The 55,987-nt window shown below is 72.1% G+C and carries 56 protein-coding genes and 1 tRNA gene (2 of these 57 only partly in view); 20 read left to right on the top strand and 37 right to left on the bottom strand.

What is annotated here, in order from left to right; all coding sequences use genetic code 11:
• The 3 genes from AB0B57_RS11930 to AB0B57_RS11920 form a co-directional block, all read right to left on the bottom strand.
• A protein-coding gene (locus tag AB0B57_RS11930; protein WP_357068097.1) for a GNAT family N-acetyltransferase crosses the window boundary here: on the bottom strand, window positions 1-223 show its start. Its footprint begins 299 nt before the window's first position; 223 of the gene's 522 nt are visible here — the first part of the coding sequence; it begins with the start codon at window positions 221-223; its stop codon lies off the left edge, out of view.
• Window positions 220-510, bottom strand: coding sequence for a DUF1778 domain-containing protein (locus AB0B57_RS11925; protein WP_357068095.1), 291 nt, complete (start codon window positions 508-510; stop codon window positions 220-222). Before AB0B57_RS11925 ends, AB0B57_RS11930 begins: the two co-directional genes overlap by 4 nt.
• Before the next feature lie 76 nt (window positions 511-586).
• Window positions 587-2,557 (bottom strand): NAD-binding protein, encoded by a 1,971-nt coding sequence (locus tag AB0B57_RS11920; protein ID WP_357068093.1) that lies wholly within the window; start codon window positions 2,555-2,557, stop codon window positions 587-589.
• A gap of 95 nt (window positions 2,558-2,652) precedes the next feature.
• Here AB0B57_RS11920 and AB0B57_RS11915 point away from each other — a divergent pair, with 95 nt between their 5' ends.
• From AB0B57_RS11915 to AB0B57_RS11900, 4 genes are all read left to right on the top strand, one after another.
• Window positions 2,653-3,135, top strand: a complete 483-nt coding sequence (locus tag AB0B57_RS11915; RefSeq protein WP_357068091.1) for an MSMEG_6728 family protein — start codon at window positions 2,653-2,655, stop codon at window positions 3,133-3,135.
• Between the two features lie 31 nt (window positions 3,136-3,166).
• On the top strand, window positions 3,167-4,720 hold the full coding sequence (locus AB0B57_RS11910) for an FAD-dependent oxidoreductase (RefSeq protein ID WP_357068089.1): 1,554 nt from the start codon (window positions 3,167-3,169) through the stop codon (window positions 4,718-4,720).
• Window positions 4,721-4,787: 67 nt separating this feature from the next.
• Window positions 4,788-5,999, top strand: coding sequence for a hypothetical protein (locus AB0B57_RS11905; protein ID WP_357068087.1), 1,212 nt, complete (start codon window positions 4,788-4,790; stop codon window positions 5,997-5,999).
• Window positions 6,000-6,211: 212 nt separating this feature from the next.
• On the top strand, window positions 6,212-6,655 hold the full coding sequence (locus tag AB0B57_RS11900) for an HNH endonuclease (RefSeq protein WP_357068085.1): 444 nt from the start codon (window positions 6,212-6,214) through the stop codon (window positions 6,653-6,655).
• Between the two features lie 70 nt (window positions 6,656-6,725).
• On the opposite strand, the gene AB0B57_RS11895 is transcribed toward AB0B57_RS11900, so the two are convergent.
• From AB0B57_RS11895 to AB0B57_RS11885, 3 genes are all read right to left on the bottom strand, one after another.
• Complete coding sequence (locus AB0B57_RS11895; protein WP_357068083.1) at window positions 6,726-8,312, bottom strand: protein kinase; 1,587 nt, start codon at window positions 8,310-8,312, stop codon at window positions 6,726-6,728.
• 77 nt (window positions 8,313-8,389) lie between these two features.
• A complete protein-coding gene (locus tag AB0B57_RS11890) occupies window positions 8,390-8,914 on the bottom strand; it encodes a hypothetical protein (protein ID WP_357068081.1) in 525 nt (174 codons plus the stop codon).
• Window positions 8,915-9,039: 125 nt separating this feature from the next.
• A complete protein-coding gene (locus AB0B57_RS11885; protein WP_357068079.1) occupies window positions 9,040-9,807 on the bottom strand; it encodes an enoyl-CoA hydratase/isomerase family protein in 768 nt (255 codons plus the stop codon).
• A 138-nt stretch (window positions 9,808-9,945) separates the two neighbouring features.
• Between AB0B57_RS11885 and AB0B57_RS11880 the strand changes: the two genes are divergently transcribed.
• Complete coding sequence (locus AB0B57_RS11880; RefSeq protein ID WP_357068077.1) at window positions 9,946-10,506, top strand: hypothetical protein; 561 nt, start codon at window positions 9,946-9,948, stop codon at window positions 10,504-10,506.
• On the opposite strand, the gene AB0B57_RS11875 is transcribed toward AB0B57_RS11880, so the two are convergent.
• From AB0B57_RS11875 to AB0B57_RS11860, 4 genes are read right to left on the bottom strand one after another with little or no spacing between them, the layout of a single operon-like run.
• Window positions 10,494-11,138: a histidine phosphatase family protein gene (locus tag AB0B57_RS11875; protein ID WP_357068075.1), complete on the bottom strand. Its 645-nt coding sequence runs from the start codon at window positions 11,136-11,138 to the stop codon at window positions 10,494-10,496. The two genes, AB0B57_RS11880 and AB0B57_RS11875, sit on opposite strands and share 13 nt — an antisense overlap.
• A gap of 52 nt (window positions 11,139-11,190) precedes the next feature.
• Window positions 11,191-11,610 (bottom strand): VOC family protein, encoded by a 420-nt coding sequence (locus AB0B57_RS11870; protein ID WP_357068073.1) that lies wholly within the window; start codon window positions 11,608-11,610, stop codon window positions 11,191-11,193.
• A gap of 35 nt (window positions 11,611-11,645) precedes the next feature.
• Window positions 11,646-12,047, bottom strand: a complete 402-nt coding sequence (locus AB0B57_RS11865; protein ID WP_357068071.1) for an AraC family transcriptional regulator — start codon at window positions 12,045-12,047, stop codon at window positions 11,646-11,648.
• A 39-nt stretch (window positions 12,048-12,086) separates the two neighbouring features.
• Window positions 12,087-13,316, bottom strand: a complete 1,230-nt coding sequence (locus AB0B57_RS11860; RefSeq protein WP_357068069.1) for an MFS transporter — start codon at window positions 13,314-13,316, stop codon at window positions 12,087-12,089.
• A 92-nt stretch (window positions 13,317-13,408) separates the two neighbouring features.
• On the opposite strand from AB0B57_RS11860, the gene AB0B57_RS11855 reads away from it, so the two are divergent.
• Window positions 13,409-14,029, top strand: coding sequence for an ABATE domain-containing protein (locus AB0B57_RS11855; RefSeq protein WP_357068067.1), 621 nt, complete (start codon window positions 13,409-13,411; stop codon window positions 14,027-14,029).
• Window positions 14,030-14,064: 35 nt separating this feature from the next.
• Here the strand turns inward: AB0B57_RS11855 and AB0B57_RS11850 are convergent.
• Window positions 14,065-14,141 (bottom strand) — tRNA-Thr (locus AB0B57_RS11850).
• A 342-nt stretch (window positions 14,142-14,483) separates the two neighbouring features.
• Between AB0B57_RS11850 and ugpC the strand changes: the two genes are divergently transcribed.
• Window positions 14,484-15,575: a sn-glycerol-3-phosphate ABC transporter ATP-binding protein UgpC gene (ugpC, locus tag AB0B57_RS11845; protein WP_357068065.1), complete on the top strand. Its 1,092-nt coding sequence runs from the start codon at window positions 14,484-14,486 to the stop codon at window positions 15,573-15,575.
• 166 nt (window positions 15,576-15,741) lie between these two features.
• Window positions 15,742-16,329, top strand: a complete 588-nt coding sequence (locus AB0B57_RS11840) for a hypothetical protein (protein ID WP_357068063.1) — start codon at window positions 15,742-15,744, stop codon at window positions 16,327-16,329.
• Window positions 16,330-16,379: 50 nt separating this feature from the next.
• On the opposite strand, the gene rlmB is transcribed toward AB0B57_RS11840, so the two are convergent.
• Complete coding sequence (gene rlmB, locus AB0B57_RS11835; protein WP_357068061.1) at window positions 16,380-17,528, bottom strand: 23S rRNA (guanosine(2251)-2'-O)-methyltransferase RlmB; 1,149 nt, start codon at window positions 17,526-17,528, stop codon at window positions 16,380-16,382.
• Entirely contained in the window at window positions 17,528-18,943 is a 1,416-nt protein-coding gene (gene cysS / locus AB0B57_RS11830; RefSeq protein WP_357068059.1) for a cysteine--tRNA ligase, read from the bottom strand. The genes rlmB and cysS overlap by 1 nt, the downstream gene beginning before the upstream one ends.
• A gap of 63 nt (window positions 18,944-19,006) precedes the next feature.
• Between cysS and AB0B57_RS11825 the strand changes: the two genes are divergently transcribed.
• Together AB0B57_RS11825 and AB0B57_RS11820 are read left to right on the top strand one after the other, a co-directional pair.
• Window positions 19,007-19,738, top strand: a complete 732-nt coding sequence (locus tag AB0B57_RS11825) for a helix-turn-helix domain-containing protein (protein ID WP_357068056.1) — start codon at window positions 19,007-19,009, stop codon at window positions 19,736-19,738.
• 894 nt (window positions 19,739-20,632) lie between these two features.
• Window positions 20,633-21,250, top strand: a complete 618-nt coding sequence (locus AB0B57_RS11820; RefSeq protein ID WP_357068054.1) for a DUF559 domain-containing protein — start codon at window positions 20,633-20,635, stop codon at window positions 21,248-21,250.
• Window positions 21,251-21,360: 110 nt separating this feature from the next.
• Here the strand turns inward: AB0B57_RS11820 and AB0B57_RS11815 are convergent, their stop codons facing one another.
• Entirely contained in the window at window positions 21,361-22,056 is a 696-nt protein-coding gene (locus AB0B57_RS11815) for an HAD family hydrolase (RefSeq protein WP_357068052.1), read from the bottom strand.
• Between the two features lie 123 nt (window positions 22,057-22,179).
• Window positions 22,180-23,145 (bottom strand): DMT family transporter, encoded by a 966-nt coding sequence (locus tag AB0B57_RS11810; protein WP_357068050.1) that lies wholly within the window; start codon window positions 23,143-23,145, stop codon window positions 22,180-22,182.
• A gap of 85 nt (window positions 23,146-23,230) precedes the next feature.
• Here AB0B57_RS11810 and AB0B57_RS11805 point away from each other — a divergent pair, with 85 nt between their 5' ends.
• Entirely contained in the window at window positions 23,231-23,776 is a 546-nt protein-coding gene (locus AB0B57_RS11805) for a CGNR zinc finger domain-containing protein (protein WP_357068048.1), read from the top strand.
• On the opposite strand, the gene AB0B57_RS11800 is transcribed toward AB0B57_RS11805, so the two are convergent.
• The 3 genes from AB0B57_RS11800 to AB0B57_RS11790 all read right to left on the bottom strand — a co-directional run bounded on the left by AB0B57_RS11800 (window position 23,743) and on the right by AB0B57_RS11790 (window position 25,423).
• Window positions 23,743-24,327, bottom strand: a complete 585-nt coding sequence (locus AB0B57_RS11800) for a GNAT family N-acetyltransferase (RefSeq protein ID WP_357068046.1) — start codon at window positions 24,325-24,327, stop codon at window positions 23,743-23,745. The two genes, AB0B57_RS11805 and AB0B57_RS11800, sit on opposite strands and share 34 nt — an antisense overlap.
• 110 nt (window positions 24,328-24,437) lie before the next feature.
• Entirely contained in the window at window positions 24,438-24,620 is a 183-nt protein-coding gene (locus tag AB0B57_RS11795; RefSeq protein WP_357068044.1) for a DUF397 domain-containing protein, read from the bottom strand.
• A complete protein-coding gene (locus AB0B57_RS11790; protein ID WP_357068042.1) occupies window positions 24,611-25,423 on the bottom strand; it encodes a helix-turn-helix transcriptional regulator in 813 nt (270 codons plus the stop codon). Before AB0B57_RS11790 ends, AB0B57_RS11795 begins: the two co-directional genes overlap by 10 nt.
• A 694-nt stretch (window positions 25,424-26,117) precedes the next feature.
• Here AB0B57_RS11790 and AB0B57_RS11785 point away from each other — a divergent pair.
• A complete protein-coding gene (locus AB0B57_RS11785; protein ID WP_357068433.1) occupies window positions 26,118-26,411 on the top strand; it encodes a hypothetical protein in 294 nt (97 codons plus the stop codon).
• Between the two features lie 15 nt (window positions 26,412-26,426).
• Here AB0B57_RS11785 and AB0B57_RS11780 read toward each other — a convergent pair whose 3' ends face one another.
• From AB0B57_RS11780 to AB0B57_RS11760, 5 genes are all read right to left on the bottom strand, one after another.
• Complete coding sequence (locus tag AB0B57_RS11780; protein ID WP_357068041.1) at window positions 26,427-27,836, bottom strand: class II fumarate hydratase; 1,410 nt, start codon at window positions 27,834-27,836, stop codon at window positions 26,427-26,429.
• A 35-nt stretch (window positions 27,837-27,871) separates the two neighbouring features.
• Window positions 27,872-30,850 (bottom strand): BTAD domain-containing putative transcriptional regulator, encoded by a 2,979-nt coding sequence (locus AB0B57_RS11775; RefSeq protein WP_357068039.1) that lies wholly within the window; start codon window positions 30,848-30,850, stop codon window positions 27,872-27,874.
• A gap of 290 nt (window positions 30,851-31,140) precedes the next feature.
• Complete coding sequence (locus AB0B57_RS11770; protein ID WP_357068037.1) at window positions 31,141-32,808, bottom strand: fumarate hydratase; 1,668 nt, start codon at window positions 32,806-32,808, stop codon at window positions 31,141-31,143.
• A gap of 113 nt (window positions 32,809-32,921) precedes the next feature.
• On the bottom strand, window positions 32,922-34,331 hold the full coding sequence (locus tag AB0B57_RS11765) for a PQQ-binding-like beta-propeller repeat protein (protein WP_357068431.1): 1,410 nt from the start codon (window positions 34,329-34,331) through the stop codon (window positions 32,922-32,924).
• 105 nt (window positions 34,332-34,436) lie between these two features.
• Entirely contained in the window at window positions 34,437-34,928 is a 492-nt protein-coding gene (locus tag AB0B57_RS11760) for an Lrp/AsnC family transcriptional regulator (protein ID WP_357068035.1), read from the bottom strand.
• Between the two features lie 130 nt (window positions 34,929-35,058).
• Here AB0B57_RS11760 and hppD point away from each other — a divergent pair, with 130 nt between their 5' ends.
• The 6 genes from hppD (at window position 35,059) to AB0B57_RS11730 (ending at window position 40,973) form a co-directional block, all read left to right on the top strand.
• Entirely contained in the window at window positions 35,059-36,264 is a 1,206-nt protein-coding gene (gene hppD / locus AB0B57_RS11755) for a 4-hydroxyphenylpyruvate dioxygenase (RefSeq protein ID WP_357068033.1), read from the top strand.
• Window positions 36,265-36,275: 11 nt separating this feature from the next.
• Entirely contained in the window at window positions 36,276-36,983 is a 708-nt protein-coding gene (locus AB0B57_RS11750) for an RDD family protein (RefSeq protein WP_357068031.1), read from the top strand.
• A 126-nt stretch (window positions 36,984-37,109) separates the two neighbouring features.
• Window positions 37,110-38,156 carry an RDD family protein gene (locus tag AB0B57_RS11745; RefSeq protein WP_357068029.1) on the top strand — a complete coding sequence of 349 codons (1,047 nt, stop codon included), beginning with the start codon at window positions 37,110-37,112 and terminating at the stop codon, window positions 38,154-38,156.
• Window positions 38,153-39,256 (top strand): histidinol-phosphate transaminase, encoded by a 1,104-nt coding sequence (gene hisC / locus AB0B57_RS11740; RefSeq protein WP_357068027.1) that lies wholly within the window; start codon window positions 38,153-38,155, stop codon window positions 39,254-39,256. The genes AB0B57_RS11745 and hisC overlap by 4 nt, the downstream gene beginning before the upstream one ends.
• Before the next feature lie 120 nt (window positions 39,257-39,376).
• The gene (locus AB0B57_RS11735) at window positions 39,377-39,931 is read left to right on the top strand and encodes a hypothetical protein (RefSeq protein ID WP_357068025.1); all 555 of its coding nucleotides are present in this window, start codon (window positions 39,377-39,379) and stop codon (window positions 39,929-39,931) included.
• Between the two features lie 160 nt (window positions 39,932-40,091).
• The gene (locus tag AB0B57_RS11730) at window positions 40,092-40,973 is read left to right on the top strand and encodes a hypothetical protein (protein ID WP_357068023.1); all 882 of its coding nucleotides are present in this window, start codon (window positions 40,092-40,094) and stop codon (window positions 40,971-40,973) included.
• Window positions 40,974-41,146: 173 nt separating this feature from the next.
• Here the strand turns inward: AB0B57_RS11730 and AB0B57_RS11725 are convergent, their stop codons facing one another.
• The 8 genes from AB0B57_RS11725 to AB0B57_RS11690 all read right to left on the bottom strand — a co-directional run bounded on the left by AB0B57_RS11725 (window position 41,147) and on the right by AB0B57_RS11690 (window position 48,969).
• On the bottom strand, window positions 41,147-41,524 hold the full coding sequence (locus AB0B57_RS11725) for an LPXTG cell wall anchor domain-containing protein (protein WP_357068021.1): 378 nt from the start codon (window positions 41,522-41,524) through the stop codon (window positions 41,147-41,149).
• Between the two features lie 102 nt (window positions 41,525-41,626).
• Window positions 41,627-42,883 (bottom strand): PQQ-binding-like beta-propeller repeat protein, encoded by a 1,257-nt coding sequence (locus AB0B57_RS11720; RefSeq protein ID WP_357068019.1) that lies wholly within the window; start codon window positions 42,881-42,883, stop codon window positions 41,627-41,629.
• Between the two features lie 90 nt (window positions 42,884-42,973).
• Window positions 42,974-43,453, bottom strand: coding sequence for an SRPBCC family protein (locus tag AB0B57_RS11715; protein ID WP_357068017.1), 480 nt, complete (start codon window positions 43,451-43,453; stop codon window positions 42,974-42,976).
• Between the two features lie 90 nt (window positions 43,454-43,543).
• Window positions 43,544-45,307 carry a helix-turn-helix domain-containing protein gene (locus AB0B57_RS11710; RefSeq protein ID WP_357068015.1) on the bottom strand — a complete coding sequence of 588 codons (1,764 nt, stop codon included), beginning with the start codon at window positions 45,305-45,307 and terminating at the stop codon, window positions 43,544-43,546.
• 221 nt (window positions 45,308-45,528) lie between these two features.
• The gene (locus AB0B57_RS11705; RefSeq protein WP_357068013.1) at window positions 45,529-46,290 is read right to left on the bottom strand and encodes a hypothetical protein; all 762 of its coding nucleotides are present in this window, start codon (window positions 46,288-46,290) and stop codon (window positions 45,529-45,531) included.
• A gap of 132 nt (window positions 46,291-46,422) precedes the next feature.
• The gene (locus tag AB0B57_RS11700; RefSeq protein ID WP_357068011.1) at window positions 46,423-46,632 is read right to left on the bottom strand and encodes a DUF397 domain-containing protein; all 210 of its coding nucleotides are present in this window, start codon (window positions 46,630-46,632) and stop codon (window positions 46,423-46,425) included.
• A gap of 274 nt (window positions 46,633-46,906) precedes the next feature.
• The gene (gene fahA / locus AB0B57_RS11695; RefSeq protein ID WP_357068009.1) at window positions 46,907-48,103 is read right to left on the bottom strand and encodes a fumarylacetoacetase; all 1,197 of its coding nucleotides are present in this window, start codon (window positions 48,101-48,103) and stop codon (window positions 46,907-46,909) included.
• On the bottom strand, window positions 48,100-48,969 hold the full coding sequence (locus tag AB0B57_RS11690) for a hypothetical protein (protein WP_357068007.1): 870 nt from the start codon (window positions 48,967-48,969) through the stop codon (window positions 48,100-48,102). Before AB0B57_RS11690 ends, fahA begins: the two co-directional genes overlap by 4 nt.
• Window positions 48,970-49,063: 94 nt before the next feature.
• On the opposite strand from AB0B57_RS11690, the gene AB0B57_RS11685 reads away from it, so the two are divergent.
• Window positions 49,064-50,230 carry a homogentisate 1,2-dioxygenase domain-containing protein gene (locus AB0B57_RS11685; RefSeq protein WP_357068005.1) on the top strand — a complete coding sequence of 389 codons (1,167 nt, stop codon included), beginning with the start codon at window positions 49,064-49,066 and terminating at the stop codon, window positions 50,228-50,230.
• Between the two features lie 290 nt (window positions 50,231-50,520).
• On the opposite strand, the gene AB0B57_RS11680 is transcribed toward AB0B57_RS11685, so the two are convergent.
• Genes AB0B57_RS11680 through AB0B57_RS11665 form a run of 4 tightly spaced genes read right to left on the bottom strand, consistent with a single transcriptional unit; the run spans window position 50,521 to window position 53,295 of the window.
• Complete coding sequence (locus tag AB0B57_RS11680; protein WP_357068003.1) at window positions 50,521-51,549, bottom strand: tetratricopeptide repeat protein; 1,029 nt, start codon at window positions 51,547-51,549, stop codon at window positions 50,521-50,523.
• Between the two features lie 10 nt (window positions 51,550-51,559).
• Window positions 51,560-52,042, bottom strand: a complete 483-nt coding sequence (gene ispF / locus AB0B57_RS11675; RefSeq protein ID WP_357068001.1) for a 2-C-methyl-D-erythritol 2,4-cyclodiphosphate synthase — start codon at window positions 52,040-52,042, stop codon at window positions 51,560-51,562.
• A gap of 16 nt (window positions 52,043-52,058) precedes the next feature.
• Entirely contained in the window at window positions 52,059-52,754 is a 696-nt protein-coding gene (ispD, locus tag AB0B57_RS11670) for a 2-C-methyl-D-erythritol 4-phosphate cytidylyltransferase (protein ID WP_357067999.1), read from the bottom strand.
• 55 nt (window positions 52,755-52,809) lie between these two features.
• On the bottom strand, window positions 52,810-53,295 hold the full coding sequence (locus AB0B57_RS11665; protein ID WP_007073334.1) for a CarD family transcriptional regulator: 486 nt from the start codon (window positions 53,293-53,295) through the stop codon (window positions 52,810-52,812).
• Window positions 53,296-53,622: 327 nt separating this feature from the next.
• Here AB0B57_RS11665 and AB0B57_RS11660 point away from each other — a divergent pair, with 327 nt between their 5' ends.
• Entirely contained in the window at window positions 53,623-54,312 is a 690-nt protein-coding gene (locus AB0B57_RS11660; RefSeq protein WP_357067997.1) for a hypothetical protein, read from the top strand.
• A gap of 13 nt (window positions 54,313-54,325) precedes the next feature.
• Here AB0B57_RS11660 and AB0B57_RS11655 read toward each other — a convergent pair whose 3' ends face one another.
• Window positions 54,326-54,961, bottom strand: coding sequence for a hypothetical protein (locus tag AB0B57_RS11655; protein WP_357067995.1), 636 nt, complete (start codon window positions 54,959-54,961; stop codon window positions 54,326-54,328).
• Window positions 54,962-54,993: 32 nt separating this feature from the next.
• Window positions 54,994-55,987: the 3' portion of a type III polyketide synthase gene (locus tag AB0B57_RS11650; RefSeq protein WP_357067993.1), read on the bottom strand. It continues 56 nt past the right edge of the window; only the last 994 of its 1,050 coding nucleotides appear in the window; its start codon lies off the right edge, out of view; its stop codon occupies window positions 54,994-54,996.

Genomic DNA, 55,987 nt, shown 5'->3' with positions numbered 1-55,987 from the left:
CGTCGGCGGGGGCGACGCTCCCGGCAGCCAGGGCGTAATAGCCAGCCACCCGCTGGTCGGGGTGCTCGTTGTCCCGCACCACGTACACCCGCGACAGGCCCGCACGATGGGCCTGCAGGGCATGCTCGACCAGCCACACCGACTGGGCGCGGGAGCCACACTCGAACCCCGTCACCGCGATCTCGGCCGACAGCGGCTCGACCGCCGAGAAGCGGGAACTCACCGGGGCCCACCATCAGTCGGCGGGTCGAGCACCGTCGGACCGGTCAGCAGCTCCCGCAACCCGGCGATGTCCTGCGCCGGCCCCTGCAACGCCTCGTCGAAGACTCGCCAGGCGTCCTCGTCCAGCAGGAACGCCCGTCGGTCGGCGAGCACATCCGCCGCTGCCTCGGTCGCCGCCTTCAACACGAACGTCGAGACGCTGTCCCCAGCGGCTTGACTCGCCGCCTCCAACAACGCCTTCTGCTGCTCATCCACCCGTAGGTGTAGCCGTTCCGCCTTCGCACTCACACCCCGAGTGTACGCACAACGTACGCCACCGCAAGGCAGATCGCTTGGTGGTGACTGGTGGGGGCCGAAGGCGGCGTCAGCTCACCTCGCCGGCCTCGTCCTGCCGGCTAGTCAGCTCGAATTCGTCCGCTGGGCGGTCGGTAGACGTCGAGGGAGCACCTCCGCCGGGAGAAACGGGATGTGCCACGCCGACCTCCGAGTCTGTCGGGCCCAGCCCGGCGGGGGTTGCCGCGGCGGGGATGTGCACCCCGCCGTGGACCGCACCGGCCGGCCGAGGGATCGGGCCCGGGCGGGCCGGCGGGGCGCACTGGTGCGTCAGCCAGTCCAGGCCGCGCCGACGGGCGACCACCGTCAACCGGTCGCCCGCGAAGATCACCTGCCGGGGGTCGAGGTCCTTCCACCAGATCGTCCTGGTGCCGCCCGCCGGGGTCCGGGCGATGAGCCGGACCTGCCCGTCCCGGTTGACCACGTCCAACGGTCGGCCGTCCAACTCGGAGCCGGCGGCGACCGGCACCTCGGCGACCGGCAGCGCGTGCCGGTCGACCGGGATCGTGGTGATCACCGCTCGTTCGGTGAGCGCCCCGATGAAGGCCGGCGCGGCCAGGTAGGAGACCGACCGGGACACCCCGAGGGCGAAGGTCTCCTCGACCCGTTCGGCGAAGTCACCATCGAAGAGTCGGAGCACCACCCGCAGGTCGTCGCGGAGATCCCGAGCGGCGAGCGCCGCCTCCAGGTTGGCCACGTCGTCGGTGGACGCCACCACCAGCGCCTGACAGTCGGCCACCGACGCGGCGACAAGCGTCTCCGGCAGTGCGGCGTCACCGACGATCAGCGGCACCTCCAGTTGACGGGCCAGGGCACCGCCGCGCGGCTCCGGATCCTTGTCGATCGCCACCACCTCGACGTCGTACTCGCGGAGCTGCGCCATCACGCGGGTGCCGACGTTGCCCAGGCCGATCAGCACGACGTGCCCGGCCCGCGCGGGCTGCAACCGGCCGGTGTGCAGGGCCAGTCGGGCGTTGACGATGCCGTCCACCACGGCGGCGGTGATCAGCGGGATCAGCGCCAACCCGGCCAGGTTGAGCACCACCTGCATGATCTGCGCGCCGGCCGACTTGGTGGTGTCCGGGTCGGCGCCGCTGAGCGTGGTGACCAGGGTCAGGTACAGGGCTTCCAGTGGGGAGGCTTCCTCGGTGCGGGAGATCAGCGCGCCCAGCACCGCGATCACCGCGAGCACCAGCATCACCGCGACACCGATCTTGCGGGTGGCGAAGCCGCGCAGCGCTCCGAGCAGCACCGTGACCGGGCGGCGTCGCCGGCGGGCCCGGACCAGCCGACGGGCGGCGACCTCGGTGCCCGGCGGCTGCCCGGTCGCCTCGGCGAGCACCAGGTCGGCACCAGCCTGGTCGGCCGGCAGCAGCTCCACCCCCTGCGCCTCGGTGAGGTGGGCCAGGGCGCAGACCACGTCCTGCGGGCGGACGTCGGCCCGCCGCGCCACCCGGAGCGTCTTGTCCCGATGTTGGAAGGAGCTGGGGTCGACCTCGCCGAGGGCGGCGGCCACGAAGGCCGGCGCGGCCATCTCGGCGTCGGAGAGCACCTCGACCGGCGCCTTGATCAGTTTGCGTACGCCGTCGGCGAGGGTGCCGTTGAACATCCGCAGCACCTGACGGACCTGCTGGTCCACGGCCTGCGCGCAGAGCGCGGCGTGCAGGTTGCCGACGTCGTCCTGGTGCAGCAGGGCCAACCCGGTCGCCCCGGCCACGCCGGCGGCCTCGAAGGTGGCCACGTCCAGCCGATCCGAGCGGATCACCCGAACACCGCGCAACCCCGCCACGTCCGGGCCGTTGCTGCGGTAGCGCTCCGGCACCACGACCGTCACCCGGGCCCCGCCCGCCGGCAGCTCGGATTCGAGCATCGCCCGGGCCACGTAGTAGGCGAGCGCGTCCTTCCCGCAGATCACGTAGTGCGGGCGCGGATCACCGACGGACCGCAGCCGCCAGTTCCACTCGACCGCCCGTCGCGCCCGGTCCCGCCACGGCTCCGCCATGCCCGGATCGTAATCAGCACGGCCACGGTGGGCGACCCCGTCCGGATCATCCCGCGACCAGGCATGCCGGTCCCCGCGACGGGTAGTGCAGCCGCATGCAGACGTTCCTCCCGTACCCGGACTTCCTGGCCAGCGCCCGCACGCTGGACCAGAAGCGGCTGGGCAAGCAGCGGGTGGAGGCCATCCAGGTGCTGCGCGGGCTCACCCGACCCGGGTACGGGTGGCGCAACCACCCGGCGGTGCAGATGTGGGCCGGGTACGAGGAGGCGTTGACCCGCTACGGGCTGGACATGTGCGCGGTGTGGACCGAGCCGGGGCGGGCCGACACCTGCGCCACCACGATGACCGTCGACCTGGCCGCGGCCTGCGGGGCCGGCGTCGTACGGACCCAGGACGAGCTGGCCCGGGTGGGCGAGCTGCCACCGTGGCTGGGCCGCGACGACCTGCACCTGAGCCACCGCTCGTCGCTGGTCCGCAAGGACCCCGCGCACTACCGGCCCCTCTTCGGCGACGACGTCCCAGCGGATCTGGAGTACGTCTGGCCCGCCTCCGACCGCGCGCGCCGCTGCCTTCCGTAGGGGAGACTGGGCCGGAGAGAGGTAGGTGTCCATGGCGCTGTCGCAGGTGGTGGGCCGGCTCATCGGCGTACGGCAGCATCTGGTGGACCCGGGCGGCGGCGGCACGGACCGCGTGCCGCGACCGACCTCGGCGCTTGTGGTGGGTGGCGGCATCGCCGGCATGTCGGCGGCGGTGGTGCTCGCCGAGCGGGGCATCGCGGTCACCGTGCTGGAGGCCGCGCCGACGCTCGGCGGTCGACTGGGCGCCTGGCCGGAGGCGCTTGCCGACGGCACCCAGCAGACCGAGCATGGTTTCCACGCGTTCTTCCGGCAGTACTACAACTGGCGGTCCATCCTCCGCCGCATCGACCCCGACCTGGGTTTTCTCAAGCCCATTGCGGGTTACCCGATCCTCAGTGCCCAGTGGCCGACCGAGGAGTTCGGCAGGCTGCCACCCGCACCACCGGCGAACCTGCTCGCGCTGCTGTTGCGCAGCCCCAGCCTGCGCCTGGCCGACCTGCGGGTGATGGACCGCGACGCCGCGCTGCCGCTGCTCACCTACGACCCGGTCCGCACCTACGCCGAGTTGGACGACACCACCGCCGACGAGCTGTTGGCGTCGCTGGGGTTGCCGGACCGGGCGCGGGCGATGCTGTTCGAGGTCTTCTCGCACTCGTTCTTCAACCACGAGGCGGAGATGTCGGCCGCCGAGATGGTCGCCCAGTTCCACTTCTACCTGCTCGGCAACCCGGAGGGGCTGGCGTTCGACTGCCCGGACGAGGACTACGCCACGGCGATCTGGGAGCCACTGAGCCGGCACGTGGAGAAGCACGGCGGCCGGGTGCTCACCGGCTGCGCCGCGACCGGGGTGCACCGGGACGCCGAGGGCTGGCTGGTGACGACCACCGACGGCGGCAGCCACCCGGCGGCCCACGTGGTGCTGGCCGTCGACCCGCCGGCACTCGCCGCGCTCGTCGCGGCCTCCCCCGACCTGGTCGAGCGGGCACCGGAGCTGGCGGCCCGGATGCCCGCCTTCGGCCGGCCCGGCCCGCCGTACGCGGTGGCCCGGTACTGGTGTGCCGGGGACGTGGCCGCCGAGCGGGCGGTGTTCAGCGGCGTGTCCCGCCAGCCCACGCTGGACTCGGTGACGCTCTACCACCGGCTGGAGAACGAGTCTCGGCGGTGGGCGCGGCAGACCGGCGGGTCGGTCATCGAGCTGCACGCGTACGCCTGCGAGCCGGGGGTGCCGGCCGAGGAGTTGGCCGAGCGGATGCGCCGCGAGCTTGTCACGCTCTGGCCGGAGGCCGGCGACCTGCGGGTTCGCGAGCTGCGGGCCCGGGTGGAGGCGCAGGCGCCGGCGTTCACGCCGGGCAGCCACGCCTGGCGACCGGGGGTACGCACCGACGCGTCCGGCCTCTACCTGGCCGGCGACGGTATCGCCACGGACTTCCCGAGCGCGCTGATGGAACGCTCCGCGGCGACGGGCATCATCGCCGCGAACCACATCCTGCGCGCCGAGGGCGGCGCGGCGGAGCCGGTGCGCTCGGTCCGACCCCGGGGGCTGCTGGCCGGCCGCCGCACCCCAAACCGACAAAACACAACATAAGCAACGGTACGCTGCCGTACGCTTGGTTGATCAACCGTCGATCGACCGGGCGGGAGGGCAGCGGGGGATGTCACCACTGCACCGCGCCGGCGCGGAGAACCGCCCACCGACCAGCGAGATCGGCCACGACGACGCGTACCCACTGATCCGCGACGAACGGGCCTGCATCGTCACCGCACTGCGCCTGGGCTGGTGGATGGCCGACGCCTACCACCACGGGCAGCACGCGGAACTCGCCGTACCCGCCAAGGCCCGTCCATCCGTACCGCCGGCCAAGCTCTCCAACCTCACCGAGATGTCCCCCCACCGGCGCATGCGCATGTACCTCGACGGGGTGGACGTCGCACTGGCCCAGATCGCCGAACTCACCAGGCACACCGGGCCGGTGCCCGACACGTCGGCCGCCCGGGCCCTGCTACCCGCCCTGGGCCCGCCCGACCCCGCCGATCCGGTGCCGCTGCTGCTCGCCCTGGACGACCTCAACGTCGAGGTGCTGCGCTGGGCGATGGCCACCAACCACCGGGTCGGGCTGGCCTACCGGTTGGGTCGATCAGTGGCCGACACCGTCCGGGCCGGCGACGCCGCCCAGTTGCTGCGGCAGTTCGGCGGTCGGCAGATCCAGATCAGCCGCTGGCTGGACGAGTTGGCCAGCGTGCTGCCGCCGTACTCGGCCGCGGTGGTGCGCCGGTCGCTGGCCGCCTGGGCGACGGCGGTGGACCGGGCCGGCCACGGTGACCCGGCCGAGCCGGCGCCCGCCGAGCTGAGCCGGGCCCTGCGGGGCCAGGGTGACCTGTGGCGGGACGTGCTCACCGGCGGCCTGCACCCCCGCGACCTGCTCGACGAGGAGGACTACGCGGTGATCGCCCGCAACCTGATCATCCGGGATCGACGGTTGGTGGCGCAGGCGGCGCGGGGCATCTTCTGGCCCGTCCTCGTACCCCTGCTGTTGGTGCTCTTCGCGGTGGTCGGCGTGAGCGCCGCCGCGGCCGCCGGCTCACCGACCACCCGGGCCACCGTGGCCCTGGTGGGTCTCGGTGCCGGGCTTGCCGCGATCTGGCGGTCGGTCTCCGGGCCGGCGCTGGCCGTCGCCGGCGAGGTCAACCGGCCCCTGCTGGACAGCGAACTCACCGCGCGCATGGCCCTGCGGCTGAACCGGCCGCTGACCACCGCCCGGCGCTCGGTGGTCGTCGCCCCCCGGACCCGCCGTCAGCGCCGTCCGGAGGAGCCGGGCGACCGATCGAAATACGTTGCCCGGCTGTCCCACCCCGACCTACCGTGAGCGGGCAAGGTCAACCACCGCCGCGGGAGCAGAACATGACGATGTCGCACGTCACCACCGTGCCGTCGACGCTGCCCGGCGACGGTTGCCGAGCGGAAGGTCCCCGGGCGGGCCGGCCCGACTGACGCGTCCCCGTACGCGCCGAGCCGCCCCGTCCACCAGCCGGACCGGGCGGCTCTTCGCTGTCCGTCACCATCGTGAAAGGAGTCCCGGTGGACGCCGTCCTCGTCGTCAACGCCGACCTCGGCCCGCTGCACCGGGTCACCGTCCAACACGCCGTGCGGATGCTCTGCCGCCGGGTCGCCGAGATCCACGAGGCCGAGCCGGACCAGGTGATCGGGGTCTTCCCGATGCCCCGGGTGGTGCGGCTGGTCCGCTACGTGGTCACCCGGTGGAGGTTCAACTCCGGGCCGGCCTGGTCCCGCTCCGGGGTGCTGCGCCGCGACGACAGGTGCTGCGCGTACTGCGGTGGCCCGGCCTCCACCATCGACCACATCCTGCCCCGCTCGCGCGGCGGCCGGAACACCTGGCGGAACACCACCGCCGCCTGCTACGGCTGCAACCAGCGCAAGGGTGACCGGACACCGGCGGAGGCGGGCATGCCGCTGCGCCGGGAGCCGGTGAACCCGGGCTGGGGGTCGCTGGCCGGGCGGTGACGGACCGGCCGACGGGAACGGGGGGCCGCGTTCCGGGCACGTACCGGAGCGCGGCACCCGTCGGCCCCGGTCAGACGGCGCGTTCCTTCACCTGCGGGTTCGGACGGCCGTTGGGGCAGTTCACCCGGATCTCGCTGCGGTGCTCGGTGGAGGTCAACTCGACCCGGATCTGCTTCGCCGGGCCCGGGTCGTACGCCTCCGCCCGAAACCCGGGCGCGGGTGCCACCGCGAGCACCTCGGCGGAGTTACCCACGCAGCGGACGGTGATCGTCCCCCCTTGCGCCGGCACGGGCACGTCCGCGGAAAGGGTGGGCGTCGGCGCGGTCTGGCCGAGCGTGGTCGGCGTCGGGCCGGGCGCGGTGGCGGTCGGGGCCGCTGTCGGGGCCGGGGTCGCCGTCGGGCCCGGACCGGCCGGGGGGCCGGTCCGGGCAGCGGGCGCGGTCTCCTGGGCCGGCGGGACCGCGGACGGCCCGGTCGTGATCTCGTCGGCCGGCTCCACGGCGCCCGGCATCCCCACGGCGGTGGTGCCCGGGCCCCGGCCGGTCGGGGGAGGAGTCTCCCCCGGTCGACGATTGCCGAAGTCGCCGAGCGACCCGGCGATCGTGATCGCGGTGAGCACCGCGCCGCCGACCGCCAGGATGGCCAGACGCCGACGCCGACGCCACGACAGGCGTCTCGTCGGCCCGGCCGAGTCGGCGGTCGCGGTGTCGGTCGGCTCGGCTGAGCCGGCCTCCGGTGCCGCAGTGACGCCCGTTCTCTCTGAGCCTGCTCCCGGTGCCGCGGTGACGCCCGTATCCTCTGAGCCTGCTCCCGGTGCCGCGGTGGCGTCCGTTTCCTCGGACGTGGCTCCGTTCATGGCGGTGAGCAGGATGCGGGCCGCTTCGGTGGCCGGTGGCCGGTCGGCGGGGTCGCGGGCCAGACACCAGCGGTAGAGCCGGTGGACCTCGGGCGGCACGCCGTCGATCTCCGGCAGCGGGTCCGGCTCGACGTGCGTGTGCGCGCGGAGCATCCCGGTCTGCGTCTCGGCCGACCACGGCAGCCGACCGGTGAGCACCCGGTGCAGCAGCAGGCCCAGGGCGTACACGTCGCAGGCCGGCAGCACCTCGCCGGCCTCCAGTCGCTCCGGGGCGAGATAGGCCGGAGTGCCCAGCAGTCGCCCCTCGAAGTCGATCTCCGACTCGCCGGCGACGGCCGCGATGCCGAAGTCGAGCACCTTCGCGCCGGTCGGCGTGAGCATCACGTTGCTCGGCTTGATGTCGCGGTGCACCAACCCCTGTGCGTGCGCGGCCGTGAGAGCGGAGGCCACCTCGGCGCAGACCCGTAAGCCGGCACGCGGCGGCAACGGCCCGGTCGTCAGCCGTTGTTCGAGAGTGAGACCGCCGAGCAACTCCATCACCACGAACGGGACCGGGGAACCGTCCAACGGCGACTCACCATAGTCGTACACGCCTGTGACGTGCGGATGCGACAGTCGGGCAGCCGCCTTGGCCTCGGCGCGGATCCGCCGCCGAGCGGAGGTGTCCGAGGCGACGAGCACCTTCACCGCGACATCCCGTTCGAGCACCTCGTCGTACGCGCGGTGCACCACCGACATGCCGCCACTGCCGAGGCGCTCCAGGAGCCGATAGCGGCCCGCAAGCAACTGATCACGCTGCACGACGGACAGCCTGCCGTACCGGCCGGCAGCGGGCCACCCCGGATCGAGGTGTCGCGATGAGTGGTATCGAAGTGCGACTAACGGTCGCGGAAGTCCGGGTGGTTACCGAGAAATGCCTCGCCCCGGCGGGCGTTGCGGAGGATCGACACGATCAGCACCACCCAGAACGCCAGCAGCAACCCGCCGGTCACCGCGTGGAACGGCGCGTACCCCACGAAGACCTGACCGACGCTCGTCATCAGCAGCCCCGAGCACAGCACCGCGAGATAGCGTTGCTTGACGAACTGTTCGGCGGTCTCCACGAGCAGAGCCCGGTCTTCGTCGACCTCGGGTGCGTCGCGTCGAACCTGCCGATCCAGCCGGCGACGGTGCGACCAGCCGAGGCCGAGCAGGGGCGACTGTCGTCCCGACCGGTAGCGGCCGGTGCCGACGATCCAGACGGCTGCGGCCACCTCGATGACGACTCCGGCAAGCACCAGGACGAGCCCGAGTCTGCTGACCCAGCGCGGCGGGTCACCGTCGAAGAAGTCGGTGTTCTGGCCACCCATCGCCACACCGACCGCGAGTGCGCCGACCACGGCGGCCAGCAACACCAGGAGCACAATCAGACGGAGCCGATGTCGACCACGCCCGGTCCGGTCTGGATTCGTCGCCGCCGCGTCCATAGTGGTCCCCCGATCACCGCGTGCAGCGGGAACTACCCATCGACCGCGACCGCGCAAACCGATCAGTCGTCGGTCGGTGGCCGCCAGGCGAAGCGGGGCGTACGCCGCTCGGCCATCGCCGCGACCCCCTCCCGGGCCTCGCCGGTGGTCGACACCTTCCGGTGCCACCAGGCGATCCGCGCCGGCCCGGCCCGGTCGTCGACGATCTCCTTCGCGGCGGCGACGCTCAGCGGCGACCGCTGGGCGATCGTCGCGGTCAGCTCGTCCAGCCGCGCGGCGAGCCGATCGCCCGGCAGCACCTCGTCGACCAGGCCGATCCGCAGGGCGCGCTCCGCGTCGATCAGCTCGGCGGTGAACAGCAGGTGCTTGGCCGCGGACGGGCCGACCAGCCCGGCCAGCCGGCGGGTGGTCGGCGCCGGATAGACCAGCCCGAGCCGGGCCGGCGGTACGCCGAAACGGGCGTCGTCCGCGGCGATCCGCAGGTCGCAGGCGACCGCGAGTTGGGCCCCGCCGCCGACGCAGGCACCCCGGATGGCAGCGATCGTCGGCTTGGCGAAGCGGGCCAGCCGTTCCTCGGCGGCCACCGCGATGCTGCTGTCACCGGCGTCCAACAGCTCGGCCAGGTCACCCAGGTCCGCACCCGCGCAGAACGCCTCGCCCGCGCCGGTGAGCACCAACGCCCGGACGTCGGGGTCGGGTTCCAGCCGGTCGAGCAGTTCGGGGAGCTGACGCCACATGGTGGCGGTCATCGCGTTGCGCCGGGCCGGGTTGTGGATCACCACCGTCGCGACCGGTCCGGTCACCTCGACCGTCAACTCCGCATCCGACACGTCCGCCCCTCCCCCGTCCCCTACGCGACGGCGCACGCCGCCGCGGGGGACCCTGACGGCCAAGATTGCCAGAAACGGCGCACACTGCCGCCGGCCGGGTGGGGGGAACCAACGCTTCGGGTGGTGCGTCCGACGGAGATGAGAAAGGCATCGGCGACCGCCGTCACGATCGCGCTCCTGACCGCAGTCCTGACCGGTTGCACCGGCGTCGACCGAGCCCCCACCCCGCTCCCGCCCCCGGTCACCACCGCTGCCGGCCCGACCGTCGTCGCCACCCCGCCGACCCGCACCGTCGCCCCGCCGCCGACCGTCGTCGCCACCGTCGGCCCCGGGACCAGTGGCGCGCCGACCCGGGTGACGTTGCGCACCTCCGGCGGCTTCGCCGGCCGAGGCGACGCCGTGACTGTCGAGCCGGACGGTCAGTGGGCCGCGGTGGACCGGGCCGGCAGTCGGCGTACCGGCCGGCTCACCCCCGCGGACCTGGGCCGCCTGACCGGGCTCGCCGCCGACCCCCGGCTGGCCGCCGAGGCGCGGCAACCGATCCGCTCGACCGTCTGCGCGGACGCGCTCAGCTACCTGCTCACGGTGGGCGGTACCGAGACCGGGTACGTCGACTGCCCGGCCGACGCTCCCCCGCCGCCGGCCACCCAGGCTCTGGTCAAGCTGCTGCTGCGCACCACCGGCACTCAGACCAGGTAGTCCGGGGGCAGGCCGGTGCCCCGCAGCTCGGGCGGAAGGTGCGCCACGTCGTTGACGGCGACCAGATTCGGCGGGCCGGCCGGGCCGTACCGGATCACGGTCAACCCCGCGTTGTGCAGGTTCAGGCCCAGCCAGCGCCGCTCCGGCGCGTCGAGGGCGTGCCGCACCAGCCAGGCGATCAGGAAGGTGTGCGTCACGACCAACTCGCGCACCGGCTCGTCGCCGATGGCTGCCTCGCCGGCCGGCCCGGCGAACCGGCGCACCGCCGCCGCCGTCACCCGCGGCCCGTCGACCCGCTCGGCCGCCGTGAACTGGGCCAGGAACTTTGCGTACGCCGGGGGCAGGTCGGCCGGGTCCGTGTCGTGCGGGAGGTGGTCACCGGCCAACTCCGTCGCGTACACCGGAACGTCGGGCAGCGACGTGGCGACCAGCTCGGCGGTCTGCGCGGCCCGGCGCAGCGGCCCGTGGTGGACGGCGGCGAACCGACGGCCCCGCAGGCGTTCGCCGAGCAGGACGGCCTGCCGCCGACCGCGCTCGGTGAGGCCGGTGTCCGGTTCCCCGGCGTCCGGCTCCCCCGGCTCGGTCAGATCCTGCTCGGCGTGGCGGGTCAGGTACAGCACGCGGGTCACCATGCCGCCCATCGCAACACAGCGGACGAGATGGTCTCGACCCGCGTCCGCTCGGCTAGTGCCGCGGGAACATCTGGCCGATGCGGATCCGGTTGCCGAACGGGTCCCGGATGCCGAAGTCGATCCCGTACGGGCGCTCGGTCGGCTCGTCGGTGATCTCGACGCCCTTCGCCACCAGGTCCTCGTGCGTCTTACGGGCGTCGTCGGTGGTCATGAAGAGGTACCCACCGAGCGCGCCCTTGGTGAGCAGCTCGCGGACCTGCTCGGCGGTGGCCGGGTCCAGTGCCGGCGGGCCCGGCTTCTCCAGCAGGATCTCCCGCTCCGGGTCGCCGGGCAGGTTCACCGTCAGCCACCGCATGAAGCCGAGATCCTGGTCGGTGTTGACCTCCATGCCGAGCTTGTGCACGTAGAAGTCGAGCGCTTCGTCCTGGTCGAGGACGTAGATCTGGGAGCGGCTGATCGCGTTCATCGTCATGCCCATGACGTTAGAGGTCGACCGTGACCTGCTGCTTATCCAAAACTGCTGGGTCGGGTCCAGGCTTTGGCGAAGCACGACGGCACGTCGACAGGTGCGACGCGTTGACGCCGGAAGTCCGAGGGTGACGTGCCGACGATCTGCCGGAACGTCCGGCTGAACGTACCCAGGCTGCTGAACCCCACGGCGTAGCAGATGTCGGTGACGTCCCGGTCGGTCTCCACCAGCAACGCCATCGCCCGCTCCACCCGCCGACGTTGCAGGTAGCGGTGCGGGGTCTCGCCGAACGTGGCCCGGAAGGTACGGATGAAGTGCGCCTCGGAGACGTGCGCGATCCGGGCCAGCGCGGGGATGTCCAGAGCCTCGGCGTACGCCCGGTCCATCGCGTCCCGCGCACGCAGCATCGCCCGGTTCGACTCCTCCACCGCGCGACTCATCGGCCCCCGTCCCGCCCCCGCTCGCTGCCCGGCCCCAGGCTACGCCGGGTACTTCGCCGTCCGGTCGTGTGGCGCGTGCGCGCCGTGGGTCGCCGAAGCGTTCGCACGCGTGCCGGCTGTGCGCCGCCCACCCGCGGTAGTCGTGGCGGCGACCAGCAGCAGAGCGGCGACGCCGAGCAGGGCACCGAGCAGCACCGTGCTGTGCACGCCGTGGCCCGGTAGCGCGAGGCCGGCGACGAGGGCACCACCGGTGATGCCGACGTTGACGGCGGCGGAGACGGTGGCGGCGGCGAGGTCGGAACGGCCGGGTGCCACCTGCAGCACGACGCCACCGAGCACCGCGGTGAACGCCGCGAACGCCAGCCCGGCCAGCGCGAGCAGGACCACGGCAGCCGCCGGCCGGTGGCCGATCGCGTACAGCCCGAGCAGTGCCACCGACTGCAGCGCGATGGTCGCGACCAGGGCGAGCCACGGGCTGCGGTCCACCACCGCTCCGACGGCGAGGATGCCGAGCACGCTGGCGACGCCGCGCGCCAGCAGGATGGCACCGACCGACGAGGCGGAAAACCCACTGACCTCGGTGACGAACAGCGCGACATAGGTGTACGCGGCGATGGCACCGGCGGTCGTCAGGATGGCCACCGCGACCAGCAGCCAGAAGCGGTGGACGTCGGGTGTCGCGCCCCGGGCGGCGTGTCCCTCGTCCGGCGGCGTCGACGGCAGGAGCGCGGCCACCGCGACGAGCACGATCGCGCCGAGCCCGGCCACCGCCAGGAACGACACCCGCCAGCCGGCGCGTTCGCCCAACCAGGTGCCCGCCGGCACTCCCAGGACCAGGGCGACGCTGCCACCGGCGAAGACGATCGCGACCACCCGCCCGCGCAGCCCGGGTCGGAACAGCTCGGCCGCGGCCGGCACCACCACCGCCCAGAACAGGGCGTGCGTCGCCGCGGTTGCCATCCTGGCCGCCAGCAGCAGCGCGAACGTGCTCGCGAACACCGTGATCGCGGTGCTGACGACGAAGCCGGCCAGGAGCGCCGACAGGAGTCGTCGGCGCGGGATCCTCCTGGCCAGCGCCGTCAACGGGATCGACGCGACGACGACCACCGCGCCGTACGCGGTGACGAGCATGCCCACCTGCGACGGCGAGACGGCGAGGTCCGCGGCCATCGGGAGCAGCAGGCCGATCGGCAGCGCCTCGGCGGTGGTGTAGAGGAAGGTCCCGCCGGCCAGGCCGAGCAACGCTCCCACTGCTCGCCGGTGACTCATCCGACCCCTCCGATCGTTACCGCCAAAACCGTCTATGCCAGTAACAAACTAACGGCGCACCCGGTGCAGGTCAACTGGTAAAGTTCGTTTTGATGGAAACAGTCGAGGACGTCACGCGGATGCACCTGGTGGGCGGCAACCTCGCCCTGGACTTCGTCAACACCCGCACCGGTCCACCCAGCGGGCCCTCCGACGACGACGTGCTCACCGGCTATCCGGAGCTGGTCGCCTGGGGCGTCTACGCGGGCGCCCTCACCGAAACAGAGGCGACAGCGTTACGCCGGCTGTCCCGCAACGATCCGGACGGCACCCGCGCTGCCTTCTCCCGAGCGCTGAGCACCCGCGACTACCTCGACGAGGTGTTCCGACCACTGGCCGGCGGCCGGTCTCCGAGCACACCCGCGCTGGCCCGGCTGCGCGACGACGAAGCCGACGCGCTCGCCCACGCACAGCTCGCGGGCGGAAGCACGTTCGCGTGGGTCTGGCGAGACGACCGGACGCTCGCCCGACCGCTACGGCCGGTGGTGCACGCGGCGGTCCAACTGCTCACCACGGGTGCACTGGACCGGATCAAGGGGTGCGGCGGCTGCCGCTTCATCTTCAACGACGAGAGCAAGAACCGCAGCCGCCGCTGGTGCAGCATGGACGACTGCGGCACGGCCGAGAAGATGCGCCGCTACGTCGCCGCGCGGCGCACCCGCGCGCCGCGGTGAGCGCGCTCCGCAGAGCCGGGAAAGCCTTGTGCATATGGAGCCCCCGGCCGGGATCGAACCGGCGACATCTCGCTTACAAGGCGAGTGCTCTGGCCAGCTGAGCTACAGGGGCGCGTGCGTCGAGGTCAGCATAGCGAGTGGTGTCCCGGACATCCCGCTCGCGATGCCTCCCCAGCACGGGAAACGTCAACATCCCGACGCACAAGGGTTCACCGACGCGTCGATTGATGGCTGAGCGTGCCCGAGTGACCGGAATGCGTACCCCGTGGGCGAGGTTGGAAGCTGCCCTGCCTTGGCAGCAAGATGAAAGCCGTTTACGGTTCACTCACACGGACGACAGCCCTGGCGCCCCCGCGACCGAGCCGCCGTCCGCTGACCGGCACGGACACGTGCCTGTCGCTCCTTCACTCGGATCGTCCGGCACGTTCCTGCCGGTGAAAGGAAGCGCTTCACCATGGCTACGGTCACCTACTCCAAGGCGTCCCGGGTCTACCCGGGCCAGGAGCGTCCCGCCGTCAACGAGCTCAACCTCGAGATCGGCGACGGCGAGTTCCTCGTCCTGGTCGGCCCCTCCGGTTGCGGCAAGTCCACGAGCCTGCGGATGCTCGCCGGCCTGGAGGACGTCGACGCCGGGTCGATCTACATCGACCAGCGTGACGTCACCCACCTTCCTCCGAAGGCCCGCGACATCGCGATGGTCTTCCAGAACTACGCGCTCTACCCGCACATGACGGTGTACGAGAACATGGCGTTCGCCCTGAAGCTGCGCAAGACCTCCAAGTCGGAGATCGACCGGCGGGTCAAGGAGGCGGCAGCCCTGCTCCAGCTGGAGGAGTACCTCAGCCGCAAGCCGAAGGCGCTCTCCGGTGGTCAGCGTCAGCGTGTCGCGATGGGCCGGGCGATCGTCCGCGAGCCGCAGGTCTTCCTCATGGACGAGCCGCTGTCGAACCTCGACGCCAAGCTGCGTGTGCAGACCCGTACCCAGATCGCGTCCCTGCAGGCCAAGCTGGGCGTCACCACCGTCTACGTCACGCACGACCAGGTCGAGGCCATGACCATGGGTCACCGGGTCGCGGTGCTGCTCGACGGTGTCCTCCAGCAGGTGGACACTCCCCGCGCGCTCTACGACACCCCGGCGAACGTGTTCGTCGCCGGCTTCATGGGTTCGCCGGCCATGAACATCAAGACCGTCGCGCTCAACGAGCGGGGCGCCGAGTTCGCCGAGCTGAGCATCCCGCTGACCCGGGAGCAGGTCGCGGCGGCCCGCGCCGAGGGTGGCGACGGCAAGGTGACCGTGGGCTTCCGCCCGGAGGACTGCGACCTGGTCAGCCCGACCGAGGGCGGCATGCCGGTCGTGGTCGAGCTGGTCGAGGACCTCGGCTCGGACGCCAACGTCTACGGCCACGCCGCGCTGGGCGGCAGCTCGGAGCGCTTCGTCGTGCGCACCGACCGGCGCACCATGCCGAACATGGGCGACACCGTGTTCGTCAAGCCGCGTACCGGTCGCAGTCACGTCTTCCACGCCGCCACCGGCAGCCGGATCTGACGTAACGCCAACCGACAGGGGCGGTCCGCTTCGGCGGGTCGCCCCTGTCGTCGTACCCAGGAGGGCTTGTCACACCACGGAGCCAGCGCGGATGTGGCTCCTCGGGGTGACTCGGCGAGGTGGGCCGCGCCCGTAGCGTCGCGGCACGCCAACCCGAGGAGACGCCGTGTCCGCCACCGCCAGCGCCCAACCGCTCAACCGTTCCCGCCCGTACCGGATGGCTCGCCTGACCGGCCGCAGCCTGGCCTACTGCGCGACGCTGGTGCCGGTCGCCCTGCTCGCACTGGTGACCGCCCCGCTGGGCGGAGCCGGTGCCGCGGTCGCACGCTGGCGGGCCCTGCGTACCGGACTGCTCGGCCTGCCACCCACCGCCGTGCCCGGCCGGCGGCCCGGCCCGGTCGCGGTGCTCGGTCACGCGCTGCTCAGCCTGCTCCTCGGCGCCGTCGCCCTGTTGCCGCTCGGCGTCCAACTGCTGCTGGTGCTGCGTGGCGTGCTCTACGGCGTGGTGGACCCCGGCCCGTACGACCACTCCTGGGGTGGTCCGAGCCGGGGCGGCGCGTGGCTTGTGCACTTCCTCGTCGGCCTGCCGATCGCCGCCGCCGGGCTGGCCGCGCTGATCGGTATCGCCGCCGTGCACCAGCGGCTGACCCGACGTCTCGACGGGGAGCGGAGCCCTCGCTGGCTGATCCCGACCGCCCTGCTGATGGCGTCGGCTGGTGCGGTGCTGTTCGTCGCCTGGACCCGGCAGATCTGACGACGAGGCCCCCTTCCGCGCTGGGCGGAAGGGGGCCTCGTCGGATGTCGTTACAGCTCGACGGCCCGTCGGCGGGCGACCTCGGCCAGGGTGACCGCGGCGGCCACGCTGGCGTTGAGCGACTCCACCTCGGAGATCATCGGAATGCTGACGGTGAGGTCGCAGGTCTCCCCGACCAGGCGGGACAGGCCCCGCCCCTCGGAACCGACCACCACCACCAGCGGACCGACCGCGGCTTCCAGGTCGTACAGGTCGGTGTCGCCGTCGGCGTCCAGGCCGACCACCATGAAGCCGGCGTCCCGGCACGCCTTCAGCGACCGGGTCAGGTTTGTCACCTGCGCCACGGGCACCCGCGCGGCCGCGCCGGCGCTGGTCCGCCAGGCGGTCGCGGTGATCCCGGCAGCACGTCGCTCGGGTACGAAGACACCCTGCGCGCCGAACGCGGCGGCCGACCGGATCACGGCACCCAGGTTGCGCGGGTCGGTGACACCGTCCAGCGCGACGAGCAGCGGGGCCTGCTGCTCCAGGGCGGCGGCGACCATGTCGTCGAACGGCTGGTACGCGAATGGCGGCACCTGCAACCCGACACCCTGGTGCAGCACGCCGCCGGTCATCCGGTCCAGCTCGGCCCGGCTGATCTCCAGGTTGGCGATGCCCCGGTCGGCGGCCGTCCGAATGATCTCGTTGATCCGGTCGTCCATGTCGATGCCCTGGGCGACGTAGAGCGCCGTCGCCGGCACCTGGGCGCGCAGCGCCTCCAGCACCGGGTTACGCCCGACCAGCAGCTCCGGCGTGTCCTTGGACGGGTTGGACTTGCGCCCCGGCGCGACCCGAGGACCGCCCCGCCCGCCGGCAGCGCCCCGCCCGCTGGCAGCGCCCCGGCCGCCGGTGGCAGCACCCCGACCCCCCGGTACGCCCCGACCGCCGCCCCTGCCCCAGGTGGTGTCCTTGCTGCCCGGCTGACCGATCTTGGGGGCGCGCCCCTCCTCGGCCGCCGCGCGGCGCTCCTTGTCCTGCTTCCAGGCGGTGCGCTGGGGCAGCTTCTCGGTGCCCGAGTAGCCCTTGTGCCACGGCCGCTCGTCGGCGGGCAGGGTGCGCCCCCGCCCGGCCAACGAGTCCTTGTTCTTGCCGCCGGTGCCCTTGGGGGCGCCTGCCTTCGACGTCAGTCGCCGGCCACGGCGCTGCGAGTTGCCGGCCATCAGTCCTGCTCTCCAATAGTCCAACGGGGGCCCTGGGGGGTGTCCTCGACCACCACACCGGCCAGCTTGAGCTGGTCACGTACCGCATCGGCGGCGGCCCAGTCCTTGCGGCCCCGGGCCTGCGCGCGCTGCTCCAGGGCCAACGCGATCAGGGAGTCCACCACGGCGCGTAGATCATCCGTGCGGCCACCGCCGGTCCAGGCCGGGTCGAGGGGGTCGACCCCGAGGATATCCAGCATCGCCCGTACCACGGCCAGGGTGGTGCGGACGGTCACATCGTCGCCAGCGCTCAGCGCGGTGTTGCCGTCCCGAATGTGCTGTTGCAGCACGGCCAACGCGGCGGACGTGTTGAGGTCGTCGTCCATCGCCGCGACGAAGCCGCCGGGCAGGTCACCGAGCTGCCCGGCACCGACCCGCTCGGTCGCCCGCTGCACGAAACCCTCGATCCGGCGGTACGCGGTCGCCGCGTCGCGGAGCGAATCCTCCGAGTAGTCGATCACCGAGCGGTAGTGCGCGGCGGCGTAGTAGTAGCGCAGCTCCACCGGCCGCACGCCGAGCGAGTCCACGTACGCCAGGTCGAGCGCGTTGCCGGCGGACTTGCCCATCTTGGCCCCGCCGATGTTGAGCAGCCCGTGGTGCACCCAGAAACGGGCGAACGGCAGCCCGGCCGCCTGAGACTGCGCGATCTCGTTCTCGTGGTGCGGGAACGTCAGATCCAGACCGCCGCCGTGGATGTCGAACTCCGGGCCGAGATAGCGCCAGCACATCGCCGAGCACTCGATGTGCCAACCCGGGCGCCCCAGACCCCACGGTGACGGCCAGTAGGCGTCCGCCGGCTCCTCCGGTTTGGCGCCCTTCCACAGGGCGAAGTCGCGCGGGTCCCGTTTGCCCCGGTCGGGGGCGTCCCCGGCCGACTGCATCGCGTCCGGGGACTGACCCGACAACGACCCGTAGGCCGGCCAGGACGCCACGTCGAAGTAGACGTCGCCGGAGCCGTCGGTCGCCGGGTACGCGTGCCCGTCGGCGATCAACTTCGTGATCAGCTCGTGCATCTCCGGGATGTGCCCGGTGGCGCGCGGCTCGTAGGTGGGCGGCAGCACGTTCAACGCCCGGTACGACTCGGCGAGGAGCAACTCGTTCGCGTACGCGATCGACCAGAACGGTCGCCCCTGCTCGCCCGCCTTGACCAGAATCTTGTCGTCGATGTCGGTCACGTTGCGGATGAAGGTGACCTCGTAGCCGGCGGCCAGCAGCCAGCGACGCAGGACGTCGTAGTTGACGCCAGAGCGAAGGTGACCGATGTGCGGCGGGGCCTGGAGGGTGAGACCACACAGGTAGACCCCCACCTTGCCGGCTTCCCGCGGGACGAAGTCCCGCACCGATCGGGTGGCAGTGTCATACAGGCGTAGCGTCACCGTACAAGGGTAGCTGTCCGTGCCTGTCCGGGTCGGCCGGTGCCGGGTCGTACGCTGCCAGGCGTGGATGCGACCGCACGCGCCGGTGAGCCGCCGACCAGCCCCAGCGCTGCTTCGGGGCAGGCTGACGCCGTCCGCAGGCAGGGTGACGACGTCACGGGGCGTGCCGGCGAGACGTCGCAGACGCTCGACCGTGGGTTACGGCTGCTGCACCTCGTCGCCGACGCCCCGGGCGGCCTGACCGTCACCGAGGCCGCGAACCGGCTCGGCATCGGCCGGGCCGCCGTCTACCGGCTGGTCGGCCCACTGACCGGGCACGGCATGCTGCGCCGCGACAGCGACGGCCGGTTACGCCTCGGCGCCGGGTTGCTACACCTGGCCCGACGGGCCCAGCCGCTGCTCGCCGAGGGGGCACTGCCCGCCCTTCGCCGCCTCGCCGAACAGGCCGGCGCGACCGCACACCTGACCGTCGTCGAGGGTGGCGAGGGGGTCGCCCTGGCCGTGGTCGAGCCAAGCTGGACGTCGTTCCACGTCGCGTACCGCACCGGGGCACGACATCCGCTGGACCGGGGGGCGGCGGGCCGAGCAATCCTGGCCGGTCGAGCCGGGGAGGCTGCGCCGGTCAGCAGCAGCGGAGAGTTGCAGGCCGGGGCGTACGGGGTGGCCGCGCCGGTGCTCGGCGTACCCGGCCTGGAGGCCAGCGTCGGCGTGGTCGCGCTCGCCCCGCTGGACGTCGACACCATCGGCCCGCAGGTGCTGGCCGCCGCGACAGCCATCACCACCGCCCTCAGCTGATCCCGGCCCGCGCCCGCGTGATCAACTCGGGTTCACGGAAGTCGCGGTGTCCCAAGGCCATCGACCGCCCGACTTTCAGAAACGCGAGTGGATCATCCCCGGCGGGACCAAGCGCGGGCGGGGCCGCCGGTGCCGTAGCACAATCGGCAGGCGGATTCGTGGTTGTCCACAGGTCCGGCGGCACGCGCGGGCGGGGTTGTCCACAGGGGTTTCGGTGGCCAGTCGGTGGTCGGCACGCTGCTTGGCATGCCGCCACGTCCGCATCGCCCCGATGCCCTGACCTGGCAGGTCTTCCGCGGCTCCGACGCTGTCCGGGACGGCCTGCTCACCGAACACCAGCTGCGCAACTCCGCCTGGGTGCGGCTGCGCCGCGACATCTACGCCGACGCGCGGCTGGAGCGGGACCACGCCCTCGCGTGTCGCGCCGCGCTCCTCCGACTACCGCCAGGAGTGGTGGTCGGCGGCCCGTCGGCCGCCTACCTGCACGGCGTCCAACACGCCGCGAGTTTCACCGACGATGTGCACGTCCTGGTGCCCCGAACATTGCGGGTCGGCCCCCAGCGCGGCCTCAGCGTGCACGTCAACGCCATCACTCCGCTCTTGGCGGGCGAAACCCCAGAGCCGGCCGCGCCCGCACCAACGAAACGGCGACTGCCAGGCACCAGACCACCATCAGCCGCAGGCCAACCGCCGGACGCCGGACGCCCGCCAGACGCAGCACGCCCGCCAGACACGAATCGACCGCCCGACGCAGCACGACCGTCGAGCGCTGGACGTCCACGTGATGCAGCGCGACCTACGGGAGCCGGGCGCCCACCTGCCGGCGGCACGTCACCCGGCCCAGCACGACAACTGTCCCGTCCGGCCGCAGCGTCCGTCAGAGCAGGGGTGATCGTGACGGCTCGGCCGGGCGTCGGCTGGGCGGCGACCAGCACACTCGGGTCCAGCGAGCGAGATGTCCCGATCCCCCGGTCCGACCCTGGGCGGGCCGCCTGGGAAACGGCTGTCTGGCTCGATCCGGTTCGGGCCGTCGCCATCGTCGACTCGCTGCTCGGGCAGGGGTTGGCCGATCGCGACACCCTGGCCGCCCTGGCTGCTCGCAACGCCAACCGGCCCGGTGGGCGACGAGCGCGTTGGGTCTTCGACCTGGCCGACGGCGGAGCCGAGTCTCCGCCGGAGTCACACCTACGGGTGCGGTTGGTGCTGGGTGGGCTGCCGCGCCCCGCAGTGCAACATCCGGTACGCCTGCCCATCGGCGTTGTCCTGCACCCCGATCTGGCCTGGCCGCAATATCGGGTAGCGGTGGAGTACGACGGGAGGTGGCATTCCGACGCGGAGCAACTGCACCGCGACCGTCGTCGGCTGAACCTGCTGGTCAACGCGGGCTGGCTCGTCCTGCACGTGACCAGCCACCGGTTGAACGGCGAGTTCCCGGCGGTGCTTCGGGAGGTGCGGGACGCACTGGTCAGCCGCGGATGGCGCCGGGGATCGTCCACAGTCTCGGGTTCATGAAAACCGCGGTGTCCCGCAGGCACCATCACCGCGCCTTCCTGAAAACCGAGTCGATCATGAGGGAACCCGAGTCGATCATGAGCGCCGACACGCGCCGACCGGCTCTCGACTCACACACCGACCGCGTCGACGCGCAGATCCGCCAGCGCGGCTGGCAGGTCGGCCAGGCTGGAGACTTCGGCATCGGGCATGAAATCGCCCGGACGAGGCAGCCCGTGCCGGTTCAACCACACCGATCGCAGGCCCACCCGCCGAGGTGCCACCACGTCGTGCTCCCACGAGTCACCGACGTACACGATCTGCTCGGCCGGCACCCCGGCTGCGGCGACCACCGCCGCGTAGAACTCCGGCGCCGGTTTCTTGGGCAGGCCGTTGTCGTGGGCGTACACCTCGAAGGCGAACTCGCCGGCGAGCCCGCAGCGTTCGGTGCGGCTGTTGCCGTTGGTGGCGAAGCCGAGCGTGTACCGGGAGCGCAACGCCGCCAGCGCCGCTGGCACGTCCGGAAAGGGTCTGGTGAGGGCGAACCGGCGAGCGAAGAAGAGGGCGACGACCTCGTCCAGGTGGTCGTTCAGCCCGGCGCGGGCCAGCGACCGGGCCAGCGCGGCGCGGCGGATCTCCGCCACCGGGGCGGCCCTCAGGTCACCGAAGACCGCGCCCCAGTCCGATTCCAGCTCGGCGAGTGTCACCTCACTCGCCGCCGGGGCGCGCCGCCGCATCTCGTCGAGGACGGCCACCAGTCCGCCGGTCACCGCCGGGCGCAGGTCGAGCAGGGTTTCGTCGGCGTCGAACACCACAGTGGTCAGCACGGTCCCCACTGTGTCACCGACCGTCGAACGCCAGCTCACCGACCATCGAACCGCAACCCACCAACCGCCGAGGCCCAACCCACCGACCCCCGAACCCCAACCCACCAACCACCGAGCCCCCACTCACCGGCCGTCGAGCGCCAGCGCCGGCTCGGGCGAGGTGGGCGTGGATGCCGACGGCGTCCCGCGCAGCTCGTCGAGTCGAACCAGCGCGACCCCGGCGACGATCAACGCGCCGCCGAACAGCTGCCAGCCGGTGGGCAGTTCGTCCAGGAAGAGCCAGGCGATCAGCACCGCGAAGAGCACCTCGGTCAGCCCGACGAACGACGACAGCCGGGGGCCGAGGATCCGGGTTCCGGCGATGCCGGCCAGGTACGCGATGACGGCTGCCACCAGCGAGAGCCCGGCGATGGGCAGCAGCCAACTGGTGGTCTGTCCGGCGAAGACGACCGCACCGAAGGTGGCGTGCAACGGCAGCAGACCGGTCAGCCCGATGAGGAGCAGCACGGCGGCGCCGACTGCCATTCCGCCGCTGGCCATGGCGACCGAGGGCAGTCGGGGGTCGACCCGCCCGGCGAGCACGAAGTAGCCGGCCAGGCCGAATGCCGCACCCAGGCCCCAGAGCACGCCCACCGGGTGGAAGTCGGCGGTGCCGGCGAGATCGAGCACGAAGGCCAGCCCGGCCAGCGCGGCCACCGACCCGGCCACGGTGAGCCGGCGGGGGCGCTGCCCGTGCCGCAGCCACATCCAGCCGACGACGAGGATGATGCCGAGGTATTCCAGCAGCAGCGCGACACCGACCGGCAGGTAGCGCACGGCGTTGAAGAAGCACACCTGGGCCAGCGCCACCCCGAGCAACCCGAACAGCCCGATGGCCGAGGCGTTGCTGCGCAGCACGGCCCACCTGCCGCGCAGCGACAGCAGGGCGGGGATCGCCAACACCAGGGCGGCGATGCCGACCCGGGCGATCACCGCGGACTCGGCGGACCAGCCGGCCTCGATGAGGGAACGGGCGAACGTGCCGGAGGTGGCGAAGGTGACCGCGGAGAGCAACGCCAACGCGGCCCCGGCAGCAGGTCGTGAGTGCATGTCGCGCTCCTCGGGTCGGCACCGTGTCATGAGCAAACTATCCTTGTGCCGATGACGCTAGGCGGAAGCTATGACAGGAGTCAAGATGCTATTTGCTCATGACACCGAGTGTTCGCTGATCGCCGCCACCGCGCTGGTCAACACCACGGGTCGGGACGGCGAGTTGCTGCCCGACGTCGCCGCGCTGGACGCGTTCTTCGTCCGCTACTCCTACAGCGGCCGACACGAGCACACCGACGCCGAGCTGCGCGCCGTCCGGGAGTTGCGGCCCGGGCTGCGCCGCATCTGGTACGCCGAGCCGCCCGAGATCGTCGCCATCGTCAACAGCCTGCTGCTGGAACACCAGGCACTGCCCCAACTCATCGAGCACGACGACGAGCCGTACCACCTGCACGCCGTGCCCCGCGACGCGCCGCTGGCCACCCGGATCGCGGTGGAGGCGGCGATGGCCATGGCCGACCTGGTCCGCGCCGGTGAGCTGAGCCGGCTGCGGATCTGCGAGTACCCGGACTGCGACAACGTGGTCATCGACCTGTCCCGCAACCGATCGCGGCGGTTCTGCGAGGCCGGCTGCGGCAACCGCGCCGCCGTGACCGCCTACCGCGCCCGCCGGGCCGCCGGCCGTTCCTGACCGACTGTCGCCCACTCCTCGGCCCGCACCTCGTACTCCACCTCACCCTGCTCGGTCCCCGGAATCGGGTCGTCCCACTGCAGGTGGAACGTCCGCACGTAGCGCAGCCCAGCCTTCACCAGCACCCGCCGCGAACGGTCGTTGACAGTCATCGTCTCGGCCCAGACCCGACGCACCCCGACAACCTCGAAGGCGTACCGGACCAACGCCCGCGACCCCTCGGTGGCCAGCCCACGCCCCCACGTCGAGCGGCGCAGCCGGTAGCCCAACTCGGCCTCGGTGCCATCCGCCGACGGGTCGAGCGCGAACCACCCCAGAAACTCGCCCGACTTCCGATCCAGCGCCGCCCAGCGCCCCAACCCGGGATACCGCTCGTACTGGGCCAGCAGTCTCGGCAACTGCTCATCCCGCACTGTCGCCAGCGGCGTGGCCACACCACCGCTGAGAAACCGCATCACCTCAGGGTCGCTGTCCAGCTCGACAAGCGCGTCCACGTCGGCCATGGTCAGGCGCCGAAACCGCAACCGCTCGGTGCGGGGCAGGTCACTCATCACGGGATCATCCCGCCGCCGCACACCACCGTCGAGCCGTTTACCCGCGCAACATCGGCGAAGTTGCGGCTACCAACCCCACGACCACCGTCGCGGGCGAGGCGGTCGCGTCAGCGCGGGGGCGCGACCACGAAGAGCCGCCAGGAGTACGCGTCGACAACCAACACGGGCCCGTCCGAGTCCTTACTGTCTCGCACCCCGACCACGCCCTCCAGATTCGTCGCCACCTCGACGCACTGGTCGTTGGAACCACTCCGGCTGCTCTTACGCCACCGGGCTTGGGTCAACTCCACGACTCCGCCACTTCCCTCAGCAACTCGATCGACTCCTGCGGTGGCAACGCCTGCCCGAGGGTAGCTTCCCAGGTCCGTTGTAGACGGAGTAGATCCGCAGGCCGATCGAGTTCCTGGCCGCCGATCTGGCCACCAAGGTAGGCAAGATCGCTACCGTCGACCACGGTGGCAAGGATGAATGGCCCGTTCAGGCCGGGATACTCCTCGGCCGAGCGAGGCACCACATGGAGCTGAACCCGCGGATGTTCGGTCGCCAAGCGCGCCAGGTGCAGAGCCTGCTCGCACATCACCTTCCGGCCGCCGACGCGTCGCCTCAGCACCGACTCGTCAAGCACCGCGACCACCTGCGGCGGGCGGTCCCCGTAGAGGACCTGCTGGCTGTCCATCCGGTCCGCCAGTCGACGCTCAACCTCGTCAGCATCGAGCAGGCGATCCGACTCGAAGATCGCGCGGGCATAACCTTCGGTTTGCAGCAGCCCAGGGACATGCAGCGGGTCGAACCATCGCAGCGACCGCGCCTCCGCGAGGATTGCCCGCCAGCCGCGTAGCCAGACCTGGGCCTTGTCCAGGCTGACCAGCTTGCTGGCCATTCGGCCGAACAACCCGCCGGTGTCCAGGGCATTGTCGACGAGTTCCAGGTACTTGGTGGTGGGCTGTTGCTGGCCCAGCTCGATGGCGCTGACCATCGACGCCGAGTAGTTGACCGCCTTCGCCAGCTCGTCCTGACTCCAGCCCCGCCGAGCCCGCGCCCGGCGCAGCTCCGCGACCAGGAACGCCGCCGCCGTCATCTGCCCATCGGCCATGCCTGCCGCCCTCCACCCCGCTGACGATCAACTCCAGCCGGCCGCCAGCGACGACGCCACCCGACGCAGGGCGGCTATGACGACGCGGCCAAACCCTTCCGACCGTAGTCGTCTGATCACCAGACTGTGAAGCGCGACGCCGCTCCCCGTCCCCCGGGTCTGTCGGCGTCGCACGGGACCGCCCGTTCCCCCGTGCCGGGCGGTCCCACCTCCCAGACCCCAATCACGCCGACCACCCCGACCAGCCCCGACTGACCCCGCAAGATCGTGCTCGATCGTGGAAACCAACACCGCTGCGTTAGGGCTCTAGCCGGCGGGTCAACCCGGGACAGGAAGTGCCCGATCGGGGAGCGGGTTGGGCCCGACTTGGCGATCATGGAGTTGTGGTGCCGACTTTGGGGGTTTACGGGCGTTCTGTTACCCACCACAACTCCATGATCGGCGAGGCAGTGCTGGTCGACGAACAGCCGTTCCACCTAACGCAACGGCGTTGACATCCTTGTTCGAGCGCGATCTTGGCCCGGCCCGGACGCAGCCCAGCCCGGGACGCAGCCCAGCCCGGGACGCAGCCCAGCCCGGGACGCACAGCCCGGCCCCGACGCACAACCCGGCCCGGACGCACAACCCGGCCCGGACGCGCGGGGAGCGCGGCGTGACGCCACAGACGATTCAGCCCGACAAGGAAGGCCGCCGCATGTCCCGGACCGCCCCGGACGACCGCGCCACGACTCCACGTCGACCGCACCTGGCCCTGCGACCGCTCTGGCTGTGCCGGGTCTGCGCCGCGCCCTGGCCCTGCCCGGTCGCGCGGCTCACCCTGCGCCAGGAGTACGCCCACGACCGGGTCGGGTTGAGCGTCTACCTGTGCTCGGTCCTGCACGAGGCGGCCGCCGACCTGTACCGGCTCAACCCGCACGACGGCCCGGACCCGGCGGTGCTCTTCACCCGCTTCCTCGGCTGGGCCAGACCACGCGGCGACGCGCGCTGAGCGGGCACCCCCGACTCAGGGGTGGGTCATCCGGAGCAGGTCCAGGGCCTCGTCGAGCTGGGTCTCGGTGAGCTTGCCGGAGTCGACGTGACCTCGGGAGATCACCACTTCGCGGATGGAGGTCTGCTTGGCCAGCGCCTCCTTCGCGATCGAGGCGGCCTCGTCGTACCCCAGGTAGCGGTTGAGTGGGGTGACGATCGACGGTGACCCTTCGGCGTACGCCAGGCAAACCTCGGCGTCCGCGACCAGGCCGGCCACCAGTCGGTCGGCGAACAAGCGGCTCACCGCGGAGAGCAGCCGGATCGACTCCAGCAGGTTGCGGCCCATCACGGGGAGCATGACGTTCAGCTCGAAGTCGCCCTGGGAGCCGGCGAAGCCGACAGTCGCGTCATTGCCGATCACCTGGGCGCAGACCTGCCGCATCGCCTCGGCGACCACCGGGTTGACCTTGCCGGGCATGATCGACGAGCCGGGCTGGAGGTCGGGGATCCGCAGTTCGCGGAGGCCGGCACGGGGGCCGGAGCCCATCCACCGGATGTCGTTCGCGATCTTGTAGAGGCCGACCGCCACGGTACGGAGCTGCCCCGAGGTCTCCACCAGCGCATCCCGGGCACCCTGTGCCTCGAAGTGGTTGCGCGCCTCGGACAACGGCAGCCCGGTCGACTCGCGCAGCCTGCCGATCACGGCGGCGGCGAAGCCGAGCGGGGTGTTGATCCCGGTGCCGACTGCGGTGCCACCCAGTGGCAGCTCCGCCAGCCGGGGCAATGCGCCTTCCAGCCGGTCGATGCCGTAGCGGACCTGGGCCGCGTACCCGCCGAACTCCTGACCCAGGGTGACCGGGGTGGCGTCCATCAGGTGGGTGCGACCGGCCTTGACCACCGTCTCGAACTCCGCCGCCTTGGCCTCCAGCGCTGCCGCGAGGTGGGCCAGCGACGGCAGCAGATCCTCCACGATGAACTGGGTGGCGGCCAGGTGGATCGAGGACGGGAAGATGTCGTTGCTGGACTGGGAGGCGTTGACGTGGTCGTTCGGGTGCACCGGCGAGCCCAGCTCGCGGCTGGCCAGGGTGGCGATCACCTCGTTGGTGTTCATGTTCGACGAGGTGCCCGAACCGGTCTGGAACACGTCCACCGGGAACTGGTCGTCGTAACCACCGTCGGCCACGTGCGCGGCGGCGGCGGCGATCGCGGCGGCCACGTTCGCGTCGATCACGCCCAACTCGCCGTTGACCTCGGCCGCCGCGCCCTTGATCTGGGCGAGCGCCTTGATCTGGGCTGGTTCGATACCCCGGCCGGAGATCGGGAAATTCTGCACCGCACGCTGGGTCTGTGCCCGCCACAGCGCCTCGGCGGGCACCTCCACCTCGCCCATCGAGTCGCGTTCGATCCGGTAACCGGTCGCCTCTGGAGTCGTCACACACACCATCCTGCCGCGCCCACCGCCGACTCGCAGATGATCCGTCAGCCCAACTCGGCGAGCAGGCACTCCACCTCGTGCCGGCCGGGTGACTCGATCTGGCGGAACAGGACCAGCGCCCGGCTCAGGTGTGCGCGCGCCGCGGCCGGGTCGGTCGTACCCAGGCAGCGGGCGATGCCCTCCAGTGCCCGGCCCTGCTCGTGTCGGGAACCCAGCCCGGTGGCGTCGACGAGCACGCGACGATGCAGGTCGAGCGCGCTCGTCACGTCGCCCTGATCCAGGATGGCGCGGGCCAGCAGGTTGCGTGAGCCGCACTGGGCGACGCGGTCCCCCACCTCGGTCATCGCGACGAGTGCCGCCCGGTGCAGGTCTGCGGCCTGTTCCGGGCGCCCGGCCTCCCGTTCCATCATCCCGATCTCGTTCAACACCTCACCCTCACCGAACCGGCTGCCCGCCTGTCGCTTGAAACGCAGCGCCACCCGCAGCAACCGGGCGGCCGGCACCACGTCACCCATCCGATGCCGGATCATTCCGAGGTGCCCGAGGGCGTTGCCGATCCGGCGCGGGTCGCCGACCTCGCGAGCGATGCCCAGGTGTCGTCGGGCAACGCGCAGTGCCTCGTCGTGCCGCCCCCACAGCAGCAGGGTCATCGCCAGGTTGTTGAGTTCGTTCGTCAGCGCCACCGTGTCGCGCATCCGCGTCGCCACCGCGCGGGCCTCGTCGAAGCACTCCCGGGCGCGACGGAACTCGAAGTTGGCGGCGTACGAGCTGCCCAGGTTGCCGAGCGTGTTGCGGAACCCGCTGCGCAGACCCAGCCGGCGGAAGATTGCGAGTGACCTTTCCATGACGCGGATCGACTCGGGAAAATCACCAAGCCGGTAGTGGGCCGAGGCCAGATAGTTGAGCATCGTCGCCACGGCCCGGTCGTCGCCCAACACCTCGGCGGCGCGCAGGCCGATGGTGTGTGTCTCGATCAACTCGTCCAGCCGACCGCCCTCGAACTGGGCGTACCAGCAGGCCCTCGCCAACTGCCAGCAGTACTGGAGGAACGCCTCGGTCTCCGCCAACCGGACCAGGGCGGTCCACCCGGCCAGGTTCTCGTCGAGCCAGGCCTGGCCCTGCTCGGCGACGAGCGCGACCAGGTCGGGGCGGAGCGGCCCCGCCACCACGATCAGCGAGTGCAGCGAGGAGAGCTCCTTCGTGCGGGCGATCGCCGTGGCGACGTGCAGATGGTGGTCGAGCAGGCGCTCGATCCCGTCCCGCCGCTCGGCTGCCCGTTCCGGCTCGGCGACCAGGGTCCGGGCGTACTCGCGGACCAGGTCGTGCAGCCGGTACCGGCCCGGCTCCGTCTCCTCCACCAGGTGCGCGTCGACCAACTCGTCGAGCAGGTCCTGGGCGTCGGGCAGGGGCAGCTCGGCGAGGACGGCCGCGACCGATTTGTCGAACCGTACCCCCGGGTGCAGGCCGAGCAGCCGGAACGCACGCTGCGCCGTCGGCGGCACCTGGGCGTACGACAGGGCGAAGGCGCGGGCGACGGACCGGTCACCCGCTTCGAACTCGGCCAACGGATCGGACCGTCTCGTCAGCCGCTCGGCCAGGTCGGCGATGCGCCAACGGGGACGGTGCGCGAGTCGGGCACCGGCCAGCCGGATGGCGAGTGGCAGGTGGCCGCAGCGGCGGACGACCTCGGTGGCCGCCTCCGGCTCGGCCGCCACCCGGTCGACGCCGACCACGTGCCCGAGCAGCTCGATCGCCTCGTCCGTGTCGAGCACGGGCAGTGACGACGGTCGCCCCTCGTCCACTCCGACCAGCCGGCGCCGACTGGTGATCAGGACGAGGCAGTGCGAGCCGTTGGGCAGCAGCGGTGTCACCTGGTCGGCGGTGGCGGCGTTGTCCAGCACCAGCAGGGCCCGTCGGCCGGCCAACTCGGTGCGCCAGAGCGCCAACCGGTCGTCCTGGTTCGTGGGTACCCGTTCGGCGGGCACACCGAGCTGCCGCAGCAGCGTGGCCACCGCCGCGGCCGGTGTCAGCGGGGTGCGCTCGCTGTGCCCGTGCAGGTCGATGTAGAGCTGGGCGTCCGGGTAGTCGTCCGCGAGGGCGGTGGCGACGTGCACCGCGAGGGTGGTCTTACCGCTGCCGGCCATCCCGTCGATGAGCTGGATTCGCGCGCCGGCCTCCACGTCCTTCACCAGACGGGCCAGCGTCTGCTGCCGACCGGTGAAGTCACCGATCGCCCGGGGCAGTGAGCGGACCGGAACGCTCGGCGACGACGCCCGACCGGCCAGGACGAGATCGCCGGCGAGCACACGCTGATGCAGCTCCTGAAGCTCGGCGCCGGGCTCGATGCCCAACTCGTCGGCGTAGAGCCGCCGCCCCTCCCGGTAGACCGCGAGCGCCTCGGCCTGCCGACCGACCGAGGAGAGGGCGAGCATCAGTTGGCCGCGCAGTCGCTCCCGCAGCGGGTGCTGGTCGATGCTCTCGGCCAGCTCGTCGATCAGCTCGACGCCTCGACCGAGACGCATCTCGACCTCGACGCACTCCTCCAGCACGGTCAGGCGCTGCTCGTCGAGGGTCTGGGCGCGGCGGCGGATGCTCTGGCTCGGGATACCGCTGAGCGCAGGCCCCCGCCAGAGCGCCAGGGCAGCGCGAAATCCGGTACGCGCGTCGTCCAGCCGACCGGCCGCGGCGGCGGCACGGGCCACCTCCACACCCCGGACGAACACCTCGACGTCCAGGTCGTTCGGTGCGGTACGGATGCCGTACCCCGCCGGGTCGGTGACGATCGCCTCCGGCGACAGCCCGAGTTCGGCGAACCGGCGGCGCAACCGCGACACACAGGTCTGCAACTGGGCTCGGACGGTGGCCGGTGGCTGCTCCTCCCACACCGCGTCGACCAGCTCTTCGACGGGCACGAGCCGGCCGGCCCGCAACAGCAGCATGGCGAGGACGATCCGGTCTCGACCAGCGGTGACTGTGGACTCACCACCGCCCACCCGCAGGGGCCCCAGGATCCCGAACCGCATCTGCTCCCCCGCCTTACTGGCCCGACCTCCAGCAGAGTAGTCCGACGGTCACGGATCGGCCCAGTCAGGCGATAGCGATGTGAGAGCGGATCGGCAGCGGTGTATCGGACACTCTCTCTGGGTTGTCGGTGACGGCATCCGACGGGGGCGGTGCGCCCGTCCCAGGGCCTTGGCGGGCCAGGCGCACCGATGTCGGTACAACACGGGCGACAAAAGGGGCGTCGAGCGAATTCGCTCGACGCCCCTTTCGTGTACGCGACGGTCGGCGGCGGCCGACGGTGCTGGTCAGGTCAGCGGCGGCCGACGGTGAGCACCGGCTTGGTGACCTCGGCGAAGAAGTCGTTGCCCTTGTCGTCGACGACGATGAAGGCCGGGAAGTCCTCCACCTCGATCTTCCAGACCGCCTCCATGCCCAGCTCCGCGTATTCGAGGACCTCGACGTGCTTGATGCAGTCCTGGGCGAGGCGGGCCGCGGGGCCGCCGATCGAGCCGAGGTAGAAGCCACCGTACTGCTGGCAGGAACGGGTCACCTGGCCGGAGCGGTTGCCCTTGGCGAGCATCACCTGCGAGCCACCCGCGGCCTGGAACTTCTCCACGTAGGCGTCCATCCGGCCGGCAGTGGTCGGGCCGAAGGAGCCGGACGCGTACCCCTCGGGGGTCTTCGCCGGGCCGGCGTAGTAGACGGCGTGGTCGCGCAGGTACCGCGGCATCGGCTCGCCGGCGTCCAGCCGCTCGGCGATCTTGGCGTGCGCGATGTCGCGGGCCACCACGAGCGGGCCGGACAGCGAGAGCCGGGTCTTCACCGGGTATTTCGACAGCTCGGCGCGGATCTCGTCCATCGGCCGGTTGAGGTCGACCCGGACCACCAGTTCGGCGTCGAGCGCGTCGTCGGTGACGTCGGGCAGGAAGCGCGCCGGGTCGGTTTCCAGTCGCTCCAGCCACACGCCCGACGGAGTGATCTTGGCGACCGCCTGCCGGTCCGCCGAACAGGAGACGGCGATCGCCACCGGGCAGGACGCGCCGTGCCGGGGCAGCCGGACCACCCGTACGTCGTGGCAGAAGTACCGGCCACCGAACTGCGCCCCGATGCCGAAGTTGCGGGTCAGCTCCAGCACCTCGGCCTCCAACTCCAGGTCGCGGAAGCCGTGCGCGCTCATCGAGCCGGAGGTGGGCAGCGCGTCGAGATACTTCGCGCTGGCGTACTTCGCGGTCTTCAGGGCGTACTCGGCGGAGGTGCCGCCGATGACGATGGCCAGGTGGTACGGCGGGCAGGCGGCGGTGCCGATCAGCCGCAGCTTCTCCTCCAGGAACTGCATCATCCGCGTCGGGTTGAGCAGCGCCTTGGTCTCCTGGTAGAGGTACGACTTGTTGGCCGAGCCGCCACCCTTGGCCATGAACAGGAACTTGTACGCGTCGGGGTGCCCGTCCGGGTCCTCGGCGTACAGGTCGACCTGGGCCGGCAGGTTGCTGCCGGTGTTCCGCTCGTCCCACATGGTCAGCGGGGCGAGCTGGGAGTAGCGCAGGTTGAGCTTGGTGTAGGCCTGGTAGACGCCCCGGGAGATGGCCTCGGCGTCGCCGCCGTCGGTGAGCACGTGCCGGCCGCGCTTGCCCATCACGATCGCGGTGCCGGTGTCCTGGCACATCGGCAGCACTCCGCCGGCGGCGATGTTGGCGTTGCGCAGCAGGTCCAGTGCGACGAACCGGTCGTTCGGCGAGGCGGCCGGATCATCGATGATCGCCCGGAGTTGGGCCAGGTGCGCGGGGCGGAGGAAGTGCGCGATGTCGTGCATCGCCTCGGCGGTCAGCGCGGTGAGCGCGGCCGGCTCCACAGTGAGGAACCGGCGGCCTCCCGGGCCGTGTACGACGTCGACGCCCTCGTCGGTGACCAGGCGGTAATCCGTCTGGTCGGGGCCGGTCGGCAGCAGGGGGGCGTACGAGAATGCGGCGGCACTGCTCATGAGCGGCAAGCCTAGGGCAGACCGGTCGATCACTCCCACCCGCCGGGCGGGTCCTGGGACGCCGCTCTCATCCCGCGGACCCGTCGCCCGCTCACCCACGCGGTGACCAGGCCCTAGCCGTCCTTGCCGCCGTCCGGGTCGGGGCAGAGCTCGCCCTTCGGGCCGCAGTCGCCGTTGTTCTGCCCACCGGGGCCGGTGCCGCCCGGCCCGGGATTCCCACCGTCGCCGGGTGGGCGGGCGGGCGAGCCTCCGGCAGCGCCGAAGCGGACATATCCGATCTCGCGCCCCTCACCGATGATCATGCCCTGCGAGCCGACCGCGAGGGCGTTCGCCGAGGTGCGCAGGACGGCCAGCTCCCGGCCGGTGCGCGGGTCCACCGCGACCAACCGGGACGGCTTCTCGTCCGCGACCACCGCCGCGTACGGGGTCAGCGCGGCACCGGCCTTGCCGCTGGCGGGCCGAGTCCACAGCACCCGGTCGGTGCCGAGCTGACGGGCGACCACCGAACGCTTGTCGGCCGCCCGGAACACCGCGTAGCGGTCGTCGACCGCGATCAACTTGGTGCCCGCTTCGCCGACCCAGAGCAGCCGGCCATCGTACCCGTCGATGACCGCCTCGCGGCCGTCCGGGCCGACACCGATCAGCACGTTCCGCGCACCCTGCGGGTCCTCGCGCTGCACGCAGCCGGCGCTGTCGGCGGTCCGTAGGTTGATCCCGGCCCGCTGCCAGGCCTCCTGCCCGGTCGCCGGGTCGCGGGCCGAGATGGCGAAGTAGCAGGCGCCGTCCTGGGATCGGGCGGCGATCCGCAGCATCCGGCCGCCCACCACGGACAGCCGCTCGTCCCGGCCGGGTTCGACATTCTGCAACACCCGGCCGGTGGCGGTGTCCACCACGTGCACCCGGCCGTCCACCGGGAAGCCGAGCAGCGGTGGCGCGGGTTCCGCACCGGCCACCCCGTCGTCGATCCGGGTGGCGGTGAGCCGGCGGGTGCCGCGCAGGCCCGGATTGTCGGCGAGCAGGCCGCTGTGCACCCCGGGCAGGAAGGCCGTCCAGATCGGCGCGGTGCCGCGCGGGTCCCAGGCGCTCAGGGTGCAGTCGGTGGCGTCCGTGCAGCGGGCGTCGAGGAGCAGGTTGCGGTAGGTCCACACGGCCACCGCGTCGCCGTCGCGTCGCCGGGTCGCCCCGGTGGTCGGGTCGAGCAGCTCGTACCCCTTGACCAGGAGCTTGCCCACGGCGACGACCGGGTCCCGGTCACCGCCGGCGACCGCCGCCCAGTCGGCCTTGCGCTCCCAGAGCTGCGCGCCGGTGGCCAGGCTGCGCGCCTCGACCCGGGTGCGCTGCTCGACCACGACGGCGTCGCCGGCGATCGTCACACTGCGCGGGGTGCCGCCGATCCGTTGCTGCCAGACCACGTCGGGCTCGGAGATGGGCTCGCTGCGGTCCACCCAGTCCCACAGGCCGGGGAAGGGATTCCACACGCCGGTCGCGGCGAGGGCGACGACCACGGCAAGGCCGAGCAGCAGCCCCCCGCGCACCCTCCCCTTCGCCACCCGCACACCGTAGCCACGATCGCGGATCTTCCGTGCCCTCGCGCCGCCGTGTCGCCGCGCTTTCTGCGCTCGGAGGTGTTACAGCGCCCGTATGGCGCTGCGGACGAGGGGAAGCGTGCGGTATGGGATCTGCTCGGCCAACGCGATGATCGTCGACGCCCGGGTGATGCCGGCGGAGGAGACGATCTGGTCGATGACCCGCTGCAGGTCGGTGTTCGAGCGGGCCACGATCCGGCAGAGCAGGTCACTGGAGCCGGTGATGGTGTGCGCCTCCAGCACCTCGGGGATGGCGGCGAGGTGCGCGGTGACCGGGTCGTGGCCGTGCCGCTGGCTGATCTCCAGGGTGACGAAGCTGGTCACCCCGAACCCGATCGCGGCCGGTGCGATCTCCGGGCCGAAGCCACCGATGACGCCCCGGTCGATCAGCTTGTCCAGCCGGGCCTGCACGGTGCCCCGGGCCACCCCGAGCCGGCGGGAGCACTCCAGCACCCCGATCCGCGGCTCCTCGGCGAGCAGTTCGATCAAGCGCACGTCCAGTGCGTCGAGCTGTACATTCTGCTCACCATTCATGAGTGTTGACCATACCGAATGCGCAACCTGACCAGCATTTACCCGGACAGTTGCCCAGCCGATGCCCGCACCGCGATCCTTCGGTCAACAACCGGCCCACGAGGCCGGCCGGTACGCGAGGGAGGCCATCATGACCCAGGCGATCGACCGACCCCAGTCGACCGAGGACGTCGACGTCGACCGGCTCGTCGGCGCTGTCGACCACGACATCAGCCACGACCCGTTCCCGGTCCGGGGCCTCGACCACGTGCACTTCCTGGTCGGCAACGCCAAGCAGGCCGCGCACTACTACTCCACCGCGTTCGGCATGACCTGTGTGGCGTACCGCGGCCCCGAGCAGGGCTACCGCGACCACGCCCAGTACGTGCTGACCAGCGGCTCGGCCCGGTTCGTGCTGACCGGCGCGGTGCGCCCGGACGCCGACGGCGCCGAGCACGTGGCGAAGCACAGCGACGGGATCAGCGACATCGCGCTGGAGGTCCCGGACGTCGACGCCGCGTACGCGCACGCCGTCGCGCAGGGCGCCGCCAGCGTCGTCGAGCCGCACGAGGTGACCGACGAGCACGGCACGGTCCGGATGGCCGCCATCGCCGCGTACGGCGACACCCGGCACACCCTCGTCGACAGGTCCCGCTACACCGGCCCGTTCCTGCCCGGCTTCGCCGCCCGCGGCCCGATCGTGGACCGGCAGCCGATGATCGCCGCCGGCATCCAGCCGAAGCGCTTCTTCCAGGCCGTCGACCACGTGGTCGGCAACGTGGAGCTGGGCCGGATGGACGAGTGGGTCGAGTTCTACAAGCGGGTGATGGGCTTCTCCAACATGGCGGAGTTCGTCGGCGACGACATCGCCACCGACTACTCGGCGCTGATGAGCAAGGTCGTGGCGAACGGCACCCGGAAGGTGAAGTTCCCACTCAACGAGCCGGCGATCGCCCGGAAGAAGTCCCAGATCGACGAGTACCTGGAGTTCTACCAGGGCCCCGGGGCGCAGCACATCGCCGTCGCCACCAACGACATCCTGGCCAGCGTCGACGCGATGCGGGCCGCCGGGGTGGAGTTCCTGGACACCCCGGACTCGTACTACGAGGACCCCGAGCTGCGGGCCCGCATCGGCAAGGTGCGGGTGCCGATCGAGGAGCTGAAGGCCCGCAAGATCCTCGTCGACCGCGACGAGGACGGCTACCTGCTGCAGATCTTCACCAAGCCGGTGCAGGACCGCCCCACCGTGTTCTTCGAACTGATCGAACGGCACGGCTCGCTGGGCTTCGGCAAGGGCAACTTCAAGGCGCTCTTCCAGGCGATCGAGCGAGAGCAGGAAGCACGCGGCAACCTGTAACACTTGCGAGCGTGACGCAGCCTCCGTCGTACCCGACGCCGCCGGTCGGTGGGCCTCAGCCCGCCACCGGCGGCTTCGCGCCGCCGCCCGGACCACACCCCCAGGGGTACGCCGCGCCGCCGCAGTACGCCCCACCCGGGTACGCCCCGCCGCCGTGGCCCGCCGGACCACCCGGCCCGCTGCCGCCGACGCTGAGCCCGGGTGGTCAGCCGCTGGCGAGCTTCGGCGACCGGCTGCTCGCCTGGCTGATCGACACGGCGTTGGCCAGTGCCGTGTCGCTGGTGCTGTTCCTGCCGTTCTTCCTCGTCCTCTGGTGGCGGATGGTCACCGAGATGACCCGGACCAACCCGGACGGCACGCTTGTGGAGCCCGACATGGCGACCTTCTTCGTCGAGTTCCTCCTGCCGATCATGCTGCTACAGCTCGGGCTCTTCGTCGTGACGCTCGGGCTCTACTGGCTCTACCACGTGGAATACCTCAAGCGCGGCGGTCAGACGCTCGGCAAGAAGGTGCTGAAGCTGCGGGTGGTGCCGATCGACCCGACCCGCACGCTGGACCGGCGGATGGCCGGCCGGCGCTGGCTCGTGCAGTACCTCGGTGGCTCGTTGGTCCCGGGAGGCGCCTACGTCGACGGCCTGTGGCAACTCTGGGACAAGCCGTGGCAGCAGTGCCTCCATGACAAGTTCGCCGATACGGTCGTCGTTAAGGTGTCCACGTGAGCGAGCGCAACGACCGAAACAGCAGGCAGCGAAGCGGAGCGGCGGCGTGAGCGAGCGCAGCGAGCGAACCAGTAGGCACAGGAGCGTGGCGCCGCGCGCCGTCGCGCAGCGAAGCGGAGCAGCGGCGTGAGCGTTCAGCCCGGCTGGTATGTCGACCCGGCCGACAGGGAGACCCAGCGTTACTGGGACGGCGAGGGTTGGCTCGGTGCACCCATCTCCGCCGACGCCACCCCGCCGGACGGTCCTCCGCCGGTCGAGCCGCCGCCGGCGCCGGTCACCTCGGCCGTGCCCGCCGCGGCGGGCACCTCGGGCCCGGGGACCGGCGCGCCCGGCGGGCCGCCGCAGCAGGGTCCACCACCGGGGTACGGCCCGCCGCCGGGGCAGGGCCCTGGCTGGGGTCCGCAGGGCGGTCCGTCAGGCTGGGGGCCACCGGCCGGCCCGCCGGCCTGGGGTCCGCAGGGCGGCCCGCCAGGCTGGGCGCCTCCGGGTGGCCACCCGGGTTCAGCACCCCTGCCCGGGCACCCGGGTTGGGTGCCCCCGCCCGGTCACCCGGGTTGGTCGATGCGACCGCCCGAGCCACGACCGCACGGCCTCCGGCTGGCCGGCTACGGCCGCCGGTTCGTTGCTCGGCTTATCGACTTCGGCCTCCTCCTCGCACTGAACATCGTGGCGAACGGCTGGTTCGTCTGGCGCTGGGTGCAGGAGTGGACCCCGTACTGGCAGGAGATCTTCCGGCGGGCGGCCCGGGGCGACACCTCCGCCGAGGGCCTGCCGTTGCCCGACCAGCAGGCCAACTCGCTCCTGGTGGTGATCCTGCTGGTCGCCACCGCGCTCTGGCTGGCGTACGAGGTGCCCGCCATGGCCGCTGGTGGGCAGACCGTCGGCAAGCGGGTGATGCGAATCCGGGCGGTGCCGATCGCCGCCGACCAGCCGCTGGGCATGGGCCGGGCACTGGTCCGGTGGAGCCTGCTGGGTCTGCCGACTCTGATCTGGTACTGCGCAGGGATCGGCCTGGTGGTGCAACTTGTCGACGCCCTCTCCCCACTCTTCGACCAGCCGCTGCGCCAGGCGCTGCACGACAAGCGCGCCCAGACGGTGGTCGTCGAGGTTCCCCACCACACCGGACCCACCCCCTCGAACGACCGCAACCACCCCCCGGGAGACACCCCATGACCGACTCCGGACGTCACCAGCCGGCGCTGCGGCTGACCCGCGCCGACCTGGACGCGCTGCCCAACTACGTGCCGGGGCGCAGTCCCGCCGACCTGGCTCGGGAGTTGGGCCTACCGGAGGCCATCAAGCTGGCCAGCAACGAGGTTCCGTACGGGCCGCTGCCCGGCGTGGTGGAGGCGGTCACCGAGGCGATCAGCACCTCGCACCGCTACCCGGACATGGGCGTGGTCGCGCTGCGGGAGGCGCTGGCCCAGCGGTACGGGGTGGACGCCGACCGGATCGCCACCGGCTGCGGGTCGGTGGCGCTCGCCGAGCACCTGGTGCGGGCCACCTGCCTGCCCGGCGACGAGGTGCTCTACTCGTGGCGGTCCTTCGAGGCGTACCCGATCATTGTGGCGACCAGCGGCGCGACAAGCGTGCGGCTGCCCAACGACGCCGGGCACGGGCACGACCTGGCGGCGATGGCCGCGGCGGTGACCGACCGGACCCGGGTGATTTTCGTCTGCAACCCGAACAACCCCACCGGCACCGCCGTACGCCGGGCCGACCTGGACCGGTTCCTCGACGCGGTGCCGGACGACGTGCTGGTGGTGATCGACGAGGCGTACCGGGAGTTCGTCACCGACGCGGAGGTGCCGGACGGGCTCGACTACCTGGACCGGCCCAACGTCGCGGTGCTGCGCACCCTGTCCAAGGCGTGGGGGCTCGCCGGGCTGCGGATGGGCTGGCTGGTCGCCCAGCCGGTGGTCGCGGCGGCCATCCGCAAGGTGGCGACCCCGTTCTCCAGCAGCACGGCGGCCCAGGCCGGGGCGCTCGCCGCGCTGGCACAGGCGACGGAGATGGAGCGGCGCTGCGCCCTTGTCGTCGCCGAGCGGGACCGGGTCACCGAGGCCCTGCGCAAGTTCGTGCCCGAGGTGCCGACGAGCCAGGCCAACTTCGTCTGGCTGCCGCTGGCCGAGCGGGCGGTGGCGTTCGGCAAGGCGTGCGAGGCGCGCGGGGTGATCGTGCGGCCGTTCGCCGGGGACGGGGTTCGGGTCACCATCGGCACCCCCGCCGAGAACGACGCGTTCCTGGCTGCGGCGGAGTCCGCACTGACCTGACCCGGAACGGGTCATAAGCGTTGTTTGTCCACTTCTGCCCCGATAACTGCCCTATCTTCCGAAGTAGCCGGCTGTGTCGAGGAATCACGCCGGCTCACTTCGAGAACGGGGTAACAAACAGTGCGTACTGCCAAGATCTGTCTCGCCGGAGCGGCCGCCGCCGCGATGGTCGGCTTCCTCGCGGCACCGGCCGCCGCCGCGCCGACCGACACCACCACCGTCACCTTCGAGGTGGAGGCGGGCACCCTCGACATCGACGCGCCGGCCACCGCCGACCTGGGCGGCGGCGCGCCCGGCACCACCATCACCGGCCAACTCGGCCCGGTCACGGTCACCGACTCCCGGGGTGCGGCGGACGCCTCCTGGGTGGCCACGGTGACGGCCAGCGTCTTCCAGACCGGCGGCGGCACCCCCGCCGAGACGGTTCTGCCGGGGGAGATCGACTACTGGTCCGGCCCGGCGACGGCGACCACCGGCACCGGCACCTTCACGCCCGGTCAGGCCAACGCCGGCGCAGCGGAGCCGCTGGACAGCGTCACGCCGGTCACGGCGTTCACCCACACCGGTGGCACCGGTGGTAACACCGCGACCTGGAACCCGACCCTGATCGTCAACGTGCCGCTGGACAGCATCGCGGGCGTCTACACCGGGACGGTGACGCATTCGGTGGCCTAGCCGCCACGGCCGGTCGACCGTCGCGGTCGCGCTGGCGCTGCTCAGCCTCGCCGGTCCGGGTCTGTCGACCCGGGCCGGCGCGGTCGAGCCGGACGCCGACGACCGCCTCGGGATCCGGCTGCTGGAGGCGCCGACCAATCGCCGCGACGACCCCCGGGCGTTGCGGTACATCGTCGATCACCTGCCGCCGGGCACCACCATCAAGCGGCAACTGCTGATCAGCAATCGGACCGACGAGGCCCGCCGCATCGACGTCTATCCGGCGGCGGCCACCGTGGAAGGGTCCGAGTTCAGGTTCGGCGAGGGCCGCGCGACAAACGAGCTGACCTCGTGGATCACCCTCGACAAGTCCGTCGTGGAGGTGGAACCGTGGGGCGAGGCCCGGGTCCTGGCCACCATCGTGGTGCCGCGGGCCGCCTCACGCGGCGAGCGGTACGGGGTGGTCTGGGCGTCCGCCACCTCGGCGCCCCGCTCCGACGGGGAGGTCACCCAGATCCACCGGGTCGGCGTTCGGATGTACCTCGACATCGGGCCCGGGGGTGAGCCGGTCTCCGACTTCTCGATCGGTGAGCTTCGCCCGGCCCGCGACCCCGAGGGCGTGCCCTCGGTGACCGCCCAGGTCACCAACACCGGTGGTCGTGCCATCGACCTGACCGGCTCGGTCGCCCTCAGCGAGGGACCGGCCGACAGCCGAGCCGGCCCATTCCAGGTCGGCCAGGGCGTCACGCTGCCGCCGGGCGGCTCCGGGCAGGTCATCGCCCGGCTGCCGGCCGAGCTGCCGAACGGGCCCTGGAAGATCGAGGTGAACCTGGAGAGCGGGATGGTCAAGCGCAGCATCACCGCGCAGATCGAGTTTCCCGACGCGGGTCAGGTCGGCAAGCGGGGCAGCGTCATCTCCCGGATGACGTCCGCCTGGACCGTGGCGGCAGCCGTCGCGGGCCTCCTGCTCATCGCCGGCCTCGTGATGCTGGCCCGTCGATCCCGGCGGTCCACCCGGCCCCCCACCGGCCGTCCACGGGAGCGGGTCTCGGCCGGACACTGACGCCACGCCGGCGGCCGCGCGACGAATCGGCCGCCGGCGGCGGGCTCGCGCCAGCCGCCGGCGGGCCTCCGCAAGCCGTCGGGGCCGTAGCCTCCGCAAGCTGTCGGCGGGGCGCACCCGACAGGCCCGCCCCCGGCGGCGGGCCTGCGTCAATCGCCGACGGCCGGCGTACGTCACACGCGCCGCCACCGACGGGCGGCGAGCCCACCGACGATCAGCAGGAGCACGCCCAGCCCGACGAGCAGCAACGTCGACCCGCCGGAACCGGTGACCGGCAGTTGACCGTGGCTGGGTGTGGGCTGGGGTGGTGCCGGCGTGGGTTGCGTCGGCGTGGGCGCGGGTTGCGTGGGAGTGGGAGTGGGCGTGGGCGTCGGCGACGCCGGCAGGATCTCGAAGGTGACGCCGGTGTCCGCCGACGGCGCCGCCCGGACGGCAGCGAACCCGCGCGCCGAGGCGGGATCCGCGCCCAGCACCGGCGGAACCGCCAGCGCGAGGCTCGCGGCGGCGGCCAGTGCGCCGCCCACGAGGTAGTTGGCTGCTGTCCTGCCCATGCGCCGACCCCTTCCCGAGGAAAACCTGAACCGCGAAAAACATATCCTTTACCGACAAAAGGTATGGACGGTTCGAATCCTCGGGCGCCGAAGACGCCACGATCAGGTGGCGGCCAGGATCACCGCCTCCGACGTCAGGTAGTAACGCTTGTCGTCCCCGTCGGGGTTCACCGGCCTGCGGAGCCGTTCCACCGCGACGAAGCCACCCCCGACCCCCACCGCCCCGGGCGCCCAGCCAGTCCCGTCCCGCCCGACGTTGAGCGAGAAGCGGGACAGTTGCCCACCGGTCGCCGGGTCCAGCGTCACCAGGTCGTTGGTCTCGGTCAGCAGGTGCACCCGGCCGGGCTGCGCGGCCAGCACCCGTACCGCACCAAGATCGGCCGACCGCCACAGCTCCGCGCCCGTACGCGCCGAACGACCCACCGCCACCCCGTCGAGCACCACGACTGCCCGTTCACCCACCACCGTGGCCCCGGCCGGATCGAGCGCGGGGGCGGCGACCGGCTCACCGGTGCCCAGCAGCCATCCCCGGCCGGCCGCGTCGCCCGGTCCAGCGGTGCGCAGGGCCGGGCAGTCCGACCGGCCGGTACGACAACCGAGCGGAGTCACCACCAACTCGTCCGCCCCACCCGGCGGCCGCCACCGTTCGCGTACCGCACCCGTCGCCGCGTCCCGGAACTCGACAGTGGCCGGGCCGGCGCACCGGTCCAGACCGATCAGCTGCCCGGAGGCGGTGGTGCCGACGTCACTGCGGCAACCGCCGGGCAGGTCGACCCGCCACAGCTGCCGACCGCCGCGCACCTCGACCCCGCGCGCCTCGGCGTCTCCGCTGGCCACCACCACCGTGCGACCGTCCGGAAGTTCGGTGAGATGCAGCCCGCTCGGGTCCCAGACGGTGGCCGCACCGGTACGGCGTACCACCGCAGCGCTCTTCACGGGCTCCGGGCCGTCGGCCCTCCACAGCACCCGACCCGTCGGCGCGTCGAGCGCGACAAGTCGACCGTCGGACCAACGGCTCACCACCGTGCTGCCGCTGGCCACCACCCCGGTCAACTCCGCCGGCCAGCGCCGGTACGACCAGTACGGGGTGGTCCGGTACCGCCAGTCCACCGGCCGGTCGGCGTAGACCTGGCGGTGCGCGGCGTACACCCGCAGTCTGCCGTCCACGATCAACGGGGCGACCGGCAGTCGACCGACCACGCCGGCAGCCGGTTGGGCCGCGGGCGGATAGTCGGCTCGGGCCACCGTGCTCACCTCGGCCGGCGCGAGCACCCGGTAACCGATGACCACGACGGCCACTGTCGCGAGCAGCGCCACGACCGCCATCGCGAGCCGTCGTCGGCCCCTCGGGATCCCCATGCCGCACCTCCGCCCGGCACCCTACCCAGGGCAACCGGCCGGACCCCGCGCAGGTCACGGCGACCACGTGCGCAGGGTGACCGGCCGCGCTCAGGCGGCTTCGACGGAGCCGGCACCGGCCGCGATGGCCAGGTCGGCGAGGTCGCGCCGGAGTGCCACCTCGACCGCCCGCGCGGCGAGGTGGCCGAGCAACAGCGCCACCACCCGGCCGTACGGAGCGGTCGGCACGGCCTCGTGGGTGACGGTGACCGCCGTACAACCTCGTCGGCGACGCCGGACCTGTCGCAAACTCCAGGTGATCCGGTAATCCACGCCGGCACCGGAGGAACACAGCACCAGCCGGTGTGGGGCCTGTGTCTCCACCACCAGGAACTCTTCGGTCAACGTGCCGCCGTCGGGCTGGGCGCGCTCCTCACGCCAGGCGGTGCCCGGCCCGAACGGACCCGGGGTGAGCACCTCGATCGGGCCGGCGGCGGTCAGCCGGACCGCGCGGCCGGGCAGGTCGGTCAGCAGACACCAGACATCGACAGCGTCCGCCTCGATGAACCTGGTAACCGCCACCGTCGACATGCCAGCCTCCCGTGTCCCCGACGGTACGCGGAGTAAGCGCCAGCCGTGGCCCCCCGGAACGAATTTTCCACAGGTGCGGACCTGCGGGCGCTACGGCTTGAAGAGGAACACCTGCACGCTGTCGTTGAAACAGGACACCTGGGCGACAGCGGTGCCCGCCGTTCGGCCACCGTCGATCGGGCCGACGCACATCTTCGGTGCGGTCGCGGGGTGCAGCCGGTAACCCTGGCCCGCGTTCGTCTGGACCGGTTCGAGAATGAACCGCTGATCCGGACGATCGCAGTAGCCGCGCGGTGCCAGCAACTGCCCGTGGGCGGTCGATGGTCCGCCGTTCGGGTCGGGGTCGACCTGTAGGCATCCGCCACCGCCGGACGGGCGCGCCCAGTAGATCTGGTACGTGTTCGTCGCCACCTTCCGCAGCTCGCTGGCGGCGGGCTCGGCCTCGGCACACGGGACGATCACGGCCACCTCCGGCCGGTCGTTCCCGGGTTCCGGACCAACGCCCACGCAGTTCGACCCACCGTCGGTGGCCGCCGGCATCATGCGGTACGTCCCGGCCGCGGGCAGCGCGGCGGCGGCCGGCTTCGTCGGCGATGCCTTGGGTGACCTCGGCGCCCTGGTCGTGGGCGCGGGGACGACGATGATCGACGGAGCGCTGGGGCTGGCTGTCCTCCCGCCGCGATCCTTCGACAGCAGTTGCCCCCCGTCGTCCTGGGCGACTGTCGGCCCCGCCTGCACACCTGCCGGGCCGTCGCCCCGGTTGGCATCGCGGAGCGCCCGGACCGCCACGCCGACGGCTACCAGGACCAGCAGGACAACCATCGCGCCGAGGAGCACGCGCGTCGACCAGCCGGCCCGAAAAGCCAGCGGCGGCACGAAGTCGCGCAGCCGCAGCGGTGCGACGGCCACCCCGTCGGCCTCCGCGGCCCGCTTGCGGTGCAGCCCCGACCAGGCGCCGTCGCGCCGGTTCCGCACGACCGTGGCCAGCGGCCCGTCGGAGTACGCGTGGACACGCGACGGCCGATCCACGGTCGGGACGGATTCGCCCGCGGCCGGCTCGGGCGGCGCGTCAGCCGGCTCGGGCGGCGCGGCGGCCAGCTCGGACCGCGCGTCAGCCGGCTCGGACCGCGTTGCGGCCGAGTCGGACCGCGTCGTAGCCGAGTCGGGCGGCGCGGCGGCCAGCTCGGACCGCGTTGCGGCCGGCTCGGGCTCCCGGGGCGATGCTTCGGGTTCGCGCGGAGCGGACGAATCCGGGGCGGCCGCGTATCGGTACGGCTTGTCGGCGACGGCGGCTGGCTTGCCGCGTGTCGATCCGGCGACAGCCGACCCACTGGTCACCGTGTCGCTGCTGCCCGGCTCGTCGGCGGTCGTCGTCTCCGGCGGCTGCTCGCCACCGCGTTCCCAGTCGGTCACCTGGGACAGTTCGGCCGGTAGGGGCGGTACCGCGTCGAGCAACCCCCACGGCGGGCGGACCCTCGGCTCGTCGGCGATCGAGCTGGCACCGGCCATCCCCGCGGCGGCGGCGACGGTGGCGACCGGCTCGGGCTGACCGGCCGCGGCCGCGGCGAGCCCCTTGCGCACCGTGATCCAGGCGTCCACCGTGTCCTGATCGCCGCCGCAGGCCCGGACGAAGGCCGCGACCAGCTCCTCCCTCGGCAGGGTGGCCCGGCCCAACGCCGTGTTCAGCGTGCTGTGCGGCAGCACGTCGCCGGCCTCCTTCGCCTTCCTCGTAACCTGCCGAATGGTCAGTCCGGACCACTGACGAAGCGCGCGCAGCTGGGCCACGAACTCGGCCGCCGAGCCGGCGGCCTGTGGGTCAGGCGCCCCACCGGCGGTGGGCTGCTCGTTTGCCATCGACAGTTCCTCCCCCGCGCTCAGGCAGCCCGACACGCCGGCTGGCGCATTCGTGCGCCGACTCCGCTCGATGCTGACCGGGCCCGGTCGACAGTGGACGACCCACCGCCCGGCCGATTGAGCATGGCCGGGCGGTGGGAACGTTTCAAGTCGGTACGACTGATGATCAGGCCGGAGAGTCGGCGAGGGTCACCTGAGCGAGGCCCTCGGCGGTGCGCCGACTAGTAGGTGAAGCACTTGTGGTGCGTGGGGTCGTACGCGCGGATCTTGTTGTAGACCCGTGAGCAACTGCCCTTCTCCGTGATGGTCTGCCAGGCCGATGGCTGACACGATCGCATGTCACCGCACTGGTTGGTGCGGTAGGAAGCGGCCCCGGCCATCCAACCGCGGACGATGCTGCAGTTCGTCAGCTGCTTGTAGACGTACTCGCCGCCCCCCGAACGGAACTGCACGTACGCGTCGCCCGGCCTGGAGTTGCGGGTCGCCCAGAACCAGGGCGACGTCTTCTGCCACTGGAACGTACGGCGCGGGTTGTACCGCTTGTATCCGTGCCCTTCGCACGGCCTGGCCTTCTTCGCACCGGCGGCGGCCCGATCGGCGGTGACCTCGTTGCTCTGGGCCAGTTCGCTACTGTCCTCGGCGGCCTGGTCGGAGTCGGCGTCGGCGGCGCTGCCCTCGGCCAGCTCGCTGCCGTCGGCGGCGGCCCGGTCGGCGGTGACCTCGTCGCCCTCGGTCAGTTCGCTGCTGGACCGTTCGGCGATGGCCCGTTCGGCGCTGCCGTCGTTGCCCTGGGCCGAGGTGCCACTGGAGCCTTCGGCTGCGGGCTGGATGACCTGCACGCGACTCTTGGCGGCGTTGGCGTTGTCACCCGAGCCGGTCACCAGGGCCAGGATCACGCTGAGCGCGGCGAGCAGGGAGATGATGCCGAGGATTGCGTTTCGTGTGTTGGGGCGAATTCCGCCCACAACCGAATGGGTTCTCATGTCCTCCAGACCAGCTGTACGAACTGGTCTCGGCAAGCGATCCGCCGCCTGGGACAGTCCCGGACGACCACCGGGACAGGCCCTGGACGACAGTTCGGCACCGGTCGTCGCCGACCGGTGCCGAAACGGCGGTCAGCGTTCGAAACGACCGACTCGAATCGCGCCGATGAACGCCGTCCACCCAGGCGGGCTGACCGCGAGTGTGGGGCCGGCCTGGTCCTTGGAGTCGCGGATGGCGACCAGACCACGGACATCGACCAGGTTGTCTGCCACTTCCACGCAGAGTCCCTGGTCGTTGGAGCGGCTGCTGGTACGCCAGACCGCGCCCGCGAGATCGTGCATAGTCGTTACCTCCGTGTGCGATGGGCCCCACCGCCGCTGGCAACCAGGAGGGTGGCCCGGACCGTGCGGCGAGGCGACGTATCCGGACGATCAACGGATCAACCAGGGCCGGCGGTCGCACAGCCGGTGCGACCACGGGTCCCATGCACGAGACGGACGGAACGAGCCCGCCCAGCGGGCCGGACGGAAGCGGGCCGGACGGAAGCGGGCCGGACGGAAGCGGGCCGGACGGAAGCGGGCCGGACGGAAGCGGGCCGGACGGAAAGGGGCCTACTCAGCGGGCCGGACGAATCGTGCCGGTGACCTCGCCCAGGGCGATGGTGGTGCCGTCCGGGCCGGGCGCGGTGGCGGTGATGGTCACCGTGTCGCCGTCGGCGAGGAAGGTGCGGCTCTCGTCGCCCACCGGGACCGGCTCCGTCCCGCCCCAGGTCAGCTCCAGGAACGAGCCGACCTGCGACCGGTCCGGGCCGGACACGGTGCCGGAGGCGTACAGGTCGCCGGTGCGCAGTGCCGCGCCGTTGACGGTGAGGTGGGCCAACTGCTGGGCCGGTGTCCAGTACATGGTGGCGAACGGCGGCTCGCTGACCAGTGCGCCGTTCCACTCCACCGCCAGCCGAAGGTCCAGGCCCAGGTGCGGCACGTCGCGCAGGTAGTCGACCACCGGCGGATCCTGGTCGGGGGCCGGTACGAAGGCGTCGCCGAGCGCGTCCAGCGGCGTGACCCAGGCCGAGACCGAGGTGGCGAACGACTTGCCGAGGAACGGGCCGAGCGGCTGGTACTCCCAGGCCTGGATGTCCCGAGCGGACCAGTCGTTGACGAGCACCACCCCGAAGACGTGGTCGGCGAAGTCGTCGACGGACACCCGATCGCCCAGCTCGCTCGGTACGCCCACCACGAAGCCGACCTCGGCCTCGATGTCGAGGCGTACCGATGGGCCGGTGACCGGGCCCTCGGCGGAGGCCCGCTGGCCGGTCGGCCGGGTCACCGGCGTGCCGGAGACGACCACCGTGCCGGCCCGCCCGTGGTAACCGATCGGCAGGTGCTTCCAGTTGGGCAGCAGTGCCGGCTGACCGGGGCGGAAGATCTGCCCCACGTTCGACGCGTGGTGCTCGGAGGAGTAGAAGTCGACGTAGTCGGCCACCTCGATCGGGAGCAGCAGCTCCACGTCGTCGAGGGGCACCAGCATCGGCTCCACGTCGGCCCGGTGCGTCGGGTCGGTCAACAGCTCGGTGATCCGCTGCCGTACCGCGACCCACTGCGGACGGCCCAACGCCATGAACTCGTTCAGGGTGGGCCGGCACAACGCACCGGCGGCCAGCACCAGCTCCGCGGCCTCCGCCGCGGCCAGGTCGAACACCCACGACCCGATCCGTACGCCGATCCGTGGCTCGCCCCCGTCGCGCCGGAAGACCCCGTACGGCAAGTTCGTCACCCCGTACGGCGAACCGTCAACGCCGGTCACCCAGGTCATGCGTCGTAGCCCCCGTTCACCAGCCCCAGCCGGATCAGATCGGTAAGTGGTTCCAGGATGCTGCACGAGCCGAAGCCGACCCAGAGTGGGCGGGGCTCGTGCAGCCGTGCGGTGGCGCGTTCCAACAGGGGGCGCGGGTCGAGCGCGGTCAGCAGCTCGGCGACCCGGCTCACGCCCGCGCCGTCGGCGGCGGCCAGCGTCGCGGCCAGCACGTTGGCGTACCCGTGGTGGGTGAACCCGGTCTCCGGGTCGAGGTGCCGGACGGCCTGGTGCAGCCCGGCGGTGAGCTTGAACGGCAGGTCCCGGTCCCGGCAGGCGCAGATCACCGCGGCCAACTCGGTCGGGGTGGGGAAGAGTTCGGCGGCCAGCCCGCCGGTGCGGAACTTGGCGGCGATCGGCACGCCGTCGGCCCGGGCGGCGGTGAGCGCGTCCAGCGCGCCCATCAGCCCGAAGGTCAACGGAAGCTCGGCGTACACGGCCTCGACGCCCGACATGGTGTCGATCAGCCGCAGCAGCTCGGCGATGCCGGGCAGCGGGTCCTCACCGCGCTTGGCGACCGCCACCTCGACCTGACGCGCGGTGACACCGTCCGGTGCCAGGACCGAGAGCGTGAACGGCAGGTTCCCGATCCCGGTGTCACCGATCAGCCCGATCACCAGGCCCTCGCCCGGGTCGACCAGAGCACTCAGCTCGCCCGCCGCGATGGTCGAGGCGGGGATCAGCAGCGGACCGACCAGGTCCGCGTACCAGGCGGCGCGGTGCTGCCGGTGGGCAGCCAGGGCGTCGGGCAGCGCGGCGCTGCCCGGAGGGAAGACGGCAGCGTCGTCCACCAGGCCATCGAGGAGTACGGGCACCTGCGTTGACACGGAACAAGAATGTACGGGACGCTACGAGGAACGGACAACAGCGTCCGATTATCGGACGCCTTCGGCCGGTGAACGGGAAATATCGGGAGGCGAGATGCCGTATTACCGCAGCGTCGGCGAGGTGCCGCGCAAGCGCCACACCCAGTTCCGGCAGCCCGACGGCAGCCTCTACGCCGAGGAACTGATGGGCCAGGAGGGCTTCTCCTCCGACTCGTCCCTGCTCTACCACCGGCACGCGCCCACCGCGATCCTGGCCGCCGACGAGTTCACCCCGCCCGCGTTCACCCGGGCACCGAACCTGCCGCTCAAGCCCCGCCACCTGCGCACCCACAAGCTGGACACCGGCGGCGCCGACCCGATCCTCGGCCGGCAGTACCTGCTCGCCAACGACGACGTCCGAATCGGTTACGTGCTCGCCGACCGGCCCTCGCCGCTGTTCCGCGACGCCACCGGCGACCACTGCCTCTACGTCGAGTCGGGCACCCTGCGGGTCGAGTCCCCGTTCGGGGCGCTGGACGCGGTCGCCGGCGACTACGTCGTCATCCCCACCTCGACGATCCACCGGCTGGTGCCCACCGGCGACCAGCCGGTCCGGCTGCTCGCCGTCGAGGCCTCCGGGCACATCGGCCCGCCCAAGCGCTACCTCTCCGTGCGCGGCCAGTTCCTGGAGCACTCGCCGTACTGCGAGCGCGACGTCCGTGGCCCCGACGCCCCGCTGCTCGTCGACGGCGAGGAGGTCGAGGTGCTGGTCCGCCACCGGCGCGGTTGGACCCGCTACGTCTACGCCCACCACCCGTTCGACGTGGTCGGTTGGGACGGGCACCTCTACCCGTGGGCCTTCTCCATCCACGACTTCGAGCCGATCACCGGCCGCATCCACCAGCCCCCGCCGGTGCACCAGACCTTCCAGGGCCCCAACTTCGTCATCTGCTCGTTCGTGCCCCGCAAGGTCGACTACCACCCGGACTCGATCCCGGTGCCGTACAACCACCACAACGTCGACTCCGACGAGATGCTCTTCTACACCGGCGGCAACTACGAGGCCCGCCGCGGCTCCGGCATCGAGCAGGGCTCGATCTCGCTGCACCCGTCCGGGTTCACCCACGGACCGCAGCCGGGCGCCGCCGAGCGTTCCATCGGCGCCGACTACTTCGACGAGTTGGCCGTCATGGTCGACACCTTCCGCCCCCTGGACCTCTGCGACGCCGCCAACACCTGCGAGGACGAGGGGTACGCCTGGACCTGGGCCCGCCGGAGCTAGCCCTCCCCCGGCCGACCCCACCCCTCCCGGCCCCGTACCGCCCGTGCCGCCCTCCGGCGGGTCGATCATGGAGTTGTGGTGGGTGACAAAGAGCCCGCGACATTACAAAACAGGCACCACAACTCCATGATCGACACGGGCCCCGCCCGCCCTCTCGCGATCTTGCAGTTTCTGCCCCCGACTTAGGGGACTTTCCGCGCATATCGACGGCCGAAAATGCAAGATCGACGGGGGTACGGGGCACGGGGCACGGGGCGCGGGGCGCGGGCGGGGCGTTCTTGTGGGGGTGGCTAGCGGATTGCGGTTCTGGTGAAGATGGCGAACTCGGCTACCGCCGTGGCGACGATGGTCAGCACCAGGGGCCACGGGGAGCCGACCACCGCGTAGACCAGCAGCAGCAGCGGCGCGGCGGCCACGGCGTAGATCGCCAGGGCCATCGCGCGGTCCGAGTGCAGCAGGGCGGGGAGGACTGTCCGGGTCAGTCCCGGCAGCCGGGCCGCGAGCTGCCAGACGACGATCCCGCCGGTGAGCGCGGCGAGGACCGCCAGGATGCGGGAGAACCCGTCGTTCGCCGACGCCGCGAACGCGACGAGCACCGCCGCCACCAGTGACCAGCCCGCGCCGTAGAGCACCAGGCGGTGCAGCCCGTACGCGAGGGTCCGTGGCGAGTCGATCCGGCTCGGGCTGATCGTCACCGCCTCGGCGACGTGTGCCAACGCCTCCGACCAGCGGCGCTGCTCCAGCCGCAGGACACCCACGTCGTGCGCGGCATCGGTGAGACGTGGGTCGAGCCGCAGCGCCTCCCGGTAGGCCCGCTCGGCCAGGTCGAACAGGTCCAGGCGGGCGGCGACCAGACTGAGCACGAGGTGTGCCTGCGACTCCTCCGGGGCCAGCTCGACGCCACGCCAGGCCGCGTTCAACGCCGGTTGGCCGTTACGGGCGTCCGCCAGGATCGCCGCCGCGCTCCGCTGGGCGTACGCGTCGGCCGGGTCAAGGACGAGGATCCGATCCGCGGTGGCCGCCGACTCGGAATACCGCTCCAGGTCGGCCAGCGCCATGGCCCTGGCGACCAGCGGCGGAAGTGACTCCGGGGCGGCCGCCACGGCCCGGTCCGCGGCGGTGAGCGCCTCGGCTGGGCGGCCGGCGGCCAGGTGCACCCGGGCCAGCATGGTGAGGGCGTCCACGTCGTCCGGCTGGAGGGCCAGCCCGTAGGTCAGCTCCCCGGTCGCCTCGTCGTGGCGGCCGAGCTCGGCGAGAAGTTGGGCCCGCTGGACGTAGCCGTCGGCGGCGGACTGGTCGGGGGCCGGGTCGCTGGACATCGCGGCGAGCTTAGGCGGCCGGCGCGTCGTACACCAGGGCCACCGCCACGCCGGCCAGCCCTTCCTCGCGGCCGGTGAAGCCGAGCCCGTCGGTGGTCGCGGCGGAGAGGGTGACCGGAGCGCCCACGGCGGCGGAGAGCACCTCCTGTGCCTCCGCACGACGCTTGCCGATCTTGGGGCGGTTGCCGACGACCTGCACCGACACGTTGCCGATCTCCAGGCCGCTGGCCCGCACCCGGCGCGCCGTCTCGGTCAGCAGGGCCACCCCGGACGCGCCGGCCCACTCCGGCTGGCCCACCCCGAAGGCGGAGCCGAGGTCACCGAGACCGGCGGCGGAGAGCAGCGCGTTGCAGGCGGCGTGCGCGACCACGTCGGCGTCCGAGTGCCCGGCGAGGCCGTCCTGGTCGGGCCAGAGCAGACCCGCGACCCAGCAGGGCCGGCCCGGCTCGAACGCGTGCACGTCGGTGCCGATGGCCACCCGGGGAACGATCATGAGCAGAGAGTACGCGTCAACCGGACGCGGCAAGCAGGTGCTCGGCCAGCGCCAGGTCGAACGGCCTGGTGATTTTCAGGGCGTACTCCGAGCCCGGCACGCAGCTCACCGCGACGCCCTGCTTCTCGACAAGCCCGGCGTCGTCGGTGAGCGGGTCGCCGGCCGCGGCGTGCGCGGCACTGAGCACGGACCGGCGGAAACCCTGCGGGGTCTGCACCGCGCGCAGGGCGGAACGGTCGACGGTGCCGAGCACCACCTCGTCGGCACCGACCTCCTTGATCGTGTCGACGACCGGCAGCACCGGGATCACCGCGGCCCGTCCGTCGCGGACGGCCGCCGCGACGGACTCGACGAGCTCGGGTGGGGTGAGCGCCCGGGCCGCGTCATGCACCAGGACGATCGTCGGGCCGGCGGGCACTGCGGCCAGCGCGGCGGCCACCGACGCCTGCCGTTCCGCACCGCCCGCGACGACGATCACCGGCGCGACCGGGGCCAGCAAATCGCGGACGGCCTGCACGTCGGCGACCGGTGCGGCCACCACGATCGTGTGCACCGACGGTGCGGCGGCCAGTCGACGCACGGCGTGCACCAACAGCGGCTCGCCGGCGAGCAGGCGCAGCGCCTTGGGTCGGCCGGGGCCGAGGCGTACACCGGCACCCGCCGCAGGCACGAGGACCGCGACGTCACCGCGCGGGTTGAGCTGCGCGGTCACGTCGCGGTCCTCGGTGGTTTCTTCGCTGGGTAGTGGGAAGACGATGCTGTGCGGACTAGGCCTCGGTCAGGACCTTGTCGAGCAGCGTCTCCGCCTCATCCTTGGTGCTCTTCTCGGCCAGCGCGACCTCGCCGACGAGAATGTCGCGGGCCTTGGCAAGCATCCGCTTCTCGCCCGCGGAGAGGCCCCGCTCCCGCTCCCGGCGCCACAGGTCACGCACGACCTCGGCGACCTTCAGCGGATTGCCGGAGGCCAGCTTTTCCAAGTTGGCCTTGTAACGCCGCGACCAGTTGGTCGGCTCCTCGGTGTGCGGAGCCCGCAGAACGTCGAAGACCTTGCCGAGGCCCTCTTCGCCGACAACCTCACGAACGCCCACGATCTCGGCGTTCTCAGCCGGCACCCGGACCGTCAGGTCACCCTGCGCGACCCTCAGGACGAGGTATTGCTTAGGCTCGCCCTTGATGACCCGAGTCTCGATTGCCTCGATGAGTGCGGCCCCGTGGTGGGGGTAAACAACGGTCTCGCCGACACTGAAAACCATAGGTTCGAAACCCCTTTCGCTGTGTCTAGGGTAACACGCTCAGGCACCGATGTCTCACCGATGTCCTGACCGTTGGCGCAGCTCAGGGGCCCTGTGAGAGGTCTTTCTTCAGCTTGACAGGCGGTCAAACCGATGGTTCAAACACGCTCCGTAACGTGCGGATGACTGCCCGGCACGAGTGAACAGAACGTCGAGATCAAGGGCAATGCGCTCCTCCCATGGTATCCCGGCCAGCGGGAATGCGCCCAGGTGTAGCGGGAGGTGCCCCTGGTGCGCGACCCTGGAGACCGAGCCGCACTCCGCTCTCGAGACCCTCCAGGAGGTCCGATGGGCAAGCCGGATGCCGAGGGCCACGGGCCGACCGAGGGCCTGCCCGGCCTGCCGCCCGAGTGGGGCCGCGTCGTGGTCCCCGACGACGCCTCGGCGCTCGCCAGCGAGGCCGCCCAGGTGCGTCGCGAGCTGCGCCGCGCCGCCGCCGGCCACCGCTCCGGCCACCTCGCCCTGCCACTGCTGGTGCTGATGGTCGCGGTGCTCACCACGATGGCCGGCCTCCTCGCCGTCGCCTGGCCACGCGCCAGCCGGGGCACCGACCGCCCGACCCCGGCCCCATACTCGCCTCCCGCCACCGTCGCCGGCCGCGCGCTGCCCGCGCTGGACCTGGTCGACGCCGCCCAGGAGCCGGTGCCGCTCCGCGGCCTGCTGCCCGCCATGATCATCCTGGTGGACGGCTGCCCCTGCCCCGAGCGGATCGGCGAGGCCGTGACGGCAGCGCCGGCCGGAGTCGTGGTAATCACCGTGGCCGGAGGGCGGACGGTCGCGACCCCGCCACCCGACCGCCGGGGCGTCCGGGCACTGGCCGACCCCGCCGGCGGGCTGCGGTCGTTCCTGGGCCAACCGGCCCGCCCCGGCACCCTGACCGCGCTGCTTGTCGACCGCGACGGTGTGGTGACCCGGGTGTTGCCCGACCTGGGGACCGTCGACTCCTACCGCAGCGACCTGAGCGCCCTCGCCGGCTGACCCGCCCCACCGGTTAACGGGGCAGGCCGACGAGTTGCGCCTCGACATCGATCTCGCGCACCCCGACTGTCGACAGCGCCACCCGGAACGGCCTGCCGTGCGAGAGCACCTCGGTGGTGGTGATGGTGCCGTCGCAGTCGATCTCGGACGGCCCGGCCAGCTCGCCGTCGAAGACCGTCACCGACAGGGTGCCCGGCCTGGTGCACCGGTACTGCAGCAGGTAGCGGGAGTCACCGCCGCCCGCCTGCCGGACGACGCGCTGCCCCGGCACGAGCACCGCCCGCTCCCGCCAGATCGTCTCGCGGAACGAGGGCAGCTCACCCCGGAAGAAGAGCCAGCTCGGATCGCCCTCGATGTCGATGATCGTGCCGTTGGCCGGGTCGATCACCGCCCGCGGGGCATCCACCGCCCGGACGACCGCCCCCGTCTCTCCGTCGACCCGCGCGGTCAGCTCACCACCCCGGACCAGGGCGCGATCCAACGGTGTGCTGACGCTGGGCCCCACGGCAGGTGCTGCCGTCGCACCAGCCGGCCCGGCCACCGGGGAGGGCGCGGCGGAGCGCCACCACCAGCCGCCGACGACCAGGACGGCCACCGTCGCGCCGAACAGCACCGCCGAGCGCAGCCGCTCATCCACCGTCGCATCCACCCATCCAGCGTAACGCCGCAGGTGGCGGAGACTCACTCCTGTCGATCGAGCAGGGCAGCATACAGGGTGAGGCCGGGGCCGAAGGCCAGCATGACGACCCGCCGAGCCGCCGGCGTCGAACGGCCCAACCGGTCCAGGATCAGCAACACGGTCGGCGACGAACAGTTGCCGTGCTCGTCGAGCGTCGCCCGGGACGCGGCCAACCCCTCCGGAGGAAGTGCCAACTCCCGCTCCACCACGTTGAGGATTCGCGGACCACCCGGGTGCACCGCCCAGCCGTCCACGTCGGAGCTGGTGACCCCGTGCCGGGCCAGCATCTCGTCGACCAACCCACGGACGTGCCTCGAGAGCACCTGCGGCACCTTCGGCGACAACCCCATCCGGAAGCCGGCATCGGTGACGTCCCACGTCATGTGGTCGGCGGTCGAGGTGTCGGTGACCGCGGTGACCTCGCGTAACGCGTACCCCCGGCCGCCGGGCACGACCACGGCGGCGACCGCGGCGTCCGAGAAAAGCGCGTGGGAGACGATCTGCTGGGTGTCCACCCGGGCGCTGGACGGCTGGATGTGCAGGCTGGTCAGCTCCGCGCAGAGCAGCAGCGCCGGCCGCCCCCGCGCGGTGACGAAGTCGCTCGCCGCGCCGAGCCCCGGCAGCGCCGCATAACAGCCCATGTGGCCGATGAACATCCGTTGGGTGTCCGCGGCCATGCCGAGGTCCCGGGCGAGCAGGATGTCCAGCCCGGGCGTGGCGTAGCCGGTGCAGGAGCAGACGATGAACAGCCCGATGTCACCGGCGTCCAGCCCGGCGGCGGTCAACGCGCGACCCACCGCCTCCTTGCCCAACGGCAGCGCCTCCACCTGGTAGCGGCGCATCCGGCGCTCGGTCGGCCAGTCCGAGACGTCCTCCAACAGCGGGTTGACCGCCGCCTGGCGCCGGGTCACCCCGGAGTTCGCGAAGATCCGCTGGGCCAACGACCGGGTGGTGCCGGTGAAGTGCCGGGCGAAGAAGCCCTCCCACAACTCGTCC

Origin of the sequence: Micromonospora sp. NPDC049101 (assembly GCF_040648675.1) — a bacterium.
Lineage (GTDB): Bacteria > Actinomycetota > Actinomycetes > Mycobacteriales > Micromonosporaceae > Micromonospora.
The sequence above is the reverse complement of the archived record's forward strand: the minus strand, read 5'-3'. Positions and strand labels throughout refer to the sequence as shown.

Excerpts from the sequence above, each read along its gene's own strand:
- AB0B57_RS11665 (WP_007073334.1), bottom strand. The coding sequence starts at position 53,295 with ATGGTTTTCAGTGTCGGCGAGACCGTTGTTTACCCCCACCACGGGGCC.
- AB0B57_RS11915 (WP_357068091.1), top strand. The coding sequence starts at position 2,653 with ATGCAGACGTTCCTCCCGTACCCGGACTTCCTGGCCAGCGCCCGCACG.
- AB0B57_RS11905 (WP_357068087.1), top strand. The coding sequence starts at position 4,788 with ATGTCACCACTGCACCGCGCCGGCGCGGAGAACCGCCCACCGACCAGC.
- AB0B57_RS11700 (WP_357068011.1), bottom strand. The coding sequence starts at position 46,632 with ATGCACGATCTCGCGGGCGCGGTCTGGCGTACCAGCAGCCGCTCCAAC.
- AB0B57_RS11710 (WP_357068015.1), bottom strand. The coding sequence starts at position 45,307 with ATGGCAAACGAGCAGCCCACCGCCGGTGGGGCGCCTGACCCACAGGCC.
- AB0B57_RS11785 (WP_357068433.1), top strand. The coding sequence starts at position 26,118 with ATGTCCCGGACCGCCCCGGACGACCGCGCCACGACTCCACGTCGACCG.
- AB0B57_RS11705 (WP_357068013.1), bottom strand. The coding sequence starts at position 46,290 with ATGAGAACCCATTCGGTTGTGGGCGGAATTCGCCCCAACACACGAAAC.
- AB0B57_RS11875 (WP_357068075.1), bottom strand. The coding sequence starts at position 11,138 with ATGGTGACCCGCGTGCTGTACCTGACCCGCCACGCCGAGCAGGATCTG.
- AB0B57_RS11880 (WP_357068077.1), top strand. The coding sequence starts at position 9,946 with ATGAGAAAGGCATCGGCGACCGCCGTCACGATCGCGCTCCTGACCGCA.
- AB0B57_RS11790 (WP_357068042.1), bottom strand. The coding sequence starts at position 25,423 with ATGGCCGATGGGCAGATGACGGCGGCGGCGTTCCTGGTCGCGGAGCTG.
- ispF (WP_357068001.1), bottom strand. The coding sequence starts at position 52,042 with ATGATCGTTCCCCGGGTGGCCATCGGCACCGACGTGCACGCGTTCGAG.
- AB0B57_RS11855 (WP_357068067.1), top strand. The coding sequence starts at position 13,409 with ATGGAAACAGTCGAGGACGTCACGCGGATGCACCTGGTGGGCGGCAAC.
- AB0B57_RS11920 (WP_357068093.1), bottom strand. The coding sequence starts at position 2,557 with ATGGCGGAGCCGTGGCGGGACCGGGCGCGACGGGCGGTCGAGTGGAAC.
- AB0B57_RS11760 (WP_357068035.1), bottom strand. The coding sequence starts at position 34,928 with ATGAATGGTGAGCAGAATGTACAGCTCGACGCACTGGACGTGCGCTTG.
- hppD (WP_357068033.1), top strand. The coding sequence starts at position 35,059 with ATGACCCAGGCGATCGACCGACCCCAGTCGACCGAGGACGTCGACGTC.
- AB0B57_RS11805 (WP_357068048.1), top strand. The coding sequence starts at position 23,231 with ATGCTATTTGCTCATGACACCGAGTGTTCGCTGATCGCCGCCACCGCG.
- AB0B57_RS11865 (WP_357068071.1), bottom strand. The coding sequence starts at position 12,047 with ATGAGTCGCGCGGTGGAGGAGTCGAACCGGGCGATGCTGCGTGCGCGG.
- fahA (WP_357068009.1), bottom strand. The coding sequence starts at position 48,103 with ATGACCTGGGTGACCGGCGTTGACGGTTCGCCGTACGGGGTGACGAAC.
- AB0B57_RS11800 (WP_357068046.1), bottom strand. The coding sequence starts at position 24,327 with ATGAGTGACCTGCCCCGCACCGAGCGGTTGCGGTTTCGGCGCCTGACC.
- AB0B57_RS11770 (WP_357068037.1), bottom strand. The coding sequence starts at position 32,808 with ATGAGCAGTGCCGCCGCATTCTCGTACGCCCCCCTGCTGCCGACCGGC.
- AB0B57_RS11725 (WP_357068021.1), bottom strand. The coding sequence starts at position 41,524 with ATGGGCAGGACAGCAGCCAACTACCTCGTGGGCGGCGCACTGGCCGCC.
- AB0B57_RS11660 (WP_357067997.1), top strand. The coding sequence starts at position 53,623 with ATGGGCAAGCCGGATGCCGAGGGCCACGGGCCGACCGAGGGCCTGCCC.
- AB0B57_RS11910 (WP_357068089.1), top strand. The coding sequence starts at position 3,167 with ATGGCGCTGTCGCAGGTGGTGGGCCGGCTCATCGGCGTACGGCAGCAT.
- AB0B57_RS11680 (WP_357068003.1), bottom strand. The coding sequence starts at position 51,549 with ATGTCCAGCGACCCGGCCCCCGACCAGTCCGCCGCCGACGGCTACGTC.
- AB0B57_RS11810 (WP_357068050.1), bottom strand. The coding sequence starts at position 23,145 with ATGCACTCACGACCTGCTGCCGGGGCCGCGTTGGCGTTGCTCTCCGCG.
- AB0B57_RS11780 (WP_357068041.1), bottom strand. The coding sequence starts at position 27,836 with ATGGTGTGTGTGACGACTCCAGAGGCGACCGGTTACCGGATCGAACGC.
- rlmB (WP_357068061.1), bottom strand. The coding sequence starts at position 17,528 with ATGGCCGGCAACTCGCAGCGCCGTGGCCGGCGACTGACGTCGAAGGCA.
- AB0B57_RS11775 (WP_357068039.1), bottom strand. The coding sequence starts at position 30,850 with ATGCGGTTCGGGATCCTGGGGCCCCTGCGGGTGGGCGGTGGTGAGTCC.
- ugpC (WP_357068065.1), top strand. The coding sequence starts at position 14,484 with ATGGCTACGGTCACCTACTCCAAGGCGTCCCGGGTCTACCCGGGCCAG.
- AB0B57_RS11870 (WP_357068073.1), bottom strand. The coding sequence starts at position 11,610 with ATGACGATGAACGCGATCAGCCGCTCCCAGATCTACGTCCTCGACCAG.
- AB0B57_RS11685 (WP_357068005.1), top strand. The coding sequence starts at position 49,064 with ATGCCGTATTACCGCAGCGTCGGCGAGGTGCCGCGCAAGCGCCACACC.
- AB0B57_RS11720 (WP_357068019.1), bottom strand. The coding sequence starts at position 42,883 with ATGGGGATCCCGAGGGGCCGACGACGGCTCGCGATGGCGGTCGTGGCG.
- AB0B57_RS11860 (WP_357068069.1), bottom strand. The coding sequence starts at position 13,316 with ATGAGTCACCGGCGAGCAGTGGGAGCGTTGCTCGGCCTGGCCGGCGGG.
- AB0B57_RS11715 (WP_357068017.1), bottom strand. The coding sequence starts at position 43,453 with ATGTCGACGGTGGCGGTTACCAGGTTCATCGAGGCGGACGCTGTCGAT.
- hisC (WP_357068027.1), top strand. The coding sequence starts at position 38,153 with ATGACCGACTCCGGACGTCACCAGCCGGCGCTGCGGCTGACCCGCGCC.